The following is a 57,304-nucleotide window of genomic DNA, read 5'->3' as shown; positions in this document are numbered from 1 at the left end:
CGCTGGGCAAACAAAAAAGGGCCAGCATCCTGCTGGCCCTGTTATTTTTCAGTCTCGCCTCTAGCCGAGGACGGGTTCTTGCGCTAATTCTCGGCGCTTTTCTTCACCGAAACCGCGCAATCCAACCACATGCACATGCTCTCGATCGTTGAAGATCTTACGCACTAGCTTGTACGTCGTGCCTTGCTCAGGACTGATGTTTTCCGGTGCCGCAATCAATAGCTGCATATCAAGGCGGTGACATAGCTCAAACAGCGTCGAAATGGATTTAGCATCTAGGCGTGCTGCCTCGTCCAAGAACAGCAGACGACATGGGATCACATCTTTACCGCGCAAACGGCGTGATTCTTCTTCCCAGCTTTGCACCACCATCAGCAAGATAGCTTGACCCGTACCGATTGCTTCACCGGTCGATAATGCGCCCGACTCGGCCTGCAACCAGCCATCCGTACCACGGTTAACCTCAATGCCTAATTCTAGGTAATTGCGATAATCAAGGAGCTCTTCTCCCAACACCTGTGGCGAACGTTGGCCCAACTCAATATGCGGGTTGAGGCGCTGGAATAGCTTCGCCATCGCTTCCGAGAAGGTGAGGTTGTGATTGCCGAACAAGTCTTGATGTTGCTCAGCATTCTCAGCCAAGCCCGCTAAGAGTTGTGCATGCGTCTCGCGAATCGACACATTCAAACGCACCCCTTTTACCTGACCAAAGCCAATATTCTGTAGGCCTTGGTTAAGCATGCGGATACGGTTTTGCTCTCGCTGAATGGTTTTACGAATAATGTTCGCCACCGACTCTGAGCTAATCGCCAAACGTTTTTCCCGTTGCGTCAGCTCTTCGGTCAAGCGCGCGAGCTCAACTTCCATCTCTTCAATTGCTTCGACAGGATCATCGGTGCGAATAATGTCGTGGCGAATACGCTCGCGTAAGTGCTGATAAACCGCGACATAAAAGAGTACCTTGCGTTCAGGACGACCAATGTCTTCCGATGCACGCAGTGCGTCACGTAAGGTTTCATTGTCGGCGACTGCCAAACGCAACGCGCCCAGTGATTTATCCGACAACGAACGCAATTCATCAGCCGACATATAGGCCATTTCGCGGCGATGCAGCTGTTTTTCCACACCGTTATCACGCGCAATACGCATCACCGTGCACCAGCCTGCTTTCGCATTCACCACAAATGTGCGCAAGTCTTGGTATTGTTTCAATGATTTACGCAGGCCTTTAGTCAGCGATTTCACTTCCATGTCTAGCGAAGTGATACCGCGTGAAAGCTGACTATGGCGCTGACGCGCTTGGTGCACCTGTTCATGTAAGGTGTCCCGGCGGACACGAGCACGTTCCATCGCATCATCGTCGGCCTGAACGCCCAACTCGGCTAACTCACGTTTAAATTCGGCGACGGTTTCTTGTTTCGCTTGGTGCGAGCTTTTCAGTGACGCCAACACCTGATGGTATTGGTTCGTCTGTTGCTGAATATTTTTTAGTGCCTCGCGCTCACGCTGTCGCACTTGCTCCGCGGTTTTCAGCTTGCTTTTCAGTTGCTCATTCAACTCACTGCTTTGCGTGAGCATATCTGCCGCATCTTGATAGGCAAAGTGCGGACGACGCTCGGCTAAATCGGCAACCGCGAACACTTGCTGCTTAATCTGTTGCAGCTGCGCGTCTGCATCTTGGTATGCCTGCTCAAGCTTATCAAACTGCTCAGGATCAGCATCCAACGTCGAGAGTCGCGCTTCCAACTCGGTGAGGGTGTCACCGTGCTGCTTGATAAAGGCACTAGCCTGCTTTGCCGCTTCAACCCGCTGTTGAATCGCATCAATTTGACTGTCCAGATCGCTCTCAGCCAGCGCGCCAGCGCAATAACGGAGTTTGTCGAGGATCTGCAGCGCCTGCTGAGTCCGTTTGATTGCCTCGTCCGTTTGTTGCTGTTGCGCTTTGGCGTCTGCCAATTGACGCTGAATAGCCGAGCGCTTATCACGGCGCTGCTTGATGGCTAATTCGGGATCCGCCTCAAAAGCAACCGTTAAATGCTCGGCAATAAAGTGGCTAAATGCCTGAGACAAACGCTGTTGTTTTTGCACATCAAAAGATGCTTTAGCGTAGTCTTCGACCAAGGCTTCACGTTGCTCGCGTAATGCCTCGAGACGATACTCACGCGCTGCGCGACCAAACAAAGGCGTTTCAGGGAAGCGCGAATAACGCATTTGACGATCATTGAGGTGCACACACACCGCGCCAGAGAGTTCCTCGGCATCGAACACGCTATCGTCAAACGCGTCGGCATCACCTTCGATGACATACAGATCGTCTGGGCAATCCTCTAAATCAGCCAGTTTTGCTTTCACGCCTTTTAAGTCAGGGACCACTATCGCGTGACGAGCCGGACCATACAGCGCACTGAAATAAGGCGCATCGTCCAGGGTGATATCGTCATAAATCTCAGAGAGCAAGGTACCCCCTAAGGTGTCCGCCAGCGCTTGCAACTGAGCATCATCACTGCCACCTGGCTGGGCAAGCTGCTCGATCGCTCGCTCGACCTTGGTTTTTTGCTCTGCTAATTGATCGCGCGCTTGGGTACGTTCACGCACCTGCTCATGCGTCTCATGCATCGCCGCCATCACCGCTTGGCGATCGTGCAATGCTTGACCACTCTGCTCAATGAGCTTGGTCAGTGCGTCGTTGGCAGCTATCCATGCAGGTGCTTGTCCCTCTAACACACGAATTTCGTTAGCCAGTGCATCATCTTGGCGTTGATGCTCGCGAACTTGCTCGGCCTGTTGCTCGCGGGCCAGCTGCAACTCATCACGTGTCGCTTGCTGCAATGCTACCGCATGCTCCACCGCATCCGCGTTGGCCAGTGTTTCGTGGGTTACATCCTGATATTGACTCACCAGTGATTGTGCTTGGTCACGGTGCTGCTGACGTTGCAACAGCTCGCGCTGCTCGTACTGCAGTTGATTCAGGCTATCGGCCAAATAACGACGCTCGCGGCCTTGTTCCACCCAATATTTCGCTTGCGTTCCGGCTTTATCGCGCAGCGCATCCGGCTCAATGCGACGTAATAACGTAAATGCATGATCAAATTGGCTCGCCGTGGCAGAAGCAAGATCACGTTTGTGCTTCAGGGACAGCACGGTATCGGTTTGCTGCGCTTCTTCGGCTTTAAGTGTCTGCAACCGAGCACTGGCATCATCAGCCTGTAACCCGTCATCGCCCGTCAGCGCGCGGGCTTTTTCCAGCGCATTCACCGCTTGCTGATATTGCAAAGAACGCGTCTGTTGCGTGTTCAGTGCCTGTTGATAATCGGCCAACTGGCTTTTCAGGCTATCAACTTCTTCTTCGCTTTGCGCCGCTCGCAGTTCGGCCTCAGCTAATTGCTCGGCCGCCTCTTCCACCACCATGATCTGTTCTTCAAGGCGCTCACTCAATTCAAGTAAGTCTTCTTCATAGCGTTGGATTTTTTCTTGCTGACGTAACGCAGATTGCACTAGTTGCAAATGGTCAGATGCCGCTTGGTGGTCTTGTTCCAAGTGATCTTGACCCGCTTCCAGCTCGTCCAGCTCTTCTTGCATCGCGTGTGCTTGCGCTTGCTTTTGCTGCAATTCCGCTTGTGCACTGCCCAACTCGGCACGCAACGACAAGGCTTGTTCTAATTTGCTGCGTCGCTCGTTGGCATGGCGCATGTAGTCCGAGGCGACATAGTGCGTCGCTTCGGTGATCAAGTGCTTAAATAAATCCCGATCACGTTGGGTCAGTTTTATCGCTTCCAGCGTCATCCGGTTTTCTTTTAAAGCGACTTCCATATCTTGGAACGCTTTTTTCACGCCACCGTTTTGCGGCAACAAATAGTCGCGTAACGATTTCGTGATAGCACTTGAGATCCCACCGTATAAGGACGCTTCAATCAAACGATAGTATTTGCCGCGATCTTGCTGAGTGCGCAGCTTTTTCGGCAGTACGCCAAACTCAAACATCTGAGCGTGATAGTCGGTGACCGAGTTGAACGCTTTGAAATGCGCGGTCTCATAGCCTCCGGCTGCCTCTTTCACTTCATTTAATTGACGAACACGAGCTTGCCCATTGGCCAGTGTTTCTACCAATACCTCAGTCGGGGTTACGTGTGAAGGCAACCCTTGAATGACGAAAGGTTTGATATCAACTTTTTTGTCTCGTCCTGCGACTTGCTGCAAACGTACCGCAAATAACACTCGCTGCTGACGGGAATTCACCACGTCTAGCGCGGCATAACACGACCCCGGCTGCAATTTACCGTGCAGCCCTTTGTCTCGCGAGGCACTCGAGCTGCCCGCTTCCGTGGTATTTCGGAAGTGAAGCAAGGTTTGGTCGGGGATCAAAGACGTGATAAACGCCGCCATCGTGGTTGATTTTCCGGCACCGTTACCACCAGAAAGCGTGGTCACCAAGGTATCGATATCAAAGGTTCGAGCAAAAAAGCCGTTCCAGTTCACCATGGTGAGTGATTGATATTTACCGCGTTGGCTCATGCTGTCTGTTCCTCAGTTGGTTGGGATTGGGTAGACGAATCCTCTTCATGCAGATCGTCGTCCAAAAAGCTGGATTGGATATGCTCTTGGGTATGCACTACCGCTTCACCATCGCGGATCAGGCGCAGTTGTGCATCCTGCATGTCTTCTCCAGTGCGCACATCGGCGCCAAAACGGAACGTAGCTTCGCTGACACGGAACTTGTGCCCCTCACCAATTGGAATGATCATGCCTAACCGACGTAGACGGCGCAGTGAGGTTTTGACTTTGTCGAACAGTTTGTCACGATCTAAGTCAGAGCCGCTAGCGCGATGTGTGACCAGCTTCATCAGCTTTTTCTCATCGGCAAGTGCCATCAACTCGTCAAAGAGCTCTTGGGTGGTGAAAATCCCTTCTTGCGCCAGTCGCTCTGGGCTGAGATAAAGAAAACACAAGACTTTGCCCACCAGCATATCCAGCTCAGACAGAACACTGCGGCGTATCAGGCTGGTTGAGCGAGGGCGCAGGTAAAAGAACCCTTCTGGGGCACGCACTAATTCTGCGTTGTACCTCTGGTAGAAAAGATTCAGCTCTTGCTCAAACTCAACCAACAACGCATGGTTATCCAAATCTTCACTGGCAATATGGCGGCCAGCACGCAAAGCGCTATCCAACGCCGGAAACAGTGGATTAGCGATCGCTTTTGCTAACCCTTCAGGCATTGGCATTTCAGTATTTATCGATGACATTCGCTTGTACCTTGGCTCCAAAGTCATTAATGGCCTGCCAGTCAGGCTGGATCGCGTTAAAGTCGGACTGGGAATAGCCCATCCGAACCGCTTGGTTAATCACCAAACGCGCGAGATCAAAGTGGCGGGCTTGCGGGTGCTCGGCCAGATAAGATTTCAGGACGTCGCCTAAGTTGATGGCTTGACCGGTTTGACGGTGACGCTGCAGCATCTCAGAGACTTGACGTGATAGCGCATCATCCACCACCGTCAGCTCTTCAAATTCAACCTCTGCAGGCATTTCTCCCGTTACTTCATCGTCACGTAGCACTAAGGCTTCATCACGGGTGTCGCGGAGTCGCTCTGCATCGGCATAGGTCAAAAACCAAGGCGCATCGAAAAAGTCACTCACCGATTGACGTAAGCGCTGGCTGAATGCGCGGTTTTTATCCATGTCGATGGCGGTACGAATAAACTTGTGCACATGACGGTCGTAGCCGATCCACAAGTCAATCGCTTGCTGCCCCCAGTTGATGATCCGGTCGAGTTTCATTTGCAGGCTGTAAACCATCGCATCCACGAAATCGAGGTCATCACGCGAGCGCACCACTTCTTGAATCTCGAGCAATTGGCTTTGTAAGTTATCTCCCGCGGCTTGCAAGGTGTCTTGCAACTCGCGCAGCGTGCTCGAGGTTTCATTGAGCAAATATTCACAGTTAGCGATCGCAGCCTGCCAATCTTGCGTCAGCAGCGCAGCAATATCATCTTTCACTTGCTGTTGCTGCTCGTCCATCACGCGCTGATTGAGGTCGATGCGATCAAAAATTTCGGCTACCGAGTATTTCAACACGCCATACACGTTGTGGCGCCAAAACTTCGCATCGCCGTCTTGCATCGCTGCACTGCGGGCTTTTTCAATTTCATCAGCCACCATCGATAATTGCACCGACAACTTCAATGTTGAATACTCGCGGTGGCGCGCATAATAATCTGCAATGCCCATCGCCAACGGCGTTAAGCGATAAATGCTATCGCCCTCGGTCATTTCACTCGTAAACCGGCTCAGCAAACGGGCTTGTACCATTTCATTGATGGCGTTGTTGGCGCGAAAGGCAAGGTTCCCCGCAGAGCTATCACCCGACGCGGCAAACTGTTCGCTTACGATGCGGAAGGCATCAATCAATTCACCTTCGCTTAGTTCATCTTCGAAACGTTCTTGGCTCATTACCGTAATAGCCAATAAAAACGCCAATCGCTCCGGCGGCAAGTTAAGTGAAAAGCCACCTTGCTTCACCCAGTTGACCAATTCGGGCACTGTCTGAGCGTCGTCTGCCCGCGTCAGGGTTGATTGGGCCTGATCACTCATCCGTTGTCCTTGTTGTTTTCATCATTTCTCATCTTATTCTGCCTTCTGTGCCCAGACGTGAATGTAACGTCCTAGCGACACAAAGGGTTCTTCGCGGCATAGCTGCTGTTCTAGCGCCACCACTTGTTCAAACGTAAAGTCACCCGTACGCGTATCTCGCATGTAATCATGAAACGTGCGCACTCCGGTTTTGCCCTTAATCTCGCATCCTGCTTGCGTGATCCATTGATACACGTCGTTAGGCATTAAGCCTTTCGTCGGCTGCAGTTTGAAGCGTTTTCGATGCGGCATACCCGCCTGAACATGGCTTAAATTGCCGCACACTAAATTCTTAAAGAGTAAGCCGGTCTGGTTATAGAACATCACCGATGCGAAACCGCCGGGCTTAAGCAACGTCAATAACGTCTTGAGCACCTGTTCTGGATGCTCTAGCCACTCCATCACCGCGTGAAACAAAATCACATCTGGTGCAGTGGTCAAATGTTCGCCGATCGCTTGCACAGGGGCGTGAACCAGCTGATACTGCGAGAGTAAGCCTTGTTGTTCAATCTCCTGTCGCGCTAAGTCGAGCATTTGCGAAGAGAGATCACATAAAGTGACCCTGTGACCAAGCGCCGCCAATGGCTGCGATAATGGCCCAACGCCGCCACCTGCATCTAGAATATGCAGAGGACGACTATCATCGTCAAAATGGCGCAAAATCTGTTCAATGTCTTGCCAAACTACTGCTTGGCGGATTTCGCCTTTGCCCGATCCATAAATGTTTTTAACAAATTTGTGGGCAATGTCGTCGAAATTTCTGTCCTCAGTCACAATGGCATTCGTTATCATTGAATAGTAAGAAGGGCATATTTTGTCACAAGCCTTACGTTAATAAAGGTTTATGGCACTATTTGTGCCTCGTTTGACTATATTTCGGGCGACATTGCATGTTTGAATTAAAAAAACTGATCTCAACCTTGGTAATGCCCTTGCCCGCGCTGTTGTTGTTGGGTCTTTTCGGGCTATGCCTGCTTTGGTTCTCTCAGCGTAAAAAGCTGGCATCATTTGTTATCTTAGGGGCATTTTTAGGTATCTTTCTCGCGTCTTTCCAACCCGTCGCCTCTGGACTGCTTCGGCCGCTGGAACGTCAATATCCCGCCTTCCTCCCCACGGGTAAACCCGTGGATTTCGTCATGGTGTTAGGCAATAGTCATGTGGTTGATGACGCATTGCCACCCACCTCCGAGCTATCACGCACCGCGCTGATGCGCTTGGCTGAAGGTATACGCATCCATCGAATGTATCCAACCTCCAAACTGATTTTATCTGGTTATGATCACGGATATGAAGTGAGCCACGCCAGAATGTTGGCGAGAGTGGCCATGGCACTGGGCGTTAATAAGAACAGTATTCTGTTACTTGAAACCGCCAAAGATACATGGGAAGAAGCCTATCAAGCCGCATCTGTCGTAGGCAGTAGTAATCTCGTGTTAGTCACCTCTGCCTCTCACATGGATCGTGCCTTGTATGAATTTCGAAGCGCCGGGCTTGACCCTATCCCTGCCCCAACCAATTTTATGGCGCAAAAAGAAATCAAACAGCCGTGGATTAAGTACAGTCCTCGCGCACAATACTTGGAACAATTTGAGCGTTATTGGCATGAACGGTTAGGCCAAGCATGGCAAAGGCTACGCGATCTAATCGCCCAGCCGAGCGCATAAAAGGTAACAAAAAGCCGCGATAGCTATCGCGGCTTTTTTATTGGTGCTCAAACGCACGCGTTTACGACGCTAAGTGCGCGCGTACCGCCTCTAAATCCGCTTGGGTATCCACACCGTGTGGCGGTGTTTCTCGGGCCACATCAACATGAATTTTCTCACCATGCCAGAGTACGCGTAACTGCTCTAGTGACTCGATTTTTTCTAAAGGACTCGGTGTCCAATGGATGTACTGGCTGATAAATCCGGCGCGATAGCCATAAATACCAATATGGCGCAGTAATGACTCAGGGACCTGCGGCGAGTCCTCACCAAAATGCTCCCGATCCCAAGGGATGGTGGCGCGACTAAAATACAGTGCAAAGCCTTGATGATCGGTGACAACTTTGACCACATTAGGATTGAAGACCTGCTCCGGTTGGTCAATCGCAACCGCAAGAGTCGCCATTGGCGCTTGTTGGTATGTGTTCAGGTTGTCCGCAACTTGCCGGATCACCGCCGATGGGATCAAAGGCTCATCACCTTGGACGTTGACGATAATGGCATCATCCGCAAACCCATAGGTTGTCACAACTTCAGCCAATCGTTCAGTGCCGGATTGGTGATCATCTCGGGTCAAGCAGACTTCACCACCGAAAGCCTCGACGGCAGAAACAATCCGTGCATCATCCGTCGCAACGATGACTTGTTTGGCACCAGCGGCTTGAGCGCGCTCGTAAACGTGTTGGATCATAGGCTTTCCGCCGATATCAGCGAGTGGTTTCCCCGGTAATCGGCTTGAGCCATAACGCGCGGGGATCACCACATAAAAGTCTGTCATCCCTGAACCTCTTCCAATGACATATCACGTGCTTCAGATTCGAGCAGCACCGGGATCCCATCTTCAATCGGATACGCAACACGGTCGAACTTACACACGAGTTCATTATTTTCTTTATTGAAGTAGAGCTTACCCTGACAAGAGGGGCAAGCCACAATTTCAAGCAGACGGTGATCCATAAGTTTCCTTTAATTTTTATACTTTTTCAGGTGGTGAAGCTTTTCTAGCACATAGTTTGCCGCTGTGTCAGGGAGTTTCGCTGCCACAGGCAAATACCACCAATTGTCGTGAGCAATGCCTTGATATTTCACAGCATCTTTTTCGGTCATCAATAGATGTTGCCCCTTTGCGGCTAAACTGTCTAGCGCTTCGGCACTCAATGATTGATGATCTTGCACCGCTTCACTGTGTACCGGGGTCACACCCATTTTTTGTAAGGTGGCAAAAAAACGTGGCGGATGACCTATGCCCGCCATCGCAACCACCTCAGGAAGAATCGAAACCTGACAACGTTGACCACTACGTAAATTCACCGCTTCGGTCGGTACCAATGTCATTGGCCACTCCCCTTGGTGCGGCTCACCTCCATTGTTGACCACCATATCTACGGTGGCGAGACGGGACGTCTGCTCGCGCAATGGTCCTAATGGAATATAGTGCCCGTTTCCGAATCGACGCTGACCATCCACAATCACAATTTCGAGGTCGCGATCGAGCCGGTAGTGCTGCATACCATCATCCGTAACCACTACATTGACGCCCTCATCGAGGAGTCGTTTAACTGCCGCGCTCCGATCCGGGTCAACACAAACAGGCACTTGAGTACGGCGGGCAATCAAGACCGGCTCATCACCGGCCACGCGAGGAGAGGTTGTTTGCGACAACAACAATGGATACTGTTCCGATTTACCCCCATAGCCGCGTGATACCACCCCGGGACGGTAGCCTTGGGCCTTCAGTTGCTCCACCAGCCAAACCACAAACGGCGTTTTGCCATTGCCGCCGATCATGATGTTACCCACCACAATCACAGGCACGGGCGCGCGATAACTGGGGGCTTTACCACTCAGATAGCGTTGACGGCGATAGCGTGCCACCGCGCCAAATAGCTTGCTAATGGGCCACAAGGGAGCGGCCCAAACCGGAACATCTTCACGAAACCAAAGTTTTTCAACCATGGTCAGTCACCAAATTGAATACGGTGCAACTGGGCATACGCACCGTCTTGCTCTAACAGCGCCTGATGGTTGCCACGCTCAACAATTTCCCCTTCATCCACCACGAGAATTTGATCCGCATCTTCAATCGTGGACAAACGGTGCGCTATCACCAACACAGTGCGATCTTTTTGCAACTCGTCCAGTGCTGCTTGAATGGCGCGCTCAGATTCAGTATCCAATGCCGAGGTCGCTTCATCCAAAATCAGTACTGGTGCGTTGCGCAGCAGCGCACGAGCAATGGCAAGGCGTTGACGTTGCCCACCAGACAAGCTGACGCCATTCTCACCTATAATGGTGTCATAGCCTTCATCTAATTCACGAATAAAGTCATCTGCATACGCCAATTTTGCCGCCTCAATGATCTGCTCACGGGTGAACTGATCCTCGGCTGCGTAGGCGATGTTGTTGGCGACGGTGTCGTTAAACAGGTGAACATTTTGCGAGACTACCGCCACATGTTGGCGCAGATTGGCAAGCTTATACTCGTCAATGGGCACGCCATCTAATGTGATGGTGCCACTGTCGATGTCATAAAAGCGCGTTAACAGGTTGGCAATGGTACTTTTGCCTGAGCCGGAGCGTCCCACCAGCGCCAAGGTTTGCCCCGCGGGTAACTCAAAGCTGACATTGCGAAGCGCAGGCGCTTCTTTAGATGGATACGTAAAGACCACATTGTCCACCTGAATATCGCCTTTCACGCGATCTGCTTCATACTCACCGGTATCTTTTTCGGTGTCGAGTTCCATCAGGTTGAACAGGCTGTGGCACGCTGCCATACCTCGTTGGAACTGCGACGTGACGTTAGTGAGAGATTTTAGTGGACGCATCAAACCAAACATCGCACCAAACACCACTGCAAACGTACCGGCGGTTAGCTCAGAGCGAATCGCTTCGGTATTTGCCAGTACCAAGACCACGACCAGCGCCATCGAGGCAATCAGCTGGATCACTGGGTTGGCAATGGATTGAGCAGAGACCAGTTTCATCGTTTGTTGGCGCATACGATTACTGACTTTATCAAAGCGCGCTTTTTCAACGCCTTGGCCACCGTAGCTCAGGACGACTTTATGCCCTTTCAGCATTTGTTCTGCCGAGCTAGTGACGGACCCCATGGCATCTTGCATATTCGATGAGATGCGACGAAATCGTTTCGACACCACGCGAATCGAAAACGCCACCACAGGCGCGATAACCAACAAAATCGCCGATAGCTGCCAGCTCGACCAAAACATCAGTATCATCAAACCGAGAATTGACGCTCCCTCACGAACTAGGCTCACTAAGGCGCTGCTTGTCGCCGACGCCACCTGTTCGGAGTCATACGTGATGCGAGAGAGTAAGGCGCCGGAGGATTCTTGATCGAAAAAACTGACGGGCATTTTCATAAAGTGGTTAAACATGCGTCGGCGCATGGTCATCACCACATTCCCCGACACCCATGACAGGCAGTAAGCAGAGACAAAACTAGAAAGTCCGCGCACTACCATCAACACCACGAGATAAACGGGCATCCATTTGAGGAAATCCCCCGCCACATCATCATAGGTAAAGCCTTGATCGAGCAGTGGCTTAAGCATGGAGAGCATGAGGGTATCACTGGCTGCATTGATAACCAGTGCGACAATGGCAACGATCAAGCCAAGCTTATAGTTGGCGATGTATGGCCAGAGTTGCTTGAACGTCTGCCAGGTCGTTTTATCTTGATATTCGCTCATTAAAATCATTTAGCTGTGTAAAACAGACCGGCATTCTACTCTTTTACCCGCCGTCGTCCAAATTTACCGGTCGCCGTTCAAACAGCGTCCGATACCATTGCCCTTGGTGATCATATCGCCACCGGGTCATTTTCCATCGGCCATGGCGGCGCTGAAAACGCACTTGGCCATCTTTCGCGGTATCCAACCAAGTGATCCCCGCTTGCTGATAACGCTCACGAACAACTGGCGCTGGCAACCCCCACGGATTAAACAACCCAGTTGACGCCACCACCCAATGCGGTGATACCGCGGTTATCCAAGGTGACGACGAAGACGATGCACTGCCATGATGTGGCACCAGCATAATATCGCTCTGCACGGCTTCGCGATTTTCCAGGCGCGCCAGTAATGCCAACTCCCCCTGTGATTCAATATCGCCGGTCAGCAAGACACTGCTACGTCCATCACTGACCCGAACCACACAAGAATCATTGTTACCCGCACGATCCGCCTGTATTGGCGGCCAAAGCACATGAAACCTTAACCCTTGCCAATTCCACCTAGCGCCTCGCTGACAGGGTAAATAACCACGTCTTTTCTCACTGGCGCGCTGCCAAATCGGTTGAAAGCGTTCGGTGATAAACGCGGCTCCACCATCGTGGTCACTATCACCATGGCTTAAGAGTAGGCCATCGAGTTGTTCGACGCCTCGTTGTTCAAGAATCGGCGTAATTACCGCTTGCGCGACTCCGCCCACTTGCCATCGGTTTCCAGTGTCATAAAGCACCGCTCTGCCGTTTTTAGTAATTAACACCGCTAAGCCGTGCCCCACATCGAGCACATCCAACTGCCAGTCGGGTAATGGTGGCGCACGCCATGCAAAAGAGGTCGTCACCAATAGCAGTAAAAGCAACGTTTGGCGGTGCCAGCGCCAACTCACCATTAACCAGCATCCTCCCGCAACCAGCAAAGGCCACAACCACGATAACGGTGGAGGCCGCAGCCAAGCTTGGCGGGCAACGTCGGCAAGCCATATCACTGGCGCTAGGCTCCAATCTGCCGCTTGCCAAATAAATGCCGCGACGGTACTGCCCGCTATCAACTGCACAACAAGGGCGACAAAGACCAAGGGCACTGTGAATATTCCCACCCAAGGAACGGCTAGAAGATTTAATGGTGTGGCTGCAGCACTCAAACCAGAAAAAAAGCCCAGCTGCAAAGGCAACATACCTATCAAGAGAACGAGTTGAATAAATACCAGTTGCTTGCCCCGCCAAACCATACGGGCATACATTGTTGCTGGGAACTCTCGCCGACGAGACAGCAAATAATGCGCGAGGCACAGCGCTGACACCGCCGCAAACGACAGCCAAAAACTCAGTGAAAAACCAGCGAAAGGATCACGCAATAACACAGCCAGCACGGTCATTTGCAACAAGGTACTAGGCGATACCTGCACTCCCATACGCTTTGCACTGGCATAGACAAATAAGGCAATCAAAGCGCGCTGGGTGGGCAACGAAAACCCAGCCAACGCGGCATACCCTAAAGCAACCAACATGGCACTGTAGAGCGGCCACCAAAGGGTGAGTCGCCATTCGGGCAGCAGCAAACGGATCCCCCACCCGACTTGCCACCCCAACGCAAACGCCAGCCCAATGTGAAGCCCTGAAATAGCCATCAGGTGAGCAAGGCCACTGTGCGTTAAGATCTGCCAATCTTCGTGGGTCAACCATTGCCGCTCTCCCAAGCTTAGCGCCAGTAAATAGCGGCCATAACGCAAAGGCTCAAGCAAAGGGGTCAGTGCATTTAAGATTGATTGCCGCCATGATGGCGTATGAGTGAGCCGCTCAGCTTTTTTGAGGCTGGCTTTGCCATGAATCCGTCGCGCCACAAAGTAACGCTCCGCATCAAAGCCCGCTTCGTTTAAACGTCCATACGGCGGCTTCAGTCTAACCGTGAGCCTCCAACGCTCACCTTGTTGGGGAAAAGGCGGCGATTGCCAATAAAGACGCACTCGCACTGAACGAAAAAACGGCAGTGGTTTATCATTAATTTTATCAATGTCAAAAATAATCGATTGTGGGCCGGCTTTGGGGCTAAAAAGGCTGCCCACAGAGCCAGATATTGTAGTATCCTCTGTGCTAGAAATGATGTGGATCACGTCTGCTTGGTACAAGGTTGCGGATAATACAGCCCAAGTGAGCCCTAACGCGCTCCCCGCGAGCCACCAAAGGCGCTTTTTCCACCCAAAATGAAACACAATACACGCAATGAAACACGTCCAAACTGGTGGCAAAGTGGGCCACCACGGCAGCGATAAAATCGACGCAGCCAAGCCGAGCGTGAATGTCAGCTTCATCGCGTAACATCCAGGTAAATTAAGCAGGTATGCCCAAGAAGTTTTTTCAACGCTACATGCCAAAACGCGAGGCATTGCGCGATAACAAAGCACTGCGCGTGTTTGGAAGCCTGTTGCACGACCCAAACCTGTGGTGCTTGAATCGTCGATCTGCATCGGGGGCGTTTGCGGTCGGTTTGTTCATGGCATTTGTCCCCTTGCCCAGCCAGATGATCATGGCAGCGGGACTGGCGATCTTGTTTGGTGTCAACCTGCCTTTGTCGGTCGCGTTGGTTTGGATCAGTAATCCCATTACCATGCCTGTGCTGTTCTATCTCGCCTATAAACTCGGCGCGTGGATGATGAACACACCGCCCTATCCCTTCCATTTTGAGCTCTCTTGGCACTATTTGGTTGAACAAATGGGTCACATTGGACCGCCTTTCTTTCTCGGCTGTATGACCAGTGGTTTGGTGCTCGCCGTGATTGGCTATTTTGCCGTCAGAGGCATTTGGCGCTATTCCGTGGTAAGAAGCTGGCGTAAACGTAAACTTCGTATTCCGAACAAGTTAAAAGAAGTGCTGCCGAAGCCGAATAAACCCTCTTGATTCACGTTGATATCAGGCAACGCTAAAACGGTAGGAAAGGAAAACAAGCCGCTTGAGGGCGCATTGCGACACAGTCATCATCCTGCATTATCAATACGTAAAACCAACCCAAAATTATCGAGACAGATCGAAAAAGGGCCAGCACTCATGCTGGCCCTTTTGATGATGGGTTGTAGTAGCTAGCTAGCCGCTATTTTGCACTCAATACAGCCGCTGGCTGCAACTGACACGCGCGACGCGCTGGATACCAAGCGGCCAATAAGCTGAGAAGCATCGCGGTTAAACTCACCACCACCACATCCGACACGCGTAACTCACTGGGTAGGAAGTTAATAAAATACACATCACCAGAGAGAAAACGGTGACCCACAACCTGCTCTACCCATTGGATTAAGTGGGTTAAATTGCTTGCAAGCAATACTCCCAGCACACTGCCAATCAGGCTCCCCAACGCACCGGCGAATAGTCCATACCAAATAAAAATTCGTCGTATCAAGGTATCGCCTGCTCCCATCGTACGCAAAATCGCAATATCAGCCGCACGGTCTTTCACCGACATCATCAGCGTTGATACCACGTTAAAGCAGGCCACACCAATCACCAAAACCATGACCAGATACATAATCGAACGCACCAAATGGATATCGCGATACAAATAGCCAAATTCACTGGTCCAGTCTTTCATGTACACATAGGCGGAAAGGGTTTGACCGACTTCTCGGACAATGCGTCGCGCCTCCAATACCGGTTCGACTTTGAGTGAGACTCCGGTAACCGCATCATCTAGCGCCATCAACTGCTGCGCATCTGATAGGCGCATCAACGCCAGCGTATGATCAATCTGTCCGCCCAGCCGTAACAATCCACCCACTTGCATTCTCACTCGCTGAGGTGAACGCAACTTTAAGCTCGCATCCGCCGCAGGGATCATCACGGTTAACCAATCGCCTACCTTCACGCCTAAGCTATCGGCGACACCTTGCCCGAGCACGATGTTTGATTGCGCCGCTGGCAAACTGTCCCAACCACCATCAATAAACGCACCAATGCGACTCACTGCCGATTCGTCGCTCGGTGAAACGGCACGGATCTGGGCAGGTTTAAGTGCACTGCCATGTTCCATCAACACGGTCATTTCCACGTACGGCGCCGCAGCCACCACTTGAGGATGCTGCAAGGCTTGGCGCTTTACTTGCTGCCAGTCTTCGAGCGGACCATTAACGCCAAACACTTGCGCATGCGGCACCACAGAGAGCACACGCTGATTAAGCTCGCGCTCAAAGCCATTCATGGCCGATAGACCGACAATAATGACCATCACACCGATGGCAATGCCAATCACCGATGACAACGAGATAAATGAGACCAGCCGATTACGCTGGCGGGCACGACTAAAGCGGCGTCCAATGGCTAACGACAGTGGTTTCATTGCCCCTCCTCAGTGGCACTCACAGCAAGCAATTGGCCATCTTGCATTCGCACTTGGCGGTCCAATTTGGCTGCCAGCTCACTGTCATGCGTCACCACTAGAAATGCCGTCCCATGTCGTGCATTCAACGAACGCATCAGATCATAGATCTCCAAGGCTGTCGCATGGTCTAGATTCCCCGTCGGTTCGTCAGCGAGAACCAGCTTAGGATCGTTGACTAGCGCACGTGCGATCGCGACACGCTGACGCTCGCCCCCCGATAACTCAGCGGGACGATGGGATAAACGATGGCCCACGCCGACCGCATTCAACATCTCCGTTGCTCTTGCTGTGGCCGTCTTGCGTGCAACTTTATTGATCAGCAGTGGCATCATCACATTTTCGAGTGCCGTAAAGTCAGCCAGTAGGTGATGAAACTGATAAACAAATCCAAGCGCTTGGTTTCTTAGCTGCGCTTGTTGGTTCGCAGACATTTGGCTAATTGCTTTGCCCTCAAAATACACCTCACCCTCGCTCGGTGTATCAAGCGTCCCCAAGGTGTGCAACAAGGTACTTTTGCCTGAGCCAGACGAGCCGACAATCGCCACAAGCTCTCCCGATGCAATGCTCAGAGACACCTGATTCAATACATGAATCGCCTGACCACCCTCTTGATAGGTTTTACTGATTTGGTGACAGGACAACAAAGACTCATTCATAACGCAGTGCCTCAGCAGGTTGAACAGATGCCGCTTTAAAAGCAGGGAAAAGGGTCGCTAACGTGCTCAGCAAAATAGCCAACACCATAACCATAACGACGTGAGTTGGATTGACGACCACGGGAAGCGCAAGGCCATTGCCTAGCAAACTCACCCCAAACAGGGCCATGATTTCATTAATATAGAGAGACGCAAGCACCCCCAATACGCCCCCGACCAATGCGCCCAATAACCCACTGAGTGAGCCTTGAGCCATAAAGACAGCAACAATATCGCGATTTTGCATGCCTAAGGTCTTCAAAATGGCAACCTCGGCTTGTTTCTCCATCACCACCATAATTAAGGCAGCAATAATGTTGAATGCAGCGACAATAATGATCAGACTGAGCATTAAGCTCATCATGTTCTTTTCCATCTTCACCGCTTGAAAAAGCTCGCCCCGCCAGACGCGCCAATCTTGCCACGCTGCACTCTCTGCCATCGGTTTGAGATCGGTAATCGCAAAGGGATCGTCAAGGAAAAGGCGTAAATCTTTCGCTTGCTGCGGCGGAACACGCATTAAACGCGCTACATCATGGATGTTAGCCAGCATCAATTGATTATCGACATCAGTCCCAGTGTGAAAAATGCCCGCCACGGTGAATAAACGCTGCGCAGGGATCCGCCCAATCGGGGTAAACTGGCTCGCACTGGTGACCATCACGCGCACCTGATCGCCAATACGTAAACGTAAATTGCTCGCCATCGCACGGCCAATGATGATTTGATAACGACCCTCGGCTAACGCTTGAATATCTCCTTGTAACAGATGGTCTGCCAACGGCTCATAAGCGGTTGGATCAATTCCTTCTAACAATCCTGCACTCAGCCCTGTTCGGCTTTGTAACACCGCCTCTGTGGTTTGAATGGGAGCCGTCGCCACCACATGTGGCCATTGTTCAACGCGGTTTTTTACCGATGCCGTTTGTCCGTCCGCGATGACCGCATGCGGTAGTACGCCTAAAATGCGGCCTTTTAACTGGGCTTCAAAGCCATTCATCACTGATGACACGGTGATCAAAGCGAGCACACCAATAGCAATTCCTGCAGTAGACATAGACGACACAAATCGCCCAAAACGATCGGCCGATCGGCCGCGCAAATACCGCAAGCCAATAAACACCGATAAGGGTTGATACATAGTGCACCTAGCTTATTGTTTTGATTCGCTGCAAAGCATACCTGCCTGAGCGAATGTCGCCAAGTTTACACACCGATTTGACTGAATATTGACGGATACTGCCCAGAAGCGCACGTTGACGCCCGATAAGGCGGTCTTGAAACTTTACCTAACGCGACGGGTGCGTGATAATCATGAAATGACTGCAAGATAAGGCACAGTGATGAGCCAAGACGAGTACTTTTCTGTAAGAGCCGCAATACGCATTAATGTTGAGCCGCTTCAAGATAGCCAAGCCCAACCCGATGCGGATGCATTTATGGCGGAAATCCCCGCGCCCTTTCGGGTAGCAAGCCAATGTGGCCAAGTCGATAACGCGGTTGAAAAAGAGTTACAATCTCTTGAGCCGGACGATGCCTCAGCACTGTACCGTATCTTGCAAGCGCAAAACGAAAAGATCACCTTAATGATGGGCTATATGCTCAGTCAAGAAGACGATCCCGCTCAGCGCTTCACCACCCATGCATTCGGCGCAAGCAGCTTTGCCTATCTAAGCCCCACACCACTAAAACAGAGCGACCATGTGCGTGTGAAGCTGTTTCTTGATTTTCCGCCCACAGCGATTTATTGCTATGGCGTGGTCACCCACTGTGAAAAAAAAGCGCCTGACGATGACCATCCACCTCAGTATTTGATCCAAATCCAATACACACGCTTATTGGAAGACGACCGAGACACTCTGATCCGCGCCGCCTTACATCATCAGCAAAAGCTTTTGCGAAAGCGCGCACTCAACCGAAACAAATCAAGCAGTTAAATTCATGACTCAACAACCGCTATACACGTTTACCCTTCCCCGTGGTGCGGGTGACGTCAAACACCTAGGCAACTTAACGGGTGCGGCGTTACCGATTGCCGTCGCCAACATTCGTCAGCAACATCAGGGACCCATTTTTTTGTTGGTGCCCGATAACCAAACCGCAGTTCGCTTGCAGCCCGCGATCAGCCAATTTACCGAGGGGCAATGCGATATTTTTCCCGACTGGGAAACCTTACCTTATGACAGCTTCTCGCCCCATCAAGATATTATCTCTGCACGACTGGCGTGCCTGTACCAACTGCCGACCCAAGGTGACGGCGTACTGATCGCGCCGGCGAGTACCGCCTTACAACGTGTGACGCCAAAGCAGTTTCTCCATCAGCATGCATTGATGGTGAAAAAAGGTGACATTCTGTCGCTCGAGAAGCTGCGCGACCAACTGACGGATGCCGGCTATCGCCATGTTGACCAAGTCATGGAGCACGGTGAATTTGCCAGCCGCGGTTCGATCCTTGATTTATTTCCGATGGGCAGTGATGAGCCTTATCGCATCGACTTTTTCGATGATGAAGTGGACACGATTCGTCAATTCGATCCAGAGAATCAGCGTTCGACTGGTGAGTTAGCGCAAATTCAATTGCTGCCTGCGCACGAATTTCCCACCGATGATGCCGCCGTTGAGTTTTTCCGTGGCCGCTTCCGCGAGCACTTTGAAGCCCGCCGAGAACCGGAATCTGTCTACCAACAAGTCAGCAAAAAAACATGGCCGGCAGGGATTGAATACTGGCTACCGCTGTTTTTCGACCAAACCGAAACCCTGTTCGACTACCTGCCCGATAACACCCTGATTTTAACCGTGGGTGATATCGAAGCGGCAATGACACACTTTCTCGATGACGTGGCACACCGCTACGACCAGCGCCGTGTGGACCCCTTACGTCCGCTATTACCGCCGCACGCTATTTGGCTTAATAAAGACCAGCTGTTTAGCCACTTGAAGGATTATCCGCAACTGCGCCTATCAAGTGACAACGTCACAGAAAAAGCAGGCCGTGAGAATGTCGATATCTCTCCACTGCCGACGTTAACGGTCAATCATCAAGCCAAAGAACCGCTAGCCGCACTGCGTCAATTCAGTGAACAATTTAGCGGTCACTTGGTATTCTCGGTCGAATCGGAGGGTCGCCGCGAGGCACTGCTTGATCTGTTGACCCAAGCTAAAATCCGCCCCATGGTCGCGTCGTCGCTCTCAGACGCGCTGGCGCAATCGGGCCGATTCAGTCTTATCATTGGGCCGGTTGACCAAGGCTTTATTGATAACACTCGTCAATTTGCCCTGATTTGTGAAAGCGACATGTTTGGCGAGCGTGCTGTACAGCAACGTCGTCGTGATAAGCGGAAGCAAAGCGTCAACAACGATGCCGTGATACGCAGTTTGGCCGAGCTCAAACCGGGACAACCCGTGGTTCATCTTGAGCATGGCATCGGTCGCTATCAAGGACTGCAAACACTTGAAGCCGGTGGACTCAAAACCGAGTACATGACCCTTGAATACCAGCAAGGCGCCAAGCTTTATGTGCCGGTCAGTGCGTTACACTTGATTAGCCGCTACTCCGGTGGCGCGGAAGATGCAGCGCCTATCCATAAACTCGGGGGCGAAGCATGGGAGAAAGCGCGTCGTCGCGCGGCAGAAAAAGTGCGCGATGTCGCTGCAGAGCTGTTGGATGTCTATGCCAAGCGTGAAACCAAGCCTGGCTTTGCCTTCAAACATGACAAAGAAGCCTATCAAGTATTTCGATCCAGCTTCCCGTTCGAAGAAACGCCGGACCAATCCCAAGCCATTAACGCGGTCCTCTCGGATATGTGCCGCCCCATTGCCATGGATCGCTTAGTGTGTGGTGATGTCGGTTTTGGTAAAACCGAAGTGGCCATGCGGGCTGCGTTTCTTGCCGTCAATAACAGCAAACAAGTCGCCGTACTTGTGCCGACCACTTTGCTTGCCCAGCAACATTTCGAAAACTTCCGTGACCGCTTTGCCAACTTACCGGTCCGCGTCGAGGTGCTCTCTCGCTTTAAATCAGCGAAAGAACAAAAAGCCATTTTGGCCGACTGTGCCGAGGGAAAAATCGATATTTTGATTGGCACCCATAAACTGCTGCAAGCGGATGTGAAGCTACGTGATCTGGGCTTGCTCATCGTGGATGAGGAACACCGTTTTGGTGTCCGCCAAAAAGAGAAAATCAAAGCCATGCGCGCCAACATTGATATTCTCACCCTTACGGCGACCCCGATCCCACGGACGCTCAACATGGCCATGAGTGGCATGCGCGATCTCTCGATCATCGCCACGCCACCATCACGTCGCTTGGCGGTAAAAACCTTTGTCCGCGAGCGCGAAGACACCTTGGTCAAAGAAGCGTTGTTGCGCGAAATTATGCGCGGTGGTCAAGTGTATTTCTTGCACAATGACATCGAAACAATTGAAAAAACCGCGAATGAAATCAGTGAAATGATCCCTGAAGCGCGCGTAACCTTGGCCCATGGTCAAATGCGTGAGCGGGAACTCGAGCGGATCATGAGCGATTTTTATCATCAAAAATATAACGTCTTGGTGTGTACCACCATCATTGAGACCGGTATCGATGTGCCGTCCGCGAACACCATCATTATTGACCGTGCCGACCACTTTGGTTTAGCTCAGCTCCACCAACTGCGTGGACGTGTCGGTCGCTCGCACCATCAGGCCTATGCCTACCTACTAACCCCACATCCCAAGCGGATGACCAAGGACGCCGCCAAGCGATTAGAAGCCATTGCCTCACTCGAAGATCTGGGCGCTGGTTTTACCCTTGCCACCCATGATTTAGAAATTCGCGGGGCCGGAGAGCTGTTGGGGGATGAGCAAAGCGGCCAAATTCAATCGATTGGCTTTACCCTCTACATGGACATGCTTGAGCAAGCCGTCGAGGCGCTAAAAGAAGGCAAAGAGCCGAGCTTGGATGCGCTGTTAAAAGAGCAAACCGACGTCGAGCTTCGACTCCCCGCTCTGCTGCCGGATGACTATATCCCTGACATCAACACCCGTTTGTCGATGTATAAACGCATCGCCAGCGCGAAATCGAATGATGATATTCAAGAGCTTCAAGTCGAGTTAATTGATCGCTTTGGGCTGCTCCCTGATGCCACCAAAAACTTGTTACATGTCCAACAAATCAAGTTACGGGCGGCACACCTAGGAGTGAAGAAAATCGAAGCCAGTGACCGCGGAGGGGTGGTTGAATTTCATGAGGATGCGCAAATTGATCCCGGATTCTTAGTGGGACTGTTACAATCGCGTCCAGACAAGTATAAATTTGATGGGCCAACCAAAATTAAGTTTGTCGAAAGCCTCACTGACCGACGTGAGCGGATGAACTTTATTGATGAGCTGTTGACTCAATTTGCAAGTCACCAACTGGTCGCCTAATCGGCGATCAGACTGGCTTGCCAGAGAGAACGGAGTAACCTGTGAAAAACCATCAACGTCAACCACAAGGCTGGCTAACGCGCATTGCCAAGCAAAGCATTTGGGCATTACTGCTTATTGCCATCAGTCAGCCGGCTTTGGCTAAACGACTTTATGATGTCGAGCTGATTGTGTTTAAACGCAATCAAGATCCCGCGAGCGTCCAAGAAAGCTGGCCCACCCAAACCGATATCCAGTCGGTCAATCGAGCGGTTCCAGTCACCAATACGACGGCATTGCAAAACGCAGGCCTGACCCCGCTACCGCGTAGCCAATGGCAATTAACGGACGCATACAACAAACTGGCCAACCATGCAGGCTTCACCCCGATGGTGCACGTGGCTTGGCGTCAAGATGATAGCGGGCGCGCAGCACTTCCCTTACTGCGGGTTAGCGCGGGCCGAGATTATAGCGACCGGTTTAACGCAGATGGCACCCCGATCATGACCCAACCTGCTGCACCAACAAACGCAACAGCTTCTAATACCGAGTCACAGTGGGACGAGCAATCATTGGATACCCGGCCACCTCGCCAACCGCTCTATGAGCTAGATGGGACACTACGCGTCTATGTACAACATTACTTGTTTGTCGAGGCCGATATGGTGCTACGCGAGCCCAGCGAGAGACGCGCTCTGGTTGAAGACATTATCGATATGCCGTTGCAAACCTCAGACGCACAACAAGGTGCGGCAACGAGTACCAACAATGTACAAGTTGCAGGCTTGGAAAAGGTGAAAAAGCAGTATCACATCCAGCGTTTCTTGCAGCCCTATGCATTCACGCACAAACGACGGATGCGCAGTGGTGAGACCCACTATTTGGATAACCCCATGATGGGCATGATTATTCAAGTAAGAAAGGTAAACTAACCCTGTCCAGTCACTGCTGAACCCTATCAGTACTGAACAAAATGGCCTTGTCTTCCTATTGGATGGCAAGGCTTTTTTATGTTTGAACACAATGTAAAAGATACATTTATCAATTTCAGTTCGAGTTGTTATTGATACCACATCCAATAAAAAGACTGCTGATATATTTATAATCACTGAGCAACAGCCACACTCGTTATTTAGGCTTCATAACTTTGTGATTATTCCATGCGCTTTTCTCTATCCCACACACAATGTCGCCATGCCATGCTTTGGGTGGCTGTTATCAGCTTGGCAGGCTGTACGTCCCAGTCATCAAAACAACTGGTAAAAGACTATGCGGAACAATCCGTGAAGATTCATCGCGCGGTTGACGCTGTCTACGTCACCGCCGAACAAGCGCGCGTGGATGCTATTCTGTCTCGTGCCGTGCGCGATGGATTATCGGCGTCCGAACTGAATATCGCGCCCATCCCACACATTGGGCAACGACAAGCCCTTGCCGATTTAATCCGCTACGCCAACCTTCTTTATGCCTTGGCTTCTGACGATCATCACGCACGCCTTGACGAGACCTCCGAGCAATTGCATGACACACTGACCGACTTAGCCAACAACCCTTTTTTGCGCGACGACCAAACCATTGATGAGTCAGACATTTCGTTGGTATCGACCGCAATCAACGCACTCGGCCGTGCGATGACGGAGACCTCTCGTCATCAACAGTTACGCGCTGTGATGGAAGCAGGACAACCCGTCTTACAACAAACCATTACGCGCTTACGACAAGACTTACCCAATTGGAACATGGCCACACGCGTCTCTTTCGACCAGGCCTTATCGATTCGCTTGCAGCTTTTAAATAACCCCAATAGCTGCCAGCAAAGCAAGGAAATGCGCTGTATCACACTGCATACATCTTATGATGATCGCCTTGAAGCATACCGACAGGCTTACCGTACCAAGCAGGTCCTGCTCAACTTAGACACACAGTTTGCACAGCTAGACTTGACGCTATCGGACTATCTGGTCATGCACGATGCCATCATCACATCGCTCACCATCGATAACACCGCTTCTTTGCAAGGGGCGCGTCGCGCTATAGAAACGACTAAACAGCATCTTGATGCACTCAAAGACTTTCAGAATCAGTTGGAGGAATAAGCCATGAGCCCGAAAGACGCCAGCTACCATCTGCTCAAGGCAAATTACGACAGCCTCGATCGCTTTTTAAACCAAACCCTGATTGGCCCCAAGCTCGCACCTTTACAGCGGAAAAGAGAACAACTCGGCGAAAAACTTTACCTGTACCACACCACCGTGATTGCCACGCACAGTGAGCAATTTGAACAAGACGCTGATGCGTTTGATCGCCTCATCGCCCATGCCCGCCAAGCGCAAGCAGTGATTGATGAGGCGGAAGAGACGATTGAGCATGTTGCTAAAATCGGTGACGCGATTGATAAAGTACTCGTACAGCTTGCTAAGATCATGTAATAAAAAAACCGGCGAAGTGGCCGGTTTTTTTATGCTCAGTACACAGCGTCTAGGTTATGCGCTGTTTTTTGCTGCAGCGGGTCGCGCTCGGCGCGGCTTGTTCGCGCCGTTGCTATCGCTGCGCGTGCGTGGTGGGCGATTGCCGGTACCACGTGACTTACCGTCGCCTGCGCTATCGGTATGACGTCGATTTTTACCCACCGGTTTGTGTCCGCGCGCGTTATCGCCAGAGCGCTGTCCATCTTGACGCGGTTTATTCTTTTTCGGTTTCTTTGGCTTTATCGGACGCGTATCCAATTTCGACTCTGGCAACGGATTCGTGACGGGAAAGTCCGCTAGAGTATGACGAGGCAATACCTGTTTAATGAGGCGTTCAATGGCGAACAAATCTTTCGCTTCGTCCGCACAAACCAAAGACACCGCATTGCCCACAGCGCCTGCGCGACCAGTACGACCAATACGGTGAACATAGTCTTCTGCCACATGGGGTAAATCAAAGTTCACCACTTGCGGTAAATGAGCAATATCGATCCCTCGTGCGGCAATATCAGTGGCAACCAACACCCGTACTTCACCGGTTTTAAATTTCTCTAACGCTTTCGTTCGCGCGCCTTGACTCTTATTGCCATGAATCGCCGCCGCGCTGACACCGTACTCTTCCAAATAGCGCGACAAACGGTTAGCGCCATGTTTGGTTTTGCTAAACACTAACACCTGCTGCCAATTATTATCGGCAATCAGTGATAGTAGCATCGGCGCTTTTTTCTTTTTATCCGCAGGATAAATGCATTGCTCGACCCCAGTCGCGGTTTGGTTCGCAGGATTGACTGAGATCTCAACCGGATTGTTGACTAGCTCTTTCGCCAGTTGGCGAATTTCATCCGAGAACGTGGCGGAGAACAGCAAATTCTGGCGCTTAGCCGGCAGCAAGCCCAAGATCTTACGAATGTCACGAATAAAGCCCATATCAAGCATACGGTCGGCTTCGTCCAAGACCAGCACTTCAAGCTGAGAAAAGCGCACGGCATTTTGCTGGTACAAATCCAGCAAGCGTCCCGGTGTTGCTACCAGCACATCAGCGCCTTTACGAAGTTTCATCATCTGCGGGTTGATCTTCACACCACCAAATACCACGGTTGAGCTGAGCGACGTGTATTGGCTGTATTGCTCCACGTTTTTGTGCACTTGCGCAGCAAGCTCGCGCGTTGGCGTCAGGATCAAGGTACGTACATGGTTGGGGCGAGCACGTTTACCTGCCTGCAAACGCTCCAAAATCGGTAAGGTAAAGCCCGCGGTCTTACCGGTACCAGTTTGCGCGGCCGCCATGACATCGTGTCCTTCAATCACCGCAGGGATCGCTTTTTCCTGAATTGGTGAAGGTGTGGTGTAGCCTTGCTCTTGCACGGCTTTCAATAGTGGTGCAGATAGTCCTAAAGAGGAGAAACTCATTAATTGATCTCAATAAATAAAAAATGTCGTCACGGGCCGCATGGCCCATCACTTAGGGTCATGAATATCAATATCGTGGTATGAGAAAAACTCGGCGTCAGGAGGGTTGCTCTAGAAGTGATATCAATAATCTTGATTACGGCGCTATTGTGACGACTTTCACGTCAAGCGGCAACTAGAAATGCGCCAATTCGAACAATAAAAAAGACCGAGGCAAGCCTCGGTCTTGGGGTTTATACGCTGTTTTAGCGCAGCTTCACACGTGTTTAGTGCAGCTTCAAACTTGGACGTAGCACGCGGTTGATCCGTCCTACCAACATCATCAAGCCAGTTTTCACGTAACCGTGCAATGCAATCTGATGCATCCGATACAAAGAGATGTATACCACACGAGCAATCCGCCCTTCGATCATCATTGAGCCTTTGGTCAGATTACCCATCAAGCTACCTACCGTAGAGAAGCGGCTGAGCGAGACCAGTGAGCCATGATCTTTAAACACATACGGCTTTAGCTCACGACCATTTAATTTAGCAACAATGTTGCTAAAGCAGCGGCTTGCCATCTGGTGCGCTGACTGGGCGCGTGGCGGTACCATGCTGCCGTCGGCTTGCGTACAAGCTGCACAGTCACCAATCACAAAGATATCGTCATCACGCGACGTCTGAAGTGTGTTTTTCACGACCAATTGATTAATGCGGTTAGTTTCCAAGCCCGCGATATCTTTCAAGAAGTCCGGTGCCTTGATCCCAGCAGCCCACACCATGATATCGGCGTGAATACGCTCACCCTCTTTGGTTTCCAAGCCTTGATCGTCTGCCTTAGTGACAAAGGTATTGGTTTTCACGGTGACACCCAGTTTCAACAGCTCTTGGTGCGCAGCACTCGAGATACGAGTAGGCAGCGCTGGCAAAATGCGCTCACCGGCTTCCACCAAGGTCACGTTCAGTTTCGAGCTATCTAAATCACGGAAACCGTAGTTACGCAGCTCTTTGATGGCATTGTGTAGCTCTGCTGATAGCTCAACACCGGTTGCCCCTGCGCCCACAATCGCAATATCCACACTGCCTTGGCCGTGTTTTGCATGCAAACGCAAGAATTCGTTGTTCATTTCCGCGCGGAAGCGGTGAGCCTGTTTAGGGTTATCGAGGAAGATACAATGGTCACGAACGCCCGGCGTGTTGAAATCGTTGGAGGTCGAGCCAATCGCCATCACTAAGATGTCGTACTCGAGCTCACGCTCCGGCATCAACAGTTCGTTATTTTCATCGTACATGGGCGCCAAGGTGATCACTTTTTGGTCACGATCAATGTCCCACAAGGTCCCCATTTGGAAATCAAACCCGTGATTTTTGGCATGAGCACGATAGCTCAAAGCATCAACGCCCTCATCCATTGAGCCAGTTGCCACTTCGTGAAGCAATGGCTTCCATAGATGGCTACTGTTCTTATCTACCAAGGTGATTTCTGCACGACGCTTGCGGCCTAACGTTCGGCCCAGTTTGGTTGCAAGCTCTAGCCCGCCTGCACCGCCACCGACAACGATAATTTTGGTCACTTCTACATCCTTACCTAATTAAAAACTTACACATCAGCCACTTATATAGTCACTGACAAAAATGGGGGTTGGGCCAGTAATCAAATTACAATCTGTTTCGTGCGCGCTGCTTTCATTGTTTTAGTTTGTTGCATCAGCGCTTAGTCTATTTTGCCGGAAAACGTCGCCTACTTCGAGCATAGATTCGGTTTCGGCCGCCTTTTACATGATGAAATAAAACACCATAATCTGTTGCCAAGACAAGTGAAATTTCGCCCTTTTCGTACACTTTTCTTCGAAGCAAAGGTAGCTTCAGATAACTAATTGAACTTTAATTCTAATAGTTAGAGTGACTGCAAGACATAAATGCAGGCTTGCGCAAGTGTTACGGACCAAAACTGACCTGCAAGAGTAAGCTGTAATTTATTTTCACATAATGTTACCAATCCACGCTGCTGCCAGACCGCGAACAACGGCGAGAGATACTGAAACACGCTCATCCCTTGCCAAGGCGGTAATGTATCCGCGTGAAGCACACCCATATCTAATCCTGCTTTGATAGCATCATACACTCGACGATGCTCCACAGCGTCTACAACGCGCGCAATCGGCATGGTGTTGGTTTGCATTGCATCGAGATAGGATGCCAGCTCGCGATGCTGCATGATCCCGACCCCGTCAATACTGCCACCGGCACCACACCCTAGTGGTAAAATATCGGCACCATGCTTGGCGAGCCGGTTGTAACGACTTTGCTCACGTTGATTACGTGCCCAGTGATTGACACTGAGTCGTCGACAATCGTGTTGGTCCATCAAACTAACGCCTTGCGCGAATAAGCTAGCTTTTTCTGCCGTGGTCGCCGGCGGTGGCATTTTCCCTTGCTCGACCATGCGCAGCATCGGCGTATTTGGCGCCACCACCAGCTGGTAGAGATCAATGCCATTGGCGCCGGTTTGCAGATAGTCGGCCACATCTTGCCTAAAGATCTCAGCCGTTTGATAAGGCAAGCCATACAACAAATCCACCACAATCGTCGCTTCCTGACTGGCACTTAATGCGTGAATACGCTCACGCACAGTGTCACCATCATCTAAACGTTTTGCCGCGCGGCGGACTTGGGTATTAAAGCTCTGTACCCCAAACGAGAAGCGGTTAAATCCCCCATCAAGCGCATGCTCGAACGCATTATCATCAAAGCCATTGATTCGCCCCTCAAGGGTGATTTCGCAGTCGGGCGTGAGCCAAAATTGGCGACGGATTTCTTGACCCAATTGCTGTAATTGCGCTGCCGACAACGCAGTTGGTGTCCCCCCACCGACATACACCGCCTCAAAAGGCTGCGCTTGGGTCCATGGCATCGCCGCTTTCATACCAAGCTCTTTGAGTAAAGCCGCGAAGTAGCTATCAATCAGTGTGCGGCTCGCCGCATGTTGGAAAAAGTGACAGTAAGTACACCTCACTCGACAAAATGGCACATGGATGTATAAGCATCGTGGTCCAGATTGCGCTGGCAGTGATAAAAGCTGTTGTGTAACAGCTGCCACTCCTTGTTCGAGCGGTAAAGGCGTTTGATGGGTCGCCGCGTGGGCGTGTTTTTTCGGCGGGAAGGCAAAACGCAATGGGTCTGGGGTATGCGTGCCCAAAATCGTCTCATCGAACGGTGTAAGATCAACCAACATAACGGCTCCAAGTATTTATACGCCGAATCCGGCTCTGTAATATAAATACAAGTGATACGCGATCTCATTTGTTGTTTTATTGATCTCACATCGCTCTGAGGCGCTGTTGATGTTTATTCGGTCAATTCGACGCGCCCCAGTGCACAAAGACCCGCTTTACGACTGGGGAAACGATTAAGTGTGGAGTGCGGGCTGCTTTTTAAAATCCGCAATGGCGTTGAGGTGTGCCGATAGGTTTTTAAACTTGTGAGTTTGCGTTTCATCCCAACGGACAGGATAGAAAGGTGACAACACTTGATAACTGCGGCGACTGTCGAGGACTTCATCCTCTCGCGATAACACCACCAATGCTCGTTGTTGATTGCGTTGACGAAAGTCTGCCACACACTTGGTGGCAATATCCTCATACTCTTCCGGCCTATCAATTTTGCCGGTCATATTCTCGTGCGGATATAAGTTCGGATTAAACAGGACCTGCTTGATCCCACACAAAAAACCTACCCGTTCTGCCCAATACGCGCCTAAGCCAACGCCGCAGATCAGTGGATTGGGATCCTGACTCGCGTCTAGCTGCGTCTGCACTTGTTTGAGCAAATGCTGCATATCGTGTTTCGGATGCATGGTGCTGTAATTGATGGTGCGCACGTCGTCATCAACAAATTGGAGCTGCAACACTTTCTCATGGTTGCCTGGGCTGGTTGAATCAAAACCGTGGAGATATAAGATCATGGAAAGCCATCCTTGGTTATCGCAAAGCTGTGACCCCTATCAATAGCATAGCCATCCAGACAGGAAAATGAGCAAGATCACCCTAAAAATAATCAGGGTATTTGGCGTAACCATGAGGTAGGTGATTTGATGCATACAGCAACGCCCAAACCCTACCGGGCCGAGGGAAGACTAAAAAGACTAACGGCTCATCTCGTTCAGGCGTGTTTGCCACTCAATAAGGTTATCGACCAGTTGAGTTCGCTGATCCTCATCAAGGCTACGATCAAGGCGCAACAACCAATCTAACCGACGTGAACGATAGATAGCCATTTCGGTTTCCGTCTCCGGCCCTGCTCGCCATGCCACCACATCATCCACCCACTCTGACAACGCGGCCTCAGTGTCGATTGACTGTCGATTTTTAATAATCGCAAAAAGGCGGCTAACTAAGCGCTCTCGCACCTGACGAAACGTTGGCATCGCCGCTTGCTGATACTCTGCCATTTCGACAAACAAGGGCTGTTGATGACGCGCGGCGCTGCCAATCCACTCTTCCGTATCTTCCTCGAGATCATCACGTTGATAGGCAAATTGCTCATCTTTAGAACGCTTTGCACGTCGCTCGGATGCCTCTTGAATCTCGTCTTCCATCCACTGAGTGAGCGCCTGAGCTTGCTGGTCATCAAAGCTATCAAGTAAACGGGCCGTTGCGGGCACAAACGCCTGTAGCGTCGCGTGGATTCGCGCTTTTACCGCCTCTTGATGGTCACGCAATTGTGCCATTGTATGTCGCTCGGTACTGTGGGTGGCGATCAGTCCTAAGCGTTCAGCTATCGCGGGTAACTCATGGGTTCGATGCCATTGCTGAATCTTGTCAAGGTCTGCTTTCACTTGGCGAGATTGCTCGGGGCGTAAGTTAACAATGTCATCGATGTAGTAATGAATCCAAAACGGCAAGGTGTTATATGCAAGCTCGGTAGTGCAACCCGTCAGGACGAGTAATAAGCCCCCTATCAAGCCATAGCGAAAACGCGACCTAGCCATTGCAACTCTCCTTATCATTCATCCATTCCCGCCAGTTGGCGATATAACCGCTGTGCTTGCTCTTGGTAAGTGTTGAGCCCATACAATGATGCGCCCACTTCATACCAGCATAGCGCGAGATAATCAGCAAAGGGCAGCCATGCCTCTACAGCTTGGCGCACCGGTGCCGAGTCATCGATGCATCGTAACGCACAATAATCGGACACGACTTGTGCCGGTGTATAGCCGTTTGCCCGACAAAAAAGTGCAATGTCCAAACTCGCACTGCCTAATCGGGCATATTCCCAATCAAGCACACAGGGCGTACCATTTGGCTGAATAACCACGTTATAGCTACCCAAGTCCATATGACATACCACAGGTGCGAGCGGTTCTGTGGGTAATTGCCATTGACACCTGTCACGCAGCTGCTTGAGTGTTTGCTGCTTTGCCAAGGCCAACTGCTGCTCATAATGTTGGCATTGGGTGCGGACATCTTGTGTATCCAAACGACCTTCCATTGAATGGATACGTACCAACAGCTCGATTAGGATCGCTCGGCTCTCAACTGAATGCGGATCAAGGGGATCACCTTCCACCCAAGGGACCAAAAGCCCGTCTGACAAATGACAAACGGGTGCCGAGGCAAGCTGATAGGTAGCAGCCAGTGATTGCGCAGCCGCCTCGCGCGACCGAGAAATCGCAAAAGCGTCACTCACCTGACTTCGGGGCCGCCACACAAAGCGTCCCCCTTGTGAGTCATCAATCCGCAAACAGCGGTTGGTCAGGCCCCCTTCGAGTGGGGTAACACGCTGAATTGAAACGGGCGCTGAATAGTGCTCACACAGCGCCGCTTCCAGTAAAGTTTTTAACGCGGGGGAAAGATTAACGGCTGACAAAACGTTGAGTGTCCTGCCATTCAATCACACCTGTGGTCAAATCCATCAGCTGCAGTGATAAGGTTTTCTCTTCTTGCCCCGTGACCTTGCCACCAAGCTGATACTGTGCTCCCAGTAAGCGCCCATATTGCATCACTGTAGTCGGATCAATGAGAACCTGTCCCTCACCCAAACCTAACGACTGACGAACTACGTCGACTTGCGCCTTTGAGACCGTTCCAATCAGCCCTTGCCCAGCAAGGCCTTGTTCTAACTGTTTTGACACACCGACAGTGTCTATATAACCGTCAGTCAGATTTTGTAGCGGTTGCACCAAGGTCACAGGGACGCCTTTCAGGGTTTCACTGCGCATTAAGGATTGCACCGCGGCGCGCATGGCTTGGTTAAAACTGCCATGCACCGCCCCGTGCTGCACGGTGGTTTCTTGTGGAGCCGACGGCTGATAAATCGGCTGCGTGCGAGGTGCACAGCCTGCAACTGTGACAACAAATAACCCCATCGATAATGCTTTTACCAATGCATTTGGCTTACGTAAAGCGGTCGTCAATGCGCAGCGTGCGGACATAGAGATGACTCCGTAAATAAAAAATGAATAGACCAGAAAAGCGTGAAAAAGTGCCAACAAACAAGGGGATTATTCTGGTTGCATGACGGCTAAACGAAACTGCGAAACCTTGATATCAGGTATCGGCGCATGAATATCGCGCTGTGTATGGGGAGGAATGGTCACAGATTGCCAAGACGCCGCAGAGGTCGATAATTGGAGCCCTTGGCTATCGTACCAACTAAAGCGATACTGCATGGTTTGCGGTTGACTAGACGTATTTTCTAACCACACACATGCTTGATTTCCGTTTGGGGTACGACGAACCATCGTCTCTTTAACCCATAGCGACGTCGCCAGCTCTGGATCGGCAAAAACCACGGTTTGGTGTGGCGCAATGCGCAGGTCAGTCGACTGACTCCCTGCGCAGCCCGCCAACACCAAGGCAAGTGCAATCATCAAAATTTGGATTTGATTTTTACACATCATTCACACCATCGTCGACTTTGCCGTGGTTAACTCACCACCATGGGGCCCAGCGCGCGTCCGCCTACTAGGTGCATGTGAATATGGTACACCTCTTGGCCACCGTGTTGGTTGCAATTCATGATCAAACGGTAGCCGTCTTCAGCGATCCCTTCGTCAGCCGCCAGTTTTTTCGCCACCGTCACCATACGACCTAACGCTAACTCGTCTTCAATATTGACATCATTGGTGGTGGGGATCAGTTTGTTTGGTACCACCAAAATATGCACAGGCGCACGCGGGTTAATATCACGGAAAGCAGTGACTAAATCGTCCTGATACAAAACATCTGCGGGGATTTCTTTACGAATAATTTTGCTGAAGATGGTTTCTTCCGCCATGGTGTGCTCCCTTTTATAAATATAAACCCTGCCAAGTATGCGGTACCCCTTTGCCAAGGGCAATATGTACAGCGCAGTTGCATGCGACAATTTGGTCAAACTTGTGTTAATTGATGTTTATATCACCTTGTAAAATCAAGGGCTGAATCAGGTAATCGTTTGCGCTACTATAGCGCCGACGCCTTTACATGTAAGGATGACAACATGACCACCCTGCTATTTAAAAACGCTTCTGTCGTCAACGAAGGACAAATTGTTGAGACCGATGTGCTGGTCGAAAACGGCCGAATCTCTCAGATTGCCCGCGATATTAGTGCCCCTGCCGCGGCGGACTGCCGTGTGATTGATGCATCAGGCAAACATTTGTTGCCCGGTATGATTGACGACCAAGTGCATTTCCGTGAGCCGGGATTCCCGAAAAAGGGAACCATCGCGACCGAGTCCAAAGCGGCCGTCGCAGGCGGTATCACCACGTATATGGAGATGCCCAACGTTAACCCCCCTACCACCACACTCGACGCTTTAGAAGAAAAGTATCAACGTGCGTCTCAATCCAGCCACGCTAACTATGCCTTCTATTTGGGCGCGACCAACGACAACATTGATGAAATTCGTCGCCTCGATCCGAACAGTGCCTGTGGTGTTAAAGTCTTTATGGGGGCTTCCACCGGCAATATGTTGGTCAATGATCCTGACACCCTTGACGCTATCTTCGCCGATTGCCCAACCTTGATCGCAACCCATTGCGAAGATACCCCGATGATCACCGAACTCGAGAACATTTATCGCGAGAAATACGGTGAGGACGTACCGATTGATGCCCACGCGCATATTCGCTCCAAAGAAGCGTGTCTAAAATCATCCCAGTTGGCGGTCAATCTCGCTAAAAAACACGGTACACGCCTACATGTGCTGCACTTGACCACTGAAGATGAGCTGTATCAGTTTGAGCCCGCGAAAACGCTCGAAGCGCTTCAGCAAAAGCAGATCACCGCTGAGGCCTGTGTGCATCACTTATTCTTTAACCGTGATGACTACGCGACCAAGGGCACCTTGATCAAATGTAATCCAGCCGTCAAAGAAGCCCATCACCAACAAGCACTGATCAAAGCGGTGAAAGACGGTGTGATCGACGTGATTGCCACCGACCACGCCCCTCACACCTTTGAAGAAAAGCAAAACAGTTACTTTAAAGCGCCAGCAGGCTTACCACTTGTTCAGCACGCGCTTCAAGTGGCACTTGAGTTTTATCATCGTGGTATTTTCGATTTGCCTTTGGTGGTGCAAAAAGTCTCACACGCGCCAGCGGTGCGTTATCAGGTGAAAGAGCGTGGCTTTATCCGTGAAGGATATTGGGCCGACTTGGTGCTGGTAGACCTCAACCAGACGCAAACGGTCGGTAAAGACAACCTCTTCTACCAATGCCAGTGGTCACCGTTCGAAGGCCATACCTTTGGCTCAAGCATCGATATGACGATTGTGAACGGTCAAGTGGCATTCGAGCACGGCCAGCATAGTGACGAGCGCTACGCGACACGTTTAGAGTTCGATCGCAGCTAAGCTGACATGGCGTGCGAATTGCACGATTCGCACGCCTTTTATACGCCCGATGTCTGAGCCTTCCTGCCCAACGGCGCCCACAAAACAAACAACCCAAACCTTGCTTATCCTCCTGATTATTGACTATCGCGAACGCTAAAAGCCGTGATTTTGTCTGTGAGTTCAAAGTCTGACATGGTAAATCTTGCAGTTAATAACAGTTTGCTTTTATATCCGAATCGTATATTGTGTGGGTGATATATGGATATTCACGCTGCTTGGTATCAACATCTGATTATGTTGAAAAGCTGTGTTCGCAAGGAGAGGTAACCTGAAGCGCATTTCGGTTATCGCGGCACTCGTATCCTACCTCTTCCACTGGCGCAAGCTGTTCATTTCCCTGAATGGGTAATGAGTCGCTCCAGCTGGCTGATATCCGCATCTAGGGGATATGTTGTTGAGCTTGGCTCGCAAATATCAACCCAACATGATTGAACCAGAGCAAGTGGCACCCCCACTCGCTTAATCTCTAACAATCGAGCGCTAGCCCTTTATCGAGTAATACGTGCAATGCATTAACGCTTTGCACAATAACCTTGGGCTGGCGAGTGACGTCGAATAATCAACCAGTGAGGTGATGATGTCTTCATCTGCTTCTAAGCCACTGCTTAGTGTCAATAATCTAAGCGTGTCATTTACCACGAACGATGGCATCGTTGATGCTGTAAAAAACGTCAGCTTTGACATCATGCCCGGCGAAACACTCGCCATTGTCGGTGAGTCAGGCTCGGGGAAATCCGTATCCAGCAGTGCCGTAATGGGCTTGCTCCCCAACAACGCCATCGTCAAACCAGACTCGCAAATCTCGTTTAACGACACCGATGTGTTACGCCTTTCCAACAAGCAGATGCAAGCCATGCGCGGCGATCGCGTTGCCATGATCTTCCAAGAACCGATGACCTCACTGAACCCCTACATGCGTGTCGGTGAACAGCTGACCGAGGCGATTCAGTGCCACCACCGCACCACACCTGCGAAAGCCAAAGAGCGCATTATCGAGTTGCTTAAATTGGTACAACTGCCTAACCCAACCGGCGCACTTGAAAAGTATCCACACGAATTCTCCGGCGGTCAGTTGCAACGGATCATGATCGCGATGGCGCTGGTCAACGAACCTGATTTGCTGATCGCCGACGAGCCGACCACCGCATTGGACGTAACCGTGCAAGCCGAGGTATTGAACCTGATCGGCGACCTACAAAAGAAAATGGGCATGGCGATCATGTTCATCTCACACGATTTAGGTGTGGTCAAACACCTTGCTGACCGTGTTGTGGTGATGTGTAAAGGTAAAGTGGTAGAGACTAACGAAACCCAAGCACTGTTTGCAGACCCGCAAGAAGATTACACCAAGATGCTGATTGATGCAGTGCCTCGCGGTCGCAAAGAAACCCCCCGAGAGGACGCAGAAAACCTGTTGTCGGTGGATAACGTCACCATCAAATATTTCTTGGGCGCCGATTTCTTTGGCGGTAACAAGCGCTATTTTGAAGCGGTGAGTAACATTAGCTTGTCACTACGCCGCGGTGAAACACTGGGCATTGTGGGTGAATCAGGTTCCGGTAAATCCACACTCGGCCGTGCCATCATGCGCCTTCTTCCCGTAGCAGAAGGCCGTGTATGCTTTAAAGGTCAGGATATTCATGACATTAAAAACAGTGAAAATAAAGCACTGTGCCGTGATATGCAGATGGTGTTCCAAGACCCATTTGGGTCGCTATCGCCACGTATGACAGTGGGGGAAATTGTTGCCGAAGGTCTTCGTACTCACTTCCCTGAGCTGAGTAAAAAAGAACGCCTTGACCGCGTCAAAGATGCGCTTTATGAAGTACGCCTTGATAGCTCTGCAATTAACCGTTATCCGCATGAGTTTTCAGGCGGCCAGCGTCAACGTATCGCGATTGCGCGTGCCCTGATCCTCAACCCAGCATTCATTCTGCTTGATGAGCCAACGTCAGCATTGGACCGCTCCGTCCAGTTGACCGTCATCGACTTGCTGAAAGATATTCAGAAACGCCACAACATCGGCTATCTGTTCATCAGCCATGATTTGAGTGTGGTTCGAGCCCTGTCTGATCGCGTGATGGTGATGCAAAAAGGGAAAGTGATGGAAGCGGGTACGCCAGAAGAAATCTTCCATAACCCGCAACACGAATACACGCGTAACCTGATTGCTGCCTCATTCGATCTCGACGAAGAGGAAGTCGCCTAACGCATACGCGTGGTGATACGGTTAAAAAAAATGCGCCAAAATTGGCGCATTTTTTATTGCTGCTCATGACAGACTAGCGACTAGCTGTCCATTTCCGCAATTTTCACTTTCCATGTATCCGGACCAATTTGGTGCGCGTTCTGCCCTTGCGAGTCAACCGCGACGGTCACCGGCATGTCTTCGACTTCAAACTCATAAATCGCTTCCATACCCAGATCTTCAAACGCCACCACGCGCGCTTTCTTAATCGCCTTCGATACCAGATAGGCAGCACCGCCAACAGCCATTAAGTAAACGGCTTTGTGGTTTTTGATCGATTCTACCGCCGCTGGACCGCGCTCGGCTTTACCAATCATGCCCATCAAGCCGGTTTCGGCGAGCATCATGTCGGTAAATTTATCCATACGTGTTGAGGTGGTTGGCCCAGCCGGACCGACAACTTCATCACGAACCGCATCCACAGGGCCGACGTAATAGATAAAGCGGCCGTTAAAATCGACCCCGTCAGGCAATCCTTCGCCATTGCGTAGCATTTCTTGAATACGTTTATGCGCCGCATCACGCCCGGTCAGAATTTTGCCCGAGAGCAAGACAGTCTCCCCGGTTTTCCAGCTCTGCACATCTTCTTTGGTGACCGTATCAAGATTTACGCGGCGGACGTTGTCGCCCACTTCCCACGTCACTTGCGGCCACTCTTCCAATTTCGGTGGAGTCAGGTCCGCCGGCCCAGTCCCATCAAGCGTAAAGTGCACATGGCGAGTCGCGGCGCAGTTGGGGATCAAACACACAGGTTTTGAGGCAGCATGCGTGGGAGCCGTTTTCACTTTTACGTCAACCACAGTCGTTAAACCGCCAAGCCCTTGTGCACCGATACCTAACTTGTTCACACGATTGAAAATATCGAGACGTAGCGCTTCTTCGGCATTGCTTGGACCACGGTCGATAAGCTCTTGAATATCAATGTGCTCCATCAGCGACTCTTTCGCCAACACCGCCGCTTTTTCCGCCGTGCCGCCGATACCAATACCTAACATCCCCGGAGGACACCAGCCCGCGCCCATTGCAGGCAAAGTTTTTTCCACCCACTCGGCCACATCGTCCGACGGATTGAGCATCACCATCTTGGTTTTGTTTTCTGAGCCGCCCCCTTTGGCTGCAATTTGAATATCGACCGTATTGCCCGGCACCATATCAATGTGAACCACCGCTGGGCTGTTATCGCGAGTGTTTTGGCGCTTACCCGCAGGATCGGCGACCACAGAGGCACGCAGTGGATTATCTGGGTTGGTGTATGCGCGTCGTACGCCTTCATCAACCATCTGCTGAACGGTCATATCATGGCGATCCCACTGTACCGCCATACCCACTTTGACAAAGCAGGTCACAATGCCGGTATCTTGGCAAATCGGACGTTGCCCTTCTGCCGACATGCGGGAGTTGATCAAAATTTGTGCAATAGCGTCTTTCGCCGCTTGGCTTTGCTCCTTGTGGTAGGCTTTTTCTAGGGCTTGAACAAAATCAAGGGGATGGTAGTAAGAGATATATTGCAGGGCATCTGCAACACTTTCGATCACGTCTTGCTGTTTAATTGTGGTCATCATTGCCTCTGGTGTCATTTGCAGGACCCAAAGCGGGTATCCAGTGTGGGGGAGCCTTCCCCTCGTTATTATCGTTACGTCTGTTGAGCACGCACACCCTGTGATTATAGAAGCCGCGGGTTTACATGACCTCGGCGGGTTTATTCAGTGTGCGTCTGCCGGAAAAGGCCTTGCTATGATACGCTTAGCGCTATTCTCGCGCCATACAGCGCATCAATCGTGATCACAAAAAAGAAGAATGCAGCCACAAAACGCCACTATGCTGACCACTACACCGATTCCTTACGCAACGGACTTGGCCCTCACCCTGTTTAATAACATTGCCCACCAGCCTTGGGCCATGCTGTTGCACTCGGCAACCCGTACCCACCCGGACAGTCGTTTTGATATTGTGGTCGCCGATCCTCTTGCCACCGTGGCGGCGCGAAACGGTCAGGTTACCACCCATTACACCGCCAGTGGCGACACCCAAACGCACATCGACGATCCATTTACATGGGTAAGTTCACTTCAAGCGCAGCTACTCCCTGATATCGACGCTATCGAGCCTTGGCCTTTTATTGGCGGGGCACTGGGCTATTTCGGCTATGATTTAGGCCGATGTGTGGAAACCTTGCCCGTCATTGCTCGTGATGAGCTCGATGTGCCTGACATGGCCGTGGGGATTTATGATTGGGCTCTGATTGTGGATCACCACCAGCAAACGGCAGTCGTAATTGCACCGGATAGTGACACACGTTGGGCATGGCTTAATCGCCAGCAGGCGCCGCAAACCACACCATTCGAGCTCACCGAAACCTGGCAAGCCAACATGAGCGAAGCGGATTACACCGCGAAGTTCGCCAAGGTCAAAGACTACCTGCATGCCGGCGATTGCTATCAAATCAACTTAGCCCAACGCTTTAGCGCACGCTATCAAGGCGACGAGTGGCAAGCCTACCGCAAACTCGCCACCAGCAATGGCGCGCCGTTTTCTGGATTTATCCGCTTAGCAGACAGTGCAGTACTCTCGGTCTCGCCGGAGCGCTTTTTATCCGTACACGACAAACATATCGAAACCAAGCCCATTAAGGGCACCCGACCACGCTTTAGCGACCCCGAACAAGATGCCGACAGTGCCCACGCGTTGAAATCAGCCAGCAAAGATCGGGCGGAAAACTTGATGATTGTTGACTTGTTACGTAACGATATCGGTCGTGTCGCCTCGCCAGGTAGCGTTTCTGTGCCTAAACTCTTTGATATAGAGAGTTTTCCTGCGGTACACCACTTGGTCAGCACGGTCACCGGCACCCTGCCCGAGGACAAAAGTGCGCTTGAACTGCTACGCGCCGCCTTTCCGGGCGGTTCGATAACCGGCGCCCCCAAAGTGCGTGCCATGGAAATTATCGAAGAGCTTGAGCCGCACCGACGTCATGTCTATTGCGGCAGTTTCGCCTACCTCAGTCGTTGTGGCCGAATGGACTCTAGCATCACCATCCGCACCTTGGTGGGGCATCAAGGCCAGCTCCATGTCTGGGCAGGCGGTGGATTGGTTGCCGACAGTGAAGCCGACGCGGAATATCAAGAAACACTCGATAAGGTCAGTCGTATCCTGCCCGTTCTAGCACAGTCTGATGGGTAAGCGGCAGGAATAAAGAGAGGTTGTTATGACAGAGATTGCTCCCCCACAAACGTGGACATCACACCGCTTCGCGGCATCCATACGTGCCTCAAGCCAAGGTGAGGGAGCACCTGCCTCAGCGCCACAATATGGGCTCGATCATAACCCACTGTTTATCGACCATCCTTTGCAGCACGTGGCTGCAACCCCTGCTTATTTCAGCGATCATACAATAAACAGTCGCCACATTGCCGCCAGCCAAGAGAGCTTGTCACCGGCGGTGCCCCAGCATTGGGAGCGAGGAGAGAGAAAAACGCGTACACCACTGCAACCGGGTGACATTCTCCAACGCTTTAGCCTCAGCCCACTGGCACGTCACGACAATCGTATTCTTAACCGCGTTCGACTCGCCCCCCGCATTCTACGCGGATTAGACTTTCAACCGGCAGCGGTACTGATCGGCTTAGTGGCGCGCCCCAACGGTATTCAGTTGATTTTGACCCGCCGCGCCGATCATTTAAAGCATCATCCGGGCCAAGTGAGCTTTCCCGGCGGTAAACGCGAAACGGTCGATTGCGACAACATCGCGACTGCAACCCGCGAGATGTGGGAAGAAACCGGCATTCAGGTTGGCCGCGAACACATTATTGGCGAGCTTTGTCCTCTGCCCACCGTCACCGGTTACTACATTCATCCGGTGCTGGCATGGGTGGATCCCCAATACCAACCGATACTGGATGACAACGAAGTAGCCGAATGTTTTGAGGTGCCTCTTGATACTCTGTGCCAACCCGGCCATATCCGCGAACAATCCTTCTATCTCTACGGACAATGGCATCCAGTTGCCGCGTTTTATCATCAAAACCGGTTAATATGGGGTGCAACAGCACAACTTTTGCGCGCGCTGGTCACGCAATTATCATTACATGTCTCTTGCTCAAGATAACCGCAAAAACCATGCAATAAGTACTGTTTTTAGTGCACATTGGTGCTTATTCAACCAACAAAAAACTTGACACTTTTGCCGATAATCTTGGCGGATCCCGTCACGTTAGGTGATTATAATCACACTTTGGTGCAATAGTTTCGCCTATCTTTTTCATATAGCGATCCAGCTCTTGGTTTTCTACGTGGAAATCGCCAGAATTCGCCATCCCTGATTTCTGTTCCCCTACACAATGTGAGTAGTATTGTTATGCAAACGACCTCGACCACAGGTACCAGTGCGACATCGCGCCTGCGCTGGACCAAACAAGATACAACTTGGGCGCTCTCTCTTTTTGGCACAGCGGTAGGCGCAGGTATCCTGTTCTTGCCAATTAACGCCGGCATGCACGGATTCTGGCCGCTCGTAGTGATGACCCTGCTTGTTGGTCCTATGACCTTTTTTGCCCACCGTGGCCTATCTCGCTTTGTCCTATCGTCAAAGAAGCCCGGCAGCGATATCACCGAAGTGGTTGAAGAACACTTTGGCGCGACCGCGGGTAAGATCATCACCCTGCTCTACTTTTTTGCCATTTACCCTATCGTGTTGATCTACGGCGTCGGTATCACCAACACCGTTGATTCTTTCTTAGTCAACCAGCTAGGTATGGCCTCACCGCCACGCGTGATCCTGTCACTGGTTCTGATCCTCGGTATGATGGCTATCATGCTGCTGGGTGAGAAAATCATGCTACGCGTGACCCAGTTCTTGGTTTACCCACTGGTCGGTATCTTGCTGTTTATGTCGCTGTACCTGATCCCAGAGTGGAACACGGCGGCGCTATCACAAGTCCCTTCCGTTGGTGACTTTACCATCACTCTTTGGATTTCTATCCCAGTGTTGGTCTTCGCGTTTAACCACAGCCCTGCGATTTCAGCGTTCTCAATGGCACAAAGCCGTGACCACGGTAAAGATGCCGAGCAGAAATCTGCGCAAATCTTGCTGCGTGCGGCAGGTATGCTGCTTGGTTTCGTGATGCTGTTCGTGTTCTCTTGCGTGCTGTCACTGACCCCTGCCGATCTGGCAGCGGCGAAATCAGAAAACATCGCGATTCTTTCTTACCTCGCTAACAAGCACGAAAGCCCATTCATTTCGTACCTAGGTCCTATCGTCGCGTTCGTGGCTATCGTCTCTTCGTTCTTCGGTCACTACTTAGGTGCTCGTGAAGGTCTGAACGGTTTGATCGTCAAAGTGATGCGTGGCGCCGATAACAAACCAGTCAACCGTAAGAAAATCGACGTGTTCACTGTGGTCTTCATGATCCTGACCATTTGGCTGGTTGCGACCCTAAACCCAAGCATTCTGGGTATGATTGAATCACTTGGCGGCCCAATCATTGCCACCATCCTATTCATTATGCCAATGTACGCCGTGAAAAATGTGCCAGCAATGAAGAAGTATTCAGGTACAATTAGCAACGCCTTTGTATTGGTCATGGGTTTGATTGCAATCTCAGCCATTCTTTACGGTTTGTTCTTCTAAATCGCAATAAAATGCGTGATAGTCATAGAGGTGACTATCGGGATGACTCAGTCAACCGCATCCATCGATGTTTGCGGTGATTCCCAAAAAAATCAGGAGTGGGGTTTGCCCTGCTCCTGATTCTCATTACGAGCGCGGTATCGCTCGTTATCACAGTCAATACCACGGACGGATTGCGTAAACACTAAATCCATTGCCCTTAGGGCATTGACTGAGGTAAGACACATGATCAGTGTTTTTGACATTTTTAAGATTGGTGTAGGTCCTTCCAGCTCTCACACCGTTGGCCCAATGAAAGCCGGTAAATGCTTTATTGATGAGCTCGTCGCGAATCAACGTTTAACCGACGTCGATCGGATTAGCGTTGATGTCTACGGCTCTTTGTCTCTCACCGGTAAAGGCCACCACACCGATATCGCCATCATCATGGGCCTTGCAGGCAACAGCCCTGAAACCGTTGATATTGACTCGATTCCTGGCTTCGTCAAACGCGTCGAAGACACCGAGCAACTGCCGCTGGGCGAACAGCGGCATGTGGTCGCTTTTCCGCGTGACGGTGGAATGAACTTCCATACCTCTAACCTCTCCTTGCACGAAAACGGCATGCAAATTCATGCGTGGCAAGGTGATGAGTGTGTGCTGAGCAAAACCTATTACTCGATCGGCGGCGGTTTTATTGTCGAAGAAGCCGAGTTCGGTCAACCTGCCATGCAAACGGTTGAAGTCCCTTACGACTTCAATACCGCAGACGGCTTGTTGGCGCTCACGCAAGAAACCGGTTTTTCCATCAGCGGTTTGGTCATGGCTAACATGCGAGCCATGCACAGCCAAGAAGAAATCGATACCTACTTTGCTGACATTTGGAAAACCATGCAGGCGTGTATGAACCGCGGCATGGAAAACGAAGGGGTGCTTCCGGGACCACTGCGTGTGCCACGCCGTGCCGCTGCGCTGCGTAACCAATTAAAAACCAGCGAAAAATACAACATTGATCCGATGGCCGTAGTGGATTGGGTGAACATGTTCGCCTTTGCCGTCAACGAAGAAAACGCCGCCGGTGGCCGTGTCGTAACCGCACCAACCAATGGCGCGTGTGGCATTATCCCCGCCGTACTGGCCTACTACGATAAGTTTATCGAAACCGTCGACAAGCAAACCTACACGCGCTATTTCGCCGCATCCGGTGCAATTGGTGGCTTGTATAAGCAAAACGCCTCGATTTCTGGTGCAGAAGTCGGCTGCCAAGGCGAAGTAGGCGTTGCCTGCTCTATGGCTGCCGCAGGCTTGGCCGAGCTAATGGGTGGTAGCCCTCATCAAGTGTGCATGGCGGCAGAAATCGCTATGGAGCACAACCTCGGTTTGACCTGTGACCCAGTTGCGGGCCAAGTGCAAGTGCCTTGTATCGAGCGCAATGGTATTGCCGCGGTGAAAGCGATTAACGCCTCTCGTATGGCGCTTCAACGCTCTTCCGAGCCACGTGTTTCTTTGGATAAAGTCATCGAAACCATGATGGAAACCGGTAAAGACATGAATGCAAAATACCGTGAAACATCGCAAGGCGGTCTTGCGGTTAAGGTGATGTGCTAACCGTCTTTGACGCGATAAGCACCGTTCACACGGTATAAAAAAGCCCGAGTTCGTCATGAACTCGGGCTTTTTATTTGGGCTTAGCGCTAACCTATTAAGCCTCAGCGAAGCCACGATAACCGCGTGAGCCTATACGCCCACGCGGTATAGCCATTAAGCGGCGTGTTGCGCCACAGCTGCCTGTGGCTGTTTGTCGCCCACTGGCAAAATAGTGCGACCATATTCTTCGTTTAGCACTTGCGCCATCGCGAAATAGATCGCGCTTAAACCACACACAATCCCTTCAAAGCCTGCAATGGTGCCAATAAAGGCACTGCCGGTGAAATCACGCGCGGCAAGTAGGAAGAACAGTACCGTCAAACTACCGAAAACAAACTGCTTGGCGAAGCAATAGCGCAGTGAGCCGATAAACATAAAGCCGGTGAACAGGCCCCACATGACCAAATACCATCCCATAAATGCGGCTGGGCTGGCCTCAGCAATGCCAAGCTTTGGCATCACAATCAAACCAACCAGCGTCAACCAAAACAGGCCGTATGAGGTAAACGCTGTGGTGCCAAAGGTGTTGCCCTTTTTAAATTCCATGATGCCCACGATCACTTGCGCGAGGCCTCCGTAGAACAGGCCCATCGCCAAAATCATGCTATCAATCGGAAAGAACCCGGCGTTATGAATGTTTAACAGCACGGTTGTCATACCGAAACCCATCAACCCCAAAGGCGCTGGATTAGCCAATTTGTTTTCCATAGTTACCCTACTTCGAAAAAATATGATTCAAAAGTCAAAAACTGTGCTCACAACCCTAAGGAAAAATGATCGTACAGCACAAAAACGCGGCAATATTACGGGTTATACCAAGGATGTAAATAGGTTTTGGCACATTAAGGAAAAATCCAACTTTAAGCCAACAAAACAGTGAGAAAACTTAGGCACATTGCGCCCAAAAACATAAAAAAAGCAGCGTAATGCTGCTTTTTTACACGGTGAATATGAAAGGGAAACTTGATGCGTTTAGCGGGTGCTAAAGCCCTGCTTATTCACAAAATCCTTCATAAATGGGCGCGACTCTTTTTCCAATGTTGCCGAGATTTGCTCGCTCCAAGACATATCTTTGTTGCCCCCCGTGCGGGTTTGATAATACTCGCGCACTTGCTGATCGTATTCACCAAGCGCTTTTTCATCCATCGCTTGATAGCTGTTCTCGTGCACTAACAAAGATGCAGGCAACTTAGGCTTGCGCTCCGGATCTTGAGCGGGCACCCCCAAACACATCCCGAATAAAGGCAACACATGTTTAGGTAATGCCAACAACTCAGCCACTTTGCTCGGCTGATTACGTAGGCCACCAATATATACGCCGCCTAGGCCCATCGACTCTGCCGCCACCATGGCATTTTGCGCCATCAGCGCGCTATCAATGGCACCGATGAGCGTCTGTTCGGTAAAACCTAGTTGGGCATTAGGACTGATTTGCTCATGGCGATGGAAATCGGCACACCACACTAAAAATTCCGCACAGTCGGCCACATACGCTTGGTTGCCCGCGTATTCCGCCAATAAGCGTCGTTTTTCTTTGTCCGTCACACGGATAATGCTGGTGCACTGCAAGAAACTTGAGCTGGATACCGCGCGCGCCGCATCAATAATCTGGGTCAATTGCTCGGAAGAAATCGCGTCTTGAGTAAATTTACGAATAGAGCGGTGAGAAAGCAGTGTCTCAATCGTTGGATTCATGATGGGTCCTTTTAATCGGTATAACATCAGGTGATACGGGTATACACTTTTCTATACGGTGTCGCAAACCACTGCTCTGCCTACTATTCCGCCATATTGTTAGCCATCCGCGTCATACAAGGCCTTACGTGCGGTGAAAAAGAACAATCGATTTTTTCTATCAATGCAAAAGGTAATTTCGTCTTTTTTCTTACCCGGGGATCGGGCATAGTAAACCCATTGACGCTAAAGGAGATGACTATGTTCGTCGTAATTTTTGGCCGCCCTGGCTGCCCATTCTGTGTTCGCGCAAAAGATTTGGCTGAAGAATTGAAAACAAGCCGTGAAGATTTCAACTACCGCTATGTGGATATCCACGCAGAAGGTATCAGCAAAGCCGATCTGGAAAAAACCGTCGGTAAACCGGTTGAAACTGTGCCACAAATCTTTGTTGACCAAGAGCACGTTGGCGGCTTTACCGAGTTTGAAGCCTATGCCAAAGAAAACCTCGGCCTGTATCAAGAATAAGGCGCCGATAATCTTACTAAAAAGCCAGCATCTCGCTGGCTTTTTTATACTCAACACTATCAACGTATTTACACGTCTGAACGCTCCTTCACGTCTTTTAGACTTTGAAGATTTTCGTTGATTTTAAAAATCACAATCATCAACTCACACCAAATCCTTGCCCCTACTGCACCGGCAACAATAGTAAACAGGCCAATAGCAACGTTTTCCAACCGCATCCCACCGTAGCTACCAAACATAGTGCCCAGTCCAGAGAACAACGCAATCAGTAACAGCAGCCAATACAGTCCGGTGACCAGTTTTGGCGTCAACATTGAATTAAAAAAGAAGATAGATTTCACACTTTGTTCCTTAAAAAATGAGAAAAAGGGATTCGAATCAGCCACTATTCATAATGGCTCCAGAGCCTGAGCACTTTCACCACTTGTTCATCCTCGAGGACTTGATAGACCAAGCGATGTTGAATATTAATACGGCGTGAATAGGCACCAGTGAGATCGCCGACAAGCTTTTCAAATGGAGGAGGTTTACGGTAGGGGTCGTCTTCGATCAGTGCTAACAGTTCTTGCGCTTTTGGTTTTAGGCCACTGGAAGCCAGCTTTTTTGCGTCTTTCTGGGCTTGTTTGGTGTAAACCAACTTCCATGTCACCAGTCCAACTCCTCATCGCATTCATCCGTCGGCGTGGCGATGCCTTCGCGAATTGACTCACGCATCCCTGGTACAGAAAGCAAATAGAGTGTTTCCTGAATGGCTGACCAGTCTTCTTCAGAAATCAGCACTGCTTTGTTACGTTTGCCCGCAATAACAATGGGCTGATGCGATTCGGCGGTTTCATCAATGAGCCGATACAATTTGCTACGCGCTTCAGTGGCAGTGATCCCCGTCATAGCGCCTCTCCGGTGATTAGTTTTTAAACAATTGTACGACATCGAGTACGTACGTCAAGACGAACGTACTCGTTAATATCCGCTCACTCAAACCGCCGCGTTGGCCGTCACCTGTGCAAACGCGGTTTCCAACACCGCTTTCGGTGGTTGCAGTAAAAACACCTCATGAACAAGCTGAGTTAATGACTCGACGCTATCGATGCTTTTATCGGTCATGAGGTGCCCTGCCGCATCCCACACCAAAAACTGCTGATTACGAATCAAATATTGGTGTGAAGCGGTGATCAACGACACCACGAGGTTATTGACGAAAATGGCTTCGGGGTGTTGATGAGAATAGAAATGCGCCACTTCAAAGTCGGCTTCTACTACGTCGTAGAGCTCAACCTCGTACAGCGTTAATGGCGGTTGCTCGGGCTCGTGTAATACCACGGTCACCACATCGCCATTGCGCGTGATTTGATAGGTATCGTGCCCGATGGTGCAGGTGCGCTGGTTGATATTGAGTAAGCCGCGCGGGGTTTTATTGCCAAAACCAACGTCCACTAGATAAGTCTCGCCATCGAGCTCAAGCACATTCATACGATGGGTGCGTGGATTGGTAGGTTTACCATTAAGCATCACTCGCGCCAGCACACTGCGCACATCAAACCCCAAATGTTTCAGGGCAAGGTAGGCAATCTTGTTATGCTCAAAGCAATAGCCGCCTTGTTGGTTCACCACCAACCGCTCAAACAATGCATCCGTCTGTAAAGAAAGCGACTGCCCTGCCAAGGCATTAAGGCTAGAAAACGCATACCGCGCCAAGTGCTTTTCAATAAGCTCAGTGACCAGTGCCACGCCCTTCGCCTCACTCAACGCGAGGCGGTGTAAATACTGTTCAATCATGGGTGCTGATGTCATCGTCGACTCCTTATGTGAATGGCACCAGATTAACCCCTCAAGTTGGGTTGAGGTAAAGCCTCACGCAGGATTGCGACTAAAAGCAGAGCGCAGTAACCCTAAACCTGCCAGCGCAAAGATCCCAGACACTACTCGCTCAACCCAATGCGCCACTTTTTGGTAGACGTTCATCACGCCGTTGATTGAAAACAACAGAGAGTACATCCCATTCACCAAAAAGCCGACCAGCATACAAGTCAGCACCGCAGCGACAAGAAATAGCCCATCGCTGCTTGAGCCCATTCCAACCGACAAAGCCGCCATCCATGCCACCACGGTTTTAGGATTAGAGGAATTTAGAACCACGCCACGAACAAACCATTTTCGGTATCCCGCTTCTTGGCTATCGGTTGTTGAGACCGACGCGGCGGCATTAAAGGATGATTTAAAAGAAAGGTAAGCCAGCCATAGAAGATAAACGCCACCCACGATTTTTAGCAGCATGAGTAAATATACCGACCCTTGTAGCACCACACCCAAGCCACTGGCGGCGACAATGCCCCAAAAAAGCAGCCCAATAGATAACCCTGCGCCGTAAACAAGGCTAACTTTTCGCCCCTTCCTCATGGCGATGGTTGCATTGGAGATATTCGCCGGCCCCGGAGAGACCGCGACAACAAAAAATGCGAACCCGATTGAAACCAGTGATAAAACGTCAGTCATCCTTGCTCCTTATTATCGATGTTGTGTTTAGAGTGGTTTTTCCATCGGCACGCAATCCAACCGGATCCCTTTTGGAGCGTGATACGTTGATATCTCATCGCCCACAAAGCCGCATGCACGATAAAATGGCGCTGCATTGAGCGTGGATTCGAGCGTTAGCAATCGCAAGCCCTGCTCTTTCGCTAGGAGCTCTAAAAACTGGAGCATCTTTTTCGCCGCGCCCCTGCCACTGTAATCTGGCTCAACAAAGATGGCATCCACCACTCCTGTTTGTGTGTTGAGCTTACCGCTGCCGATAACCTGCCCGTCTATTTCAGAAACGTAAAACATATCAACCACGTCGGCAATAAAACGCTCAGACACGCTACCCTGCGTCCAAAGTGAAAGCTGCTCTTCCGTATAATGAGCCGAACACTTAGTTAAAATAGCTCGGTTTCTTAAATCAAAAATAGCTTGCGCATCGCTTTGGTTAGCTTTTCTAATGGTGATCAAAACGCTTCCTTTTTTGTGTAAGCTGAGTAACTTTCTGTTATGTCGTGAAGGTAAAGAGTTTGTATTCTTGTCTGGTTAAGCGGAGCAAGTCCAGTATCACCTTAATGCCTTTGCTATGTTTGTAGCTAAATGAGGCTCCTGACCGTTTAAAAACTACGTTTACTAGATGAGACAAACTTCCTCAACTTAGATGCTGTAACACTTCAATTTGAATGCTTCGTAACAAGCTTTGAGTATGTTCTGACTGTAAATCGAGTTCGCACCAACCGTCAGTTCCCATGTATTCGGCAGAAATATATCTAATACTTTTAAGATCAATTTCATCGTTGATGACTCCAGTTAGCCTGAAAATACCTGACTTTGTATGGATTCTGCTAATTTTGAAATTTTCCATAAACCTCCGAGAACATAACGAATGACATGGACTCCCCCTCATGAAGATCTGCCACACACTTAGGTGCGGCCTTTAATAACGGAGGTAACCATGTCTACTCAATTTTTTGTGGCGTTGATCTCTCCAAGTACCACTTTTCTCTTCACGCGGTGAATGACCACGGAAAAGTCATTCTCCCTAATTCGTTCCCACGCAGGAGCGTGGGAACGAGAAATGGCCCTGTCGCATGATTGGCAGACAGCGCTGAGACCGCAGTAAGAGACCTCCTATATGTGTTTGCCGTAAGCAATGACTTAATGGCGGAAATGACAGAGCAAAGCAGACGAATTGGTTGTTCGAGAACACTAGCTGCTGGCGCAGCCAAAAGAATGCTATTGCCTATTGACCGGAGAAGGGCTCATATGTGTTATATGCACAGAATTTCCGCTTGTTTGATGGCATCAGAGAATACTTTATGACACTTAAAATCGGGCTGACTGCCTACTTTATGCCAGAAGAAATTGAATTCATGCCCGCCGTCGTCTTGAGTAAAGAAGCTCCAGTTGTTCGGTAATTGTTGCTCTATTTCACAAAGCACGAAATGCCACAAATGATTTTGAAAACCGCTTTCCCAACTACCTAGGTAGCGAGTTCTTGATACGCTAGATAACCCTGATTCTTCTTTCAGCTCTCTCAAGGCGGCACTTTCAATAGAAATATCCGACTGTTCTAATGTACCTTTAACCAACTGAACTTCAGCTAATGGATGTTCAAACAGCAGTAACTCGCGATTGTTTCCTGATTTTCTAAGCACTATAGGGCAGACTTTGACTTCCCTCTTTCGGATTCTTTCTTCCACTGAACTCTCCCGTGCATATAACGCTTAGAACAGTTGCAAAATAATTGTCAATTGCTTTGTATTGTTAGACTATGGTTTCAATGATAGCGTTGAACCTCACCGTAAGCTTGTTCTAAAACGAAAAGTGGATAACGATATTTTAATTTATCATCGTCATTAGGTTTTTTACTGTCGGCACCTGATTGCAATTTTATTTTTTGACACCATACCCATAATAGTTCAGGATCCGTTGCGGTGATGTTATTATTTTCTATAAACGAAGATATTGAAATTAGTTCGTCATCTTTTATATCACTCTCAATCGCAGTTACTCGATCATCGATCGTCATGACTTTTTTCTCTAATTCTTCCCTTTTTTCAATTTCTTGGGCAAGCAGCGTAACGTTTTGTTTAAGTAAAGCAACCATCGTACTCATTTCCGATGCACCTTGTTTAGGTGACGGATAACAACCAAATTGCCTAATTGACGGTAAAACATCCTCAAAAACCCAATCTTGAAATCTTTCTGAAGCATCACTTTGGTCGTAAGTCAGAAGTTTATACAAGCCAGCCTCTGTAATATAAAAATCGAAATCGGCTCCAAATTCATTTGCTTGTGAAAGAGGAATTATTACTCGGTGCTTATCTTTTAAAACAGTAGATAATTTGCTCAGTAAACCAGCAAAACCCTCTCTTTTCCCTTTCGTCGATGAGAAATACACATTGTCTTTAGACAAAACTTGTACCACATCGGGAAAACAGAATAATACTTTTCCATCTTGTTCGATTGTCCGAATTTGCACTTCACCATTCGCACTGGGGTACAATAATTGATATTTCTTTTCCTTCATAAAGTCTCCAAATATGATGAATAGCCTAACGCTTGTAGCACGGGCAAAGTTGTAGCGCAGCGGAAACTTTGTCCCAGTGACTGCGCTTGTTAGGTGAATTACAATAACTCACCAAGATATACTTCTTGAATTGGTAAATAGCTTTCAGGCTTGGCAATAATCAAGACATCAGGGTCTAGGGCAGTTCCTTCTTGTTGAGCTCTAGTTACGTGCTGTTGTATCCGACCTAGGTCGGAATTAATACAATGAAAGATGACCAAGCCGTATCTATAACTTCTCCTTAGCTCAGAGAGTTTCTCAATATCATCTACGAATTCTGCGTAACTCAAATCAGGAGTAGCTTTAACTTCCATTGCAGCAATTTGATGATCAGTAGTATTCGGTTCATGAAGCATAAAGTCTGGAGAGCGTCGATTGCCTAATGGGAAAACTCCATATCTTCTTGCTTCTTCATCGGTAATTACAACTTTTACAAATTCAGAATGAAGGTACACATTCTGAATGGGGCCGTGCAAGCGCTCATACCCATACATTGCCACTCTCAAAAAATGATAGAGTTCATAACAATAAACTCGCTCGACGAAACCGAAATAACCAGGACCAACTCTTCCAATCGCATACCTAAGCCATTCCAAAAATATTTTAGGAGTAATCATTATTCACCTAACATTGTATTAGCGCGCACACTCACTTCCCCAAAACCGTTACACGCGCCTTTTATTTATTAACTAACTGTTATTAATTATATTTATCGCGATTACTATCTGTCTCTTCCCCGCGAAAGTGTGCATGCCGCCTATCACGGCTGGTGCATTCACACTATCCCCAAACCTAGTAATGTAACCCATTGATGAATAGATTCTTTTATTTTACTGGACTGAGAAAGCGTGAATGCATGATGAGAAAGCGTGCATCCTATTTGGCTTCTATCTCGATAAGCTGGTTAACTATCCAGTCTTTCTCCACGCTACCGCCCATCGATTGTCCGCATCCGGTAAGCGATCTGTCTTTTTGTTTACTTTTTAGCCTACCAAATGTCTAAATACCTTTTCATGCGCTAGTGTCCAAAATGTTAGCTAGCGCTTGTTCTGTGATATTCGCTCCAAAAAATCACTTTGCGGTCGGTTAAGAGAGTCGCGTTTGGCGGATGTGGGCTGGGAAAAATAGCAGGCGTAAAAGTGTCGTTTTAGCGGTGTTTAGGGGAGGCAGAAAGCCGCAATAGCTGGGTGCTAGCGAGAGTGCCCACTGGCGTCTAGAAACTCGGCGGTGGTGAATTCTTTGGTTTAATTTGACCAAACGCGGTTAATTGGTCCTTTTTTACGCAAAATTAATGATTATTTCACTAAATTTGTACAACAAATTGTGATTTAGGTTGGTATAATTTTCACCACTTTAACCTCCTCCGCACGCTGTTGGATATTTGTGCTGTGAATATAGACGTCAATAACCTCCTGCTCCAAAACGATATTTTGCTCCTTTTTGTGGTACTTGCCATGGGCCTTGCGGTTGGAAAGGTCAAAATTGGTAATGTGCAATTGGGTGGATCCATCGGTGTACTGTTTACCGCAATCATTTTCGGTAACGCTGGGTTCACCTTCTCGCCTGATGCGCTCAGCATCGGTTTTATGCTGTTTATCTACTGTGTAGGTATTGAGGCAGGCCCGAACTTTTTTGGCGTTTTCTTCCGCGATGGTAAGTCGTATTTGCTTCTGGCGCTCACTGTGCTGCTCAGTGCCATTGGCTTAACCTTGTTTTTCCAAGAGCAATTGGGGCTGGATATCAGCATTGCCACCGGCATGATGGCAGGTGCGCTGACTGCAACGCCGGTACTGGTGGGCGCGAAAGATGCCCTAAATTCCGGACTCACGGGCGTTGAGGGTGAGCAACTGGGCATGATGATCGATAACCTCAGTGTCGGTTATGCCATGGCGTACTTAACCGGTTTGGTGAGCTTGATTGTGCTGGCGAAATTGATGCCGAAGTTACAGCGCCACAACTTAGAGCACTCTGCACAGCAAATCGCCATTGAACGCGGCTTGGGGAGTGAGTCGCAGCGTAAAGTCTATTTACCCATTATTCGCGCCTATCGGGTCGGCCCTGAACTCATTCAGTGGATTGATGGCCGCAATCTGCGCGAGCTGGGCATTTATCGTCAAACTGGCTGTTACATCGAGCGCATTCGTCGTAATGGCATTTTGGCGAACCCAGATGGAGACGCGATTTTGCAAGAAGGCGATGAGATTGCACTGGTGGGCTATCCCGATAGCCATGCCCGCCTCGACCCCAGTTTCCGTAACGGCAAAGAAGTGTTTGATCGCGATCTGCTCGACTTGCGCATTGTCGAAGAAGAAATTGTGGTAAAGAACGACAGCGTCGCGCAGAAGAAGCTTTCCGATCTGAATCTGTCAGAATATGGCTGCTTCTTAAACCGTGTGGTGCGCGCACAGGTGGAAATGCCGATGGACCAAGGCATTATTCTCAATAAAGGTGATGTGCTGCAAATCAGCGGTGAGAAAAGCCGCGTGAAAGGTCTGGCTGAGCGCATTGGTTTTATTTCGATTCACAGCCAAATGGCCGATCTGCTCGCGTTCTGCTGTTTCTTTATTCTCGGCCTTGGGCTGGGGATGATCACCATGACCTTCGGCCAAGTGACCTTTGGTTTGGGTAATGCCGCTGGTTTGTTGCTGGCGGGAATTAGCTTAGGCTATTTGCGCGCCAATCACCCCACGTTTGGTTATGTGCCGCAAGGGGCGCTGAATATGGTCAAAGAGCTGGGGTTGATGACATTTATGGCTGGCATTGGATTAAGTGCCGGTGGCCGTTTATTTGAATACATCGCCGATATGGGCTTTTCAGTGATCATTGCCAGTATCTTTATCAGCGTGATCCCTGTGATTATCGCCTATTTGATTGGCGCCTATGTGTTGAAAATGAACCGTGCGTTGTTGTTTGGTGCCATTGTCGGTGCGCGTACCTGTGCGCCTGCGATGGATATGATTAACGAGCATGCCCGCAGCACCATTCCGGCGCTGGGTTATGCAGGCACCTATGCGATTGCCAACGTGATCCTCACCTTGGCCGGTACTCTGTTGATCATTCTGGTGTAATTTATTGGCTAACCTTCTATTCGGTCAGCAATAATTCAGCGACTATGCATATAATGAAAGCGTCCAATTTGGGCGCTTTTTTGCTCACAAGGGGTTACGCATGCAGGTGCTTATTATCGAAGATGATTCGATTCTCAGTCATCACGTGAAAACGGAGCTGACTGAGCTGGGTCATCATGTGCGCTGTGCCAGCACAGCCAGCGAAGGGCTGTATTACGCCGATCAATTTCCAAATGACATTGCAATCATTGACTTAGGCTTGCCCGATCAAGATGGTATTAGTTTGATTCGCGACATTCGCGCCAAGGGGCTGCGTTTGCCTATTTTGGTGTTAACCGCTCGCGCGAATTGGCAGGATAAAGTGACCGGGCTGGATGCCGGCGCGGATGATTACTTAGTGAAGCCGTTTCAAAAGCCTGAATTGGTGGCACGGCTGAATGCCTTGGTGCGACGGAGTGCCGGTTTTGTGAAGCCCACCATTACCGCAGGCGATATCGAGCTCGATTTGCTGGCCAAATCCGTCTCGGTAAAAGGCCAGCCTTTAGAGCTAACCGCCTTTGAGTATGATCTGTTTGAGTACTTGATTCGCCACAGCCGCGAAGTAATCTCCAAACAACGCTTACTCGATGTGCTGTATCACGACCAAGACGGCGATCCGAATACCATCGAGGTGATGATTAGCCGTTTACGCAAAAAACTGGTACAAAGCGGTCATGAAAACCCGATTTCCACCGTGCGTGGTCAAGGGTATCTTTTTGAAATTCAAGCTGAGTAATTCATGAAATTAGGCCAATTCGCTTTGTGTCGTTGCCGCACGCGGTTGCGGACCCGTGTGCTTGCTACCTCGATCGGTATTATTTTACTGTTTTCGATTGCCCTTGCGGCGTTGATTAATAAGCTGTACCAGCAAAACTCAATGGCGGCGTACTCGCGCGATTTGGTGTCGCAAATTCCGATGGTGATGGCGCAGCTCAGCCGCGATGGCTTAATCCGAGCCGACCAGCTCACCGCGTGGATCCAATCGCTTGATCCGTCGAGCTCGGATTATATGTCGGTACTCTGCACCCCAGAAAATCACACGTTATGGACATCTCGAGATGTCAAAGCCTTTGAGGTGGATGACATTTGTGCCCTCTTCCCCTCGCAAGCTACCACGCCACAGTATCTCTCGATTGCCGGGTTTAACGTGGTGGCCCAACGGCTATCTTCTGATAAGCAGCCAAGCGATAGTCCTAATCATTTGTATGTGCTGCGTAATGTGGGGCAAGAACAGCAACAGCTCGCCAACTTGGAAACAGAGACATGGTTTTACATCAGTTTGCTGTTCTTTTCTGCTTCTGCGCTGGTTGTGGCGGCCTGCCATTGGAGTTTTTCGCCACTGCGCCGCTTGGCGAGAGAGCTGATTGCAATCACCGAATCGCGCCAACAAACCTTGGACAGTGATTACCCTGATGAGCTGCAAGATCTCACCCAAGCACTCAACCAGATGATCACGCAGCGGGAAAAGCAAAAAGTGCGTTATCGTCACGCTATGGACGACTTGGCACATAGCCTTAAAACACGCTTAGCGGCCACCAACGCCCTACTCGATGATAACAGCCTGAGTCGCGAGCAATTGAACAAGCGTATTTTGGAGCAAGTCAGCCAAATGGATGACATGGTTCAGTACCAGCTTAAACGGGCTTTGGTGGGGCAACGCGGCCTAAAGCGTGATGACAGCTCGCTAACCATTCCTGTCGATAGTCTGACGGGCATGTTAGATAAAGCCTATCGAGATAAACCAGTGACGGTGATCCGTGGTTTTGCTGACGATGCCACCCTCCCGCTTCATCGCAGCGATCTTATGGAACTGTTGGGGAATTTACTCGAGAACGCGTACCGCTTTTGTCTGGAGCAGGTGCTGATCCGATTGGAAGATAAAGGCGATGCGTGGCAGCTTTCTATCGAGGATGACGGCCCCGGCGTGCCGGAGTGCTATCGCGAGAGTATTTTTCAGCGCGGCGTGCGTGCCGATCAGCTAAATCCGGGCACGGGGATTGGCTTGGCGGTGTGCGATGAAATTATTGCCAGCTATGATGGCACCATTCAAGTCGCCCAATCCTCATTACAAGGCGCTGCGTTTGTTCTCACCCTGCCCAAACGCTAGCTAACACCGTGTTTGATGCCAACATCGAGTAGGGTGAGCG

General features: G+C 50.2%; 50 protein-coding genes and 1 pseudogene. 18 read left to right on the top strand and 33 right to left on the bottom strand.

Annotated elements, in window-relative coordinates; genetic code table 11:
* Positions 1-60: 60 nt before the first annotated feature.
* The 4 genes from mukB to cmoM are packed head-to-tail and all read right to left on the bottom strand — an operon-like array spanning position 61 to position 7,398.
* Positions 61-4,512, bottom strand: coding sequence for a chromosome partition protein MukB (gene mukB / locus BGK46_RS04180; protein WP_069587315.1), 4,452 nt, complete (start codon positions 4,510-4,512; stop codon positions 61-63).
* The gene (mukE, locus tag BGK46_RS04175; RefSeq protein WP_069587314.1) at positions 4,509-5,240 is read right to left on the bottom strand and encodes a chromosome partition protein MukE; all 732 of its coding nucleotides are present in this window, start codon (positions 5,238-5,240) and stop codon (positions 4,509-4,511) included. Before mukE ends, mukB begins: the two co-directional genes overlap by 4 nt.
* Positions 5,221-6,585: a chromosome partition protein MukF gene (mukF, locus tag BGK46_RS04170; RefSeq protein WP_069587312.1), complete on the bottom strand. Its 1,365-nt coding sequence runs from the start codon at positions 6,583-6,585 to the stop codon at positions 5,221-5,223. The genes mukE and mukF overlap by 20 nt, the downstream gene beginning before the upstream one ends.
* A gap of 33 nt (positions 6,586-6,618) precedes the next feature.
* The gene (gene cmoM / locus BGK46_RS04165) at positions 6,619-7,398 is read right to left on the bottom strand and encodes a tRNA uridine 5-oxyacetic acid(34) methyltransferase CmoM (RefSeq protein WP_069587321.1); all 780 of its coding nucleotides are present in this window, start codon (positions 7,396-7,398) and stop codon (positions 6,619-6,621) included.
* A gap of 116 nt (positions 7,399-7,514) precedes the next feature.
* Here cmoM and elyC point away from each other — a divergent pair, with 116 nt between their 5' ends.
* Positions 7,515-8,288, top strand: coding sequence for an envelope biogenesis factor ElyC (elyC, locus tag BGK46_RS04160; RefSeq protein ID WP_069587311.1), 774 nt, complete (start codon positions 7,515-7,517; stop codon positions 8,286-8,288).
* A gap of 61 nt (positions 8,289-8,349) precedes the next feature.
* Here the strand turns inward: elyC and kdsB are convergent, their stop codons facing one another.
* Genes kdsB through BGK46_RS04135 form a run of 5 tightly spaced genes read right to left on the bottom strand, consistent with a single transcriptional unit; the run spans position 8,350 to position 14,384 of the window.
* Complete coding sequence (kdsB, locus tag BGK46_RS04155; RefSeq protein WP_069587309.1) at positions 8,350-9,105, bottom strand: 3-deoxy-manno-octulosonate cytidylyltransferase; 756 nt, start codon at positions 9,103-9,105, stop codon at positions 8,350-8,352.
* Positions 9,102-9,284: a Trm112 family protein gene (locus tag BGK46_RS04150; RefSeq protein ID WP_069587307.1), complete on the bottom strand. Its 183-nt coding sequence runs from the start codon at positions 9,282-9,284 to the stop codon at positions 9,102-9,104. Before BGK46_RS04150 ends, kdsB begins: the two co-directional genes overlap by 4 nt.
* A 9-nt stretch (positions 9,285-9,293) precedes the next feature.
* Positions 9,294-10,283 (bottom strand): tetraacyldisaccharide 4'-kinase, encoded by a 990-nt coding sequence (gene lpxK, locus BGK46_RS04145; protein ID WP_139130729.1) that lies wholly within the window; start codon positions 10,281-10,283, stop codon positions 9,294-9,296.
* Positions 10,284-10,285: 2 nt separating this feature from the next.
* Positions 10,286-12,040: a lipid A ABC transporter ATP-binding protein/permease MsbA gene (gene msbA / locus BGK46_RS04140; protein ID WP_069587320.1), complete on the bottom strand. Its 1,755-nt coding sequence runs from the start codon at positions 12,038-12,040 to the stop codon at positions 10,286-10,288.
* A gap of 43 nt (positions 12,041-12,083) precedes the next feature.
* Positions 12,084-14,384, bottom strand: a complete 2,301-nt coding sequence (locus BGK46_RS04135) for a DNA internalization-related competence protein ComEC/Rec2 (protein ID WP_069587304.1) — start codon at positions 14,382-14,384, stop codon at positions 12,084-12,086.
* 29 nt (positions 14,385-14,413) lie between these two features.
* Between BGK46_RS04135 and BGK46_RS04130 the strand changes: the two genes are divergently transcribed.
* Entirely contained in the window at positions 14,414-14,971 is a 558-nt protein-coding gene (locus tag BGK46_RS04130) for a DUF2062 domain-containing protein (protein WP_069587302.1), read from the top strand.
* A 190-nt stretch (positions 14,972-15,161) separates the two neighbouring features.
* Here the strand turns inward: BGK46_RS04130 and lolE are convergent, their stop codons facing one another.
* Genes lolE through lolC form a run of 3 tightly spaced genes read right to left on the bottom strand, consistent with a single transcriptional unit; the run spans position 15,162 to position 18,278 of the window.
* Entirely contained in the window at positions 15,162-16,400 is a 1,239-nt protein-coding gene (gene lolE / locus BGK46_RS04125; protein ID WP_069587300.1) for a lipoprotein-releasing ABC transporter permease subunit LolE, read from the bottom strand.
* On the bottom strand, positions 16,397-17,098 hold the full coding sequence (gene lolD, locus BGK46_RS04120; RefSeq protein ID WP_069587298.1) for a lipoprotein-releasing ABC transporter ATP-binding protein LolD: 702 nt from the start codon (positions 17,096-17,098) through the stop codon (positions 16,397-16,399). The genes lolE and lolD overlap by 4 nt, the downstream gene beginning before the upstream one ends.
* Entirely contained in the window at positions 17,091-18,278 is a 1,188-nt protein-coding gene (gene lolC, locus BGK46_RS04115) for a lipoprotein-releasing ABC transporter permease subunit LolC (protein WP_069587296.1), read from the bottom strand. The genes lolD and lolC overlap by 8 nt, the downstream gene beginning before the upstream one ends.
* A 202-nt stretch (positions 18,279-18,480) precedes the next feature.
* On the opposite strand from lolC, the gene BGK46_RS04110 reads away from it, so the two are divergent.
* The 5 genes from BGK46_RS04110 (at position 18,481) to BGK46_RS04090 (ending at position 24,951) form a co-directional block, all read left to right on the top strand.
* Positions 18,481-19,074: a hypothetical protein gene (locus BGK46_RS04110; RefSeq protein WP_069587294.1), complete on the top strand. Its 594-nt coding sequence runs from the start codon at positions 18,481-18,483 to the stop codon at positions 19,072-19,074.
* Positions 19,075-19,078: 4 nt separating this feature from the next.
* On the top strand, positions 19,079-22,543 hold the full coding sequence (gene mfd / locus BGK46_RS04105; protein WP_069587292.1) for a transcription-repair coupling factor: 3,465 nt from the start codon (positions 19,079-19,081) through the stop codon (positions 22,541-22,543).
* A gap of 41 nt (positions 22,544-22,584) precedes the next feature.
* A complete protein-coding gene (locus BGK46_RS04100; protein WP_254659654.1) occupies positions 22,585-23,454 on the top strand; it encodes a peptidoglycan binding protein CsiV in 870 nt (289 codons plus the stop codon).
* 228 nt (positions 23,455-23,682) lie between these two features.
* On the top strand, positions 23,683-24,618 hold the full coding sequence (locus BGK46_RS04095; protein ID WP_139130727.1) for a hypothetical protein: 936 nt from the start codon (positions 23,683-23,685) through the stop codon (positions 24,616-24,618).
* 3 nt (positions 24,619-24,621) lie between these two features.
* On the top strand, positions 24,622-24,951 hold the full coding sequence (locus BGK46_RS04090) for a hypothetical protein (protein WP_069587288.1): 330 nt from the start codon (positions 24,622-24,624) through the stop codon (positions 24,949-24,951).
* A gap of 54 nt (positions 24,952-25,005) precedes the next feature.
* Here the strand turns inward: BGK46_RS04090 and BGK46_RS04085 are convergent, their stop codons facing one another.
* The 9 genes from BGK46_RS04085 to hinT form a co-directional block, all read right to left on the bottom strand.
* Positions 25,006-26,400, bottom strand: a complete 1,395-nt coding sequence (locus BGK46_RS04085) for a DEAD/DEAH box helicase (RefSeq protein WP_069587286.1) — start codon at positions 26,398-26,400, stop codon at positions 25,006-25,008.
* A 266-nt stretch (positions 26,401-26,666) separates the two neighbouring features.
* Complete coding sequence (locus BGK46_RS04080) at positions 26,667-27,956, bottom strand: NAD(P)/FAD-dependent oxidoreductase (RefSeq protein ID WP_069587283.1); 1,290 nt, start codon at positions 27,954-27,956, stop codon at positions 26,667-26,669.
* A 323-nt stretch (positions 27,957-28,279) separates the two neighbouring features.
* Positions 28,280-29,614, bottom strand: coding sequence for a heme anaerobic degradation radical SAM methyltransferase ChuW/HutW (gene hutW / locus BGK46_RS04075; RefSeq protein WP_371440451.1), 1,335 nt, complete (start codon positions 29,612-29,614; stop codon positions 28,280-28,282).
* Between the two features lie 177 nt (positions 29,615-29,791).
* Positions 29,792-30,346 (bottom strand): alpha/beta hydrolase YcfP, encoded by a 555-nt coding sequence (gene ycfP / locus BGK46_RS04070; RefSeq protein WP_069587280.1) that lies wholly within the window; start codon positions 30,344-30,346, stop codon positions 29,792-29,794.
* Between the two features lie 180 nt (positions 30,347-30,526).
* The gene (locus BGK46_RS04065) at positions 30,527-31,372 is read right to left on the bottom strand and encodes a DUF6279 family lipoprotein (protein WP_069587278.1); all 846 of its coding nucleotides are present in this window, start codon (positions 31,370-31,372) and stop codon (positions 30,527-30,529) included.
* Between the two features lie 14 nt (positions 31,373-31,386).
* Positions 31,387-32,250, bottom strand: a complete 864-nt coding sequence (locus tag BGK46_RS04060) for a phosphotransferase (protein ID WP_069587275.1) — start codon at positions 32,248-32,250, stop codon at positions 31,387-31,389.
* Positions 32,237-32,815, bottom strand: a complete 579-nt coding sequence (locus BGK46_RS04055; RefSeq protein ID WP_069587273.1) for a hypothetical protein — start codon at positions 32,813-32,815, stop codon at positions 32,237-32,239. The genes BGK46_RS04060 and BGK46_RS04055 overlap by 14 nt, the downstream gene beginning before the upstream one ends.
* A gap of 69 nt (positions 32,816-32,884) precedes the next feature.
* Positions 32,885-33,283: a YcfL family protein gene (locus BGK46_RS04050; RefSeq protein WP_084781253.1), complete on the bottom strand. Its 399-nt coding sequence runs from the start codon at positions 33,281-33,283 to the stop codon at positions 32,885-32,887.
* Between the two features lie 26 nt (positions 33,284-33,309).
* The gene (gene hinT / locus BGK46_RS04045) at positions 33,310-33,660 is read right to left on the bottom strand and encodes a purine nucleoside phosphoramidase (RefSeq protein WP_069587271.1); all 351 of its coding nucleotides are present in this window, start codon (positions 33,658-33,660) and stop codon (positions 33,310-33,312) included.
* A gap of 204 nt (positions 33,661-33,864) precedes the next feature.
* On the opposite strand from hinT, the gene BGK46_RS04040 reads away from it, so the two are divergent.
* The gene (locus tag BGK46_RS04040) at positions 33,865-35,220 is read left to right on the top strand and encodes a dihydroorotase (RefSeq protein WP_069587269.1); all 1,356 of its coding nucleotides are present in this window, start codon (positions 33,865-33,867) and stop codon (positions 35,218-35,220) included.
* Between the two features lie 619 nt (positions 35,221-35,839).
* Positions 35,840-37,471, top strand: coding sequence for an ABC transporter ATP-binding protein (locus tag BGK46_RS04035; protein WP_069587268.1), 1,632 nt, complete (start codon positions 35,840-35,842; stop codon positions 37,469-37,471).
* An 80-nt stretch (positions 37,472-37,551) separates the two neighbouring features.
* On the opposite strand, the gene BGK46_RS04030 is transcribed toward BGK46_RS04035, so the two are convergent.
* Complete coding sequence (locus tag BGK46_RS04030) at positions 37,552-39,069, bottom strand: fumarate hydratase (protein WP_069587318.1); 1,518 nt, start codon at positions 39,067-39,069, stop codon at positions 37,552-37,554.
* A 238-nt stretch (positions 39,070-39,307) separates the two neighbouring features.
* Between BGK46_RS04030 and pabB the strand changes: the two genes are divergently transcribed.
* The 4 genes from pabB (at position 39,308) to BGK46_RS04010 (ending at position 44,723) form a co-directional block, all read left to right on the top strand.
* Positions 39,308-40,690 (top strand): aminodeoxychorismate synthase component 1, encoded by a 1,383-nt coding sequence (gene pabB, locus BGK46_RS04025; RefSeq protein WP_084781251.1) that lies wholly within the window; start codon positions 39,308-39,310, stop codon positions 40,688-40,690.
* A gap of 25 nt (positions 40,691-40,715) precedes the next feature.
* The gene (locus BGK46_RS04020; protein WP_084781249.1) at positions 40,716-41,615 is read left to right on the top strand and encodes an NUDIX hydrolase; all 900 of its coding nucleotides are present in this window, start codon (positions 40,716-40,718) and stop codon (positions 41,613-41,615) included.
* 249 nt (positions 41,616-41,864) lie between these two features.
* Entirely contained in the window at positions 41,865-43,136 is a 1,272-nt protein-coding gene (locus BGK46_RS04015) for a serine/threonine transporter (RefSeq protein ID WP_069587267.1), read from the top strand.
* A gap of 225 nt (positions 43,137-43,361) precedes the next feature.
* Positions 43,362-44,723 (top strand): L-serine ammonia-lyase, encoded by a 1,362-nt coding sequence (locus tag BGK46_RS04010; protein WP_069587266.1) that lies wholly within the window; start codon positions 43,362-43,364, stop codon positions 44,721-44,723.
* A gap of 153 nt (positions 44,724-44,876) precedes the next feature.
* Here BGK46_RS04010 and BGK46_RS04005 read toward each other — a convergent pair whose 3' ends face one another.
* Together BGK46_RS04005 and nfsA are read right to left on the bottom strand one after the other, a co-directional pair.
* Positions 44,877-45,470, bottom strand: coding sequence for an acetate uptake transporter (locus tag BGK46_RS04005; RefSeq protein ID WP_069587264.1), 594 nt, complete (start codon positions 45,468-45,470; stop codon positions 44,877-44,879).
* Positions 45,471-45,734: 264 nt separating this feature from the next.
* Positions 45,735-46,457 (bottom strand): oxygen-insensitive NADPH nitroreductase, encoded by a 723-nt coding sequence (gene nfsA, locus BGK46_RS04000; protein ID WP_069587263.1) that lies wholly within the window; start codon positions 46,455-46,457, stop codon positions 45,735-45,737.
* A gap of 240 nt (positions 46,458-46,697) precedes the next feature.
* On the opposite strand from nfsA, the gene BGK46_RS03995 reads away from it, so the two are divergent.
* Positions 46,698-46,964, top strand: a complete 267-nt coding sequence (locus BGK46_RS03995) for a GrxA family glutaredoxin (protein ID WP_069587260.1) — start codon at positions 46,698-46,700, stop codon at positions 46,962-46,964.
* 68 nt (positions 46,965-47,032) lie between these two features.
* On the opposite strand, the gene BGK46_RS03990 is transcribed toward BGK46_RS03995, so the two are convergent.
* The 6 genes from BGK46_RS03990 to BGK46_RS03965 all read right to left on the bottom strand — a co-directional run bounded on the left by BGK46_RS03990 (position 47,033) and on the right by BGK46_RS03965 (position 49,949).
* Positions 47,033-47,305 carry a DUF4282 domain-containing protein gene (locus BGK46_RS03990; RefSeq protein WP_069587258.1) on the bottom strand — a complete coding sequence of 91 codons (273 nt, stop codon included), beginning with the start codon at positions 47,303-47,305 and terminating at the stop codon, positions 47,033-47,035.
* Positions 47,306-47,349: 44 nt separating this feature from the next.
* Complete coding sequence (locus tag BGK46_RS03985; RefSeq protein WP_069587257.1) at positions 47,350-47,613, bottom strand: Txe/YoeB family addiction module toxin; 264 nt, start codon at positions 47,611-47,613, stop codon at positions 47,350-47,352.
* A complete protein-coding gene (locus BGK46_RS03980) occupies positions 47,610-47,852 on the bottom strand; it encodes a type II toxin-antitoxin system Phd/YefM family antitoxin (RefSeq protein WP_021022842.1) in 243 nt (80 codons plus the stop codon). The genes BGK46_RS03985 and BGK46_RS03980 overlap by 4 nt, the downstream gene beginning before the upstream one ends.
* Before the next feature lie 87 nt (positions 47,853-47,939).
* Positions 47,940-48,755 carry an arylamine N-acetyltransferase family protein gene (locus BGK46_RS03975; protein WP_069587255.1) on the bottom strand — a complete coding sequence of 272 codons (816 nt, stop codon included), beginning with the start codon at positions 48,753-48,755 and terminating at the stop codon, positions 47,940-47,942.
* A gap of 60 nt (positions 48,756-48,815) precedes the next feature.
* Positions 48,816-49,457, bottom strand: coding sequence for a LysE family translocator (locus tag BGK46_RS03970; RefSeq protein WP_069587253.1), 642 nt, complete (start codon positions 49,455-49,457; stop codon positions 48,816-48,818).
* Positions 49,458-49,484: 27 nt separating this feature from the next.
* Positions 49,485-49,949, bottom strand: coding sequence for a GNAT family N-acetyltransferase (locus BGK46_RS03965; RefSeq protein WP_069587250.1), 465 nt, complete (start codon positions 49,947-49,949; stop codon positions 49,485-49,487).
* 495 nt (positions 49,950-50,444) lie between these two features.
* Here BGK46_RS03965 and BGK46_RS17995 point away from each other — a divergent pair.
* Positions 50,445-50,552 (top strand): annotated as a pseudogene (locus BGK46_RS17995) (IS110 family transposase); the annotation flags it as partial.
* A gap of 197 nt (positions 50,553-50,749) precedes the next feature.
* Here BGK46_RS17995 and BGK46_RS03955 read toward each other — a convergent pair.
* The 3 genes from BGK46_RS03955 to BGK46_RS03945 all read right to left on the bottom strand — a co-directional run bounded on the left by BGK46_RS03955 (position 50,750) and on the right by BGK46_RS03945 (position 52,667).
* Positions 50,750-51,181 (bottom strand): NUDIX hydrolase, encoded by a 432-nt coding sequence (locus BGK46_RS03955; protein ID WP_069587246.1) that lies wholly within the window; start codon positions 51,179-51,181, stop codon positions 50,750-50,752.
* A 77-nt stretch (positions 51,182-51,258) separates the two neighbouring features.
* The gene (locus tag BGK46_RS03950) at positions 51,259-52,011 is read right to left on the bottom strand and encodes a BRO family protein (RefSeq protein WP_069587243.1); all 753 of its coding nucleotides are present in this window, start codon (positions 52,009-52,011) and stop codon (positions 51,259-51,261) included.
* 98 nt (positions 52,012-52,109) lie between these two features.
* A complete protein-coding gene (locus BGK46_RS03945) occupies positions 52,110-52,667 on the bottom strand; it encodes a hypothetical protein (RefSeq protein ID WP_069587241.1) in 558 nt (185 codons plus the stop codon).
* 771 nt (positions 52,668-53,438) lie between these two features.
* On the opposite strand from BGK46_RS03945, the gene BGK46_RS03940 reads away from it, so the two are divergent.
* The 3 genes from BGK46_RS03940 (at position 53,439) to BGK46_RS03930 (ending at position 57,264) form a co-directional block, all read left to right on the top strand.
* Entirely contained in the window at positions 53,439-55,118 is a 1,680-nt protein-coding gene (locus tag BGK46_RS03940; protein ID WP_069587238.1) for an aspartate:alanine antiporter, read from the top strand.
* A gap of 100 nt (positions 55,119-55,218) precedes the next feature.
* The gene (locus BGK46_RS03935; RefSeq protein WP_069587235.1) at positions 55,219-55,893 is read left to right on the top strand and encodes a response regulator; all 675 of its coding nucleotides are present in this window, start codon (positions 55,219-55,221) and stop codon (positions 55,891-55,893) included.
* Positions 55,894-55,896: 3 nt separating this feature from the next.
* On the top strand, positions 55,897-57,264 hold the full coding sequence (locus tag BGK46_RS03930; RefSeq protein ID WP_069587234.1) for an ATP-binding protein: 1,368 nt from the start codon (positions 55,897-55,899) through the stop codon (positions 57,262-57,264).
* Positions 57,265-57,304: the final 40 nt, after the last annotated feature.

Source organism: Salinivibrio sp. SS2 (assembly GCF_001722075.1).
Lineage (GTDB): Bacteria > Pseudomonadota > Gammaproteobacteria > Enterobacterales > Vibrionaceae > Salinivibrio > Salinivibrio proteolyticus.
The sequence above is the reverse complement of the archived record's forward strand: the minus strand, read 5'-3'. Positions and strand labels throughout refer to the sequence as shown.

What these genes read in the sequence shown, in the direction of transcription:
- mukB (WP_069587315.1), bottom strand. Translation starts at nt 4,512, where the DNA reads ATGAGCCAACGCGGTAAATATCAATCACTCACCATGGTGAACTGGAAC.
- mukE (WP_069587314.1), bottom strand. Translation starts at nt 5,240, where the DNA reads ATGTCATCGATAAATACTGAAATGCCAATGCCTGAAGGGTTAGCAAAA.
- mukF (WP_069587312.1), bottom strand. Translation starts at nt 6,585, where the DNA reads ATGAGTGATCAGGCCCAATCAACCCTGACGCGGGCAGACGACGCTCAG.
- elyC (WP_069587311.1), top strand. Translation starts at nt 7,515, where the DNA reads ATGTTTGAATTAAAAAAACTGATCTCAACCTTGGTAATGCCCTTGCCC.
- kdsB (WP_069587309.1), bottom strand. Translation starts at nt 9,105, where the DNA reads ATGACAGACTTTTATGTGGTGATCCCCGCGCGTTATGGCTCAAGCCGA.
- BGK46_RS04150 (WP_069587307.1), bottom strand. Translation starts at nt 9,284, where the DNA reads ATGGATCACCGTCTGCTTGAAATTGTGGCTTGCCCCTCTTGTCAGGGT.
- lpxK (WP_139130729.1), bottom strand. Translation starts at nt 10,283, where the DNA reads ATGGTTGAAAAACTTTGGTTTCGTGAAGATGTTCCGGTTTGGGCCGCT.
- msbA (WP_069587320.1), bottom strand. Translation starts at nt 12,040, where the DNA reads ATGAGCGAATATCAAGATAAAACGACCTGGCAGACGTTCAAGCAACTC.
- BGK46_RS04135 (WP_069587304.1), bottom strand. Translation starts at nt 14,384, where the DNA reads ATGAAGCTGACATTCACGCTCGGCTTGGCTGCGTCGATTTTATCGCTG.
- BGK46_RS04130 (WP_069587302.1), top strand. Translation starts at nt 14,414, where the DNA reads ATGCCCAAGAAGTTTTTTCAACGCTACATGCCAAAACGCGAGGCATTG.
- lolE (WP_069587300.1), bottom strand. Translation starts at nt 16,400, where the DNA reads ATGAAACCACTGTCGTTAGCCATTGGACGCCGCTTTAGTCGTGCCCGC.
- lolD (WP_069587298.1), bottom strand. Translation starts at nt 17,098, where the DNA reads ATGAATGAGTCTTTGTTGTCCTGTCACCAAATCAGTAAAACCTATCAA.
- lolC (WP_069587296.1), bottom strand. Translation starts at nt 18,278, where the DNA reads ATGTATCAACCCTTATCGGTGTTTATTGGCTTGCGGTATTTGCGCGGC.
- BGK46_RS04110 (WP_069587294.1), top strand. Translation starts at nt 18,481, where the DNA reads ATGAGCCAAGACGAGTACTTTTCTGTAAGAGCCGCAATACGCATTAAT.
- mfd (WP_069587292.1), top strand. Translation starts at nt 19,079, where the DNA reads ATGACTCAACAACCGCTATACACGTTTACCCTTCCCCGTGGTGCGGGT.
- BGK46_RS04095 (WP_139130727.1), top strand. Translation starts at nt 23,683, where the DNA reads ATGCGCTTTTCTCTATCCCACACACAATGTCGCCATGCCATGCTTTGG.
- BGK46_RS04090 (WP_069587288.1), top strand. Translation starts at nt 24,622, where the DNA reads ATGAGCCCGAAAGACGCCAGCTACCATCTGCTCAAGGCAAATTACGAC.
- BGK46_RS04085 (WP_069587286.1), bottom strand. Translation starts at nt 26,400, where the DNA reads ATGAGTTTCTCCTCTTTAGGACTATCTGCACCACTATTGAAAGCCGTG.
- ycfP (WP_069587280.1), bottom strand. Translation starts at nt 30,346, where the DNA reads ATGATCTTATATCTCCACGGTTTTGATTCAACCAGCCCAGGCAACCAT.
- BGK46_RS04065 (WP_069587278.1), bottom strand. Translation starts at nt 31,372, where the DNA reads ATGGCTAGGTCGCGTTTTCGCTATGGCTTGATAGGGGGCTTATTACTC.
- BGK46_RS04055 (WP_069587273.1), bottom strand. Translation starts at nt 32,815, where the DNA reads ATGTCCGCACGCTGCGCATTGACGACCGCTTTACGTAAGCCAAATGCA.
- BGK46_RS04050 (WP_084781253.1), bottom strand. Translation starts at nt 33,283, where the DNA reads ATGATGTGTAAAAATCAAATCCAAATTTTGATGATTGCACTTGCCTTG.
- hinT (WP_069587271.1), bottom strand. Translation starts at nt 33,660, where the DNA reads ATGGCGGAAGAAACCATCTTCAGCAAAATTATTCGTAAAGAAATCCCC.
- BGK46_RS04040 (WP_069587269.1), top strand. Translation starts at nt 33,865, where the DNA reads ATGACCACCCTGCTATTTAAAAACGCTTCTGTCGTCAACGAAGGACAA.
- BGK46_RS04035 (WP_069587268.1), top strand. Translation starts at nt 35,840, where the DNA reads ATGTCTTCATCTGCTTCTAAGCCACTGCTTAGTGTCAATAATCTAAGC.
- BGK46_RS04030 (WP_069587318.1), bottom strand. Translation starts at nt 39,069, where the DNA reads ATGACCACAATTAAACAGCAAGACGTGATCGAAAGTGTTGCAGATGCC.
- pabB (WP_084781251.1), top strand. Translation starts at nt 39,308, where the DNA reads ATGCAGCCACAAAACGCCACTATGCTGACCACTACACCGATTCCTTAC.
- BGK46_RS04020 (WP_084781249.1), top strand. Translation starts at nt 40,716, where the DNA reads ATGACAGAGATTGCTCCCCCACAAACGTGGACATCACACCGCTTCGCG.
- BGK46_RS04015 (WP_069587267.1), top strand. Translation starts at nt 41,865, where the DNA reads ATGCAAACGACCTCGACCACAGGTACCAGTGCGACATCGCGCCTGCGC.
- BGK46_RS04010 (WP_069587266.1), top strand. Translation starts at nt 43,362, where the DNA reads ATGATCAGTGTTTTTGACATTTTTAAGATTGGTGTAGGTCCTTCCAGC.
- BGK46_RS04005 (WP_069587264.1), bottom strand. Translation starts at nt 45,470, where the DNA reads ATGGAAAACAAATTGGCTAATCCAGCGCCTTTGGGGTTGATGGGTTTC.
- nfsA (WP_069587263.1), bottom strand. Translation starts at nt 46,457, where the DNA reads ATGAATCCAACGATTGAGACACTGCTTTCTCACCGCTCTATTCGTAAA.
- BGK46_RS03995 (WP_069587260.1), top strand. Translation starts at nt 46,698, where the DNA reads ATGTTCGTCGTAATTTTTGGCCGCCCTGGCTGCCCATTCTGTGTTCGC.
- BGK46_RS03980 (WP_021022842.1), bottom strand. Translation starts at nt 47,852, where the DNA reads ATGACGGGGATCACTGCCACTGAAGCGCGTAGCAAATTGTATCGGCTC.
- BGK46_RS03975 (WP_069587255.1), bottom strand. Translation starts at nt 48,755, where the DNA reads ATGACATCAGCACCCATGATTGAACAGTATTTACACCGCCTCGCGTTG.
- BGK46_RS03970 (WP_069587253.1), bottom strand. Translation starts at nt 49,457, where the DNA reads ATGACTGACGTTTTATCACTGGTTTCAATCGGGTTCGCATTTTTTGTT.
- BGK46_RS03950 (WP_069587243.1), bottom strand. Translation starts at nt 52,011, where the DNA reads ATGAAGGAAAAGAAATATCAATTATTGTACCCCAGTGCGAATGGTGAA.
- BGK46_RS03945 (WP_069587241.1), bottom strand. Translation starts at nt 52,667, where the DNA reads ATGATTACTCCTAAAATATTTTTGGAATGGCTTAGGTATGCGATTGGA.
- BGK46_RS03935 (WP_069587235.1), top strand. Translation starts at nt 55,219, where the DNA reads ATGCAGGTGCTTATTATCGAAGATGATTCGATTCTCAGTCATCACGTG.
- BGK46_RS03930 (WP_069587234.1), top strand. Translation starts at nt 55,897, where the DNA reads ATGAAATTAGGCCAATTCGCTTTGTGTCGTTGCCGCACGCGGTTGCGG.